Annotated in this window: 41 protein-coding genes and 1 pseudogene (1 of these 42 running past the window's edge); 20 read left to right on the forward strand and 22 right to left on the reverse strand. The window is 58.4% G+C overall.

All coding sequences use genetic code 11. The annotated features are described in order from the left end of the window. The 6 genes from JJB09_RS24930 to JJB09_RS24955 all read right to left on the reverse strand — a co-directional run. A partial coding sequence (locus JJB09_RS24930) for an aminotransferase class III-fold pyridoxal phosphate-dependent enzyme (RefSeq protein WP_246748972.1) occupies window positions 1-2,032 on the reverse strand: 2,032 nt, incomplete at its 3' end. Between the two features lie 24 nt (window positions 2,033-2,056). Beyond that, a complete protein-coding gene (locus JJB09_RS24935; RefSeq protein WP_343229086.1) occupies window positions 2,057-2,746 on the reverse strand; it encodes an SDR family oxidoreductase in 690 nt (229 codons plus the stop codon). A gap of 13 nt (window positions 2,747-2,759) precedes the next feature. Then, window positions 2,760-4,151 (reverse strand): GH1 family beta-glucosidase, encoded by a 1,392-nt coding sequence (locus tag JJB09_RS24940; protein WP_201663813.1) that lies wholly within the window; start codon window positions 4,149-4,151, stop codon window positions 2,760-2,762. Beyond that, complete coding sequence (locus tag JJB09_RS24945; RefSeq protein WP_201663814.1) at window positions 4,135-5,781, reverse strand: amino acid ABC transporter permease; 1,647 nt, start codon at window positions 5,779-5,781, stop codon at window positions 4,135-4,137. Before JJB09_RS24945 ends, JJB09_RS24940 begins: the two co-directional genes overlap by 17 nt. Before the next feature lie 78 nt (window positions 5,782-5,859). Next, window positions 5,860-6,606, reverse strand: coding sequence for a transporter substrate-binding domain-containing protein (locus JJB09_RS24950; RefSeq protein WP_201663815.1), 747 nt, complete (start codon window positions 6,604-6,606; stop codon window positions 5,860-5,862). A 1-nt stretch (window position 6,607) separates the two neighbouring features. After that, on the reverse strand, window positions 6,608-7,690 hold the full coding sequence (locus tag JJB09_RS24955; protein WP_201663816.1) for a LacI family DNA-binding transcriptional regulator: 1,083 nt from the start codon (window positions 7,688-7,690) through the stop codon (window positions 6,608-6,610). A 530-nt stretch (window positions 7,691-8,220) separates the two neighbouring features. Here JJB09_RS24955 and JJB09_RS24960 point away from each other — a divergent pair. From JJB09_RS24960 to nuoG, 14 genes are all read left to right on the forward strand, one after another. Further along, on the forward strand, window positions 8,221-8,715 hold the full coding sequence (locus tag JJB09_RS24960; RefSeq protein ID WP_201663817.1) for an NADH-quinone oxidoreductase subunit J: 495 nt from the start codon (window positions 8,221-8,223) through the stop codon (window positions 8,713-8,715). A 5-nt stretch (window positions 8,716-8,720) separates the two neighbouring features. Continuing rightward, window positions 8,721-9,023 carry an NADH-quinone oxidoreductase subunit NuoK gene (gene nuoK, locus JJB09_RS24965; RefSeq protein WP_201663850.1) on the forward strand — a complete coding sequence of 101 codons (303 nt, stop codon included), beginning with the start codon at window positions 8,721-8,723 and terminating at the stop codon, window positions 9,021-9,023. A 5-nt stretch (window positions 9,024-9,028) separates the two neighbouring features. After that, complete coding sequence (locus tag JJB09_RS24970; RefSeq protein ID WP_201663818.1) at window positions 9,029-10,492, forward strand: monovalent cation/H+ antiporter subunit D family protein; 1,464 nt, start codon at window positions 9,029-9,031, stop codon at window positions 10,490-10,492. Then, a complete protein-coding gene (locus JJB09_RS24975; RefSeq protein ID WP_201663819.1) occupies window positions 10,489-10,743 on the forward strand; it encodes a hypothetical protein in 255 nt (84 codons plus the stop codon). The genes JJB09_RS24970 and JJB09_RS24975 overlap by 4 nt, the downstream gene beginning before the upstream one ends. Beyond that, window positions 10,736-12,496: a Na(+)/H(+) antiporter subunit D gene (locus JJB09_RS24980; protein ID WP_201663820.1), complete on the forward strand. Its 1,761-nt coding sequence runs from the start codon at window positions 10,736-10,738 to the stop codon at window positions 12,494-12,496. Before JJB09_RS24975 ends, JJB09_RS24980 begins: the two co-directional genes overlap by 8 nt. Window positions 12,497-12,504: 8 nt before the next feature. Continuing rightward, a complete protein-coding gene (locus JJB09_RS24985; protein ID WP_201663821.1) occupies window positions 12,505-13,980 on the forward strand; it encodes an NADH-quinone oxidoreductase subunit M in 1,476 nt (491 codons plus the stop codon). Beyond that, window positions 13,977-15,416 (forward strand): NADH-quinone oxidoreductase subunit N, encoded by a 1,440-nt coding sequence (locus JJB09_RS24990; protein ID WP_201663822.1) that lies wholly within the window; start codon window positions 13,977-13,979, stop codon window positions 15,414-15,416. Before JJB09_RS24985 ends, JJB09_RS24990 begins: the two co-directional genes overlap by 4 nt. 155 nt (window positions 15,417-15,571) lie before the next feature. Then, window positions 15,572-15,937 carry an NADH-quinone oxidoreductase subunit A gene (locus tag JJB09_RS24995; protein WP_201663823.1) on the forward strand — a complete coding sequence of 122 codons (366 nt, stop codon included), beginning with the start codon at window positions 15,572-15,574 and terminating at the stop codon, window positions 15,935-15,937. Then, window positions 15,925-16,428, forward strand: coding sequence for a NuoB/complex I 20 kDa subunit family protein (locus JJB09_RS25000; RefSeq protein WP_201663824.1), 504 nt, complete (start codon window positions 15,925-15,927; stop codon window positions 16,426-16,428). Before JJB09_RS24995 ends, JJB09_RS25000 begins: the two co-directional genes overlap by 13 nt. After that, entirely contained in the window at window positions 16,425-16,961 is a 537-nt protein-coding gene (locus tag JJB09_RS25005) for an NADH-quinone oxidoreductase subunit C (RefSeq protein ID WP_201663825.1), read from the forward strand. Before JJB09_RS25000 ends, JJB09_RS25005 begins: the two co-directional genes overlap by 4 nt. A gap of 92 nt (window positions 16,962-17,053) precedes the next feature. Then, window positions 17,054-18,268: an NADH dehydrogenase (quinone) subunit D gene (nuoD, locus tag JJB09_RS25010; protein ID WP_201663826.1), complete on the forward strand. Its 1,215-nt coding sequence runs from the start codon at window positions 17,054-17,056 to the stop codon at window positions 18,266-18,268. Window positions 18,269-18,285: 17 nt separating this feature from the next. Further along, window positions 18,286-18,798: an NADH-quinone oxidoreductase subunit NuoE gene (gene nuoE, locus JJB09_RS25015; RefSeq protein WP_201663827.1), complete on the forward strand. Its 513-nt coding sequence runs from the start codon at window positions 18,286-18,288 to the stop codon at window positions 18,796-18,798. 4 nt (window positions 18,799-18,802) lie between these two features. After that, entirely contained in the window at window positions 18,803-20,068 is a 1,266-nt protein-coding gene (gene nuoF, locus JJB09_RS25020; protein WP_201663828.1) for an NADH-quinone oxidoreductase subunit NuoF, read from the forward strand. A gap of 33 nt (window positions 20,069-20,101) precedes the next feature. Next, window positions 20,102-22,717 (forward strand): NADH-quinone oxidoreductase subunit NuoG, encoded by a 2,616-nt coding sequence (gene nuoG / locus JJB09_RS25025; protein ID WP_201663829.1) that lies wholly within the window; start codon window positions 20,102-20,104, stop codon window positions 22,715-22,717. Window positions 22,718-22,734: 17 nt separating this feature from the next. On the opposite strand, the gene JJB09_RS25030 is transcribed toward nuoG, so the two are convergent. From JJB09_RS25030 to nuoH, 3 genes are read right to left on the reverse strand one after another with little or no spacing between them, the layout of a single operon-like run. Next, on the reverse strand, window positions 22,735-23,175 hold the full coding sequence (locus JJB09_RS25030) for a CBS domain-containing protein (protein ID WP_201663830.1): 441 nt from the start codon (window positions 23,173-23,175) through the stop codon (window positions 22,735-22,737). Window positions 23,176-23,222: 47 nt separating this feature from the next. After that, entirely contained in the window at window positions 23,223-23,789 is a 567-nt protein-coding gene (locus JJB09_RS25035; protein ID WP_201663831.1) for an NADH-quinone oxidoreductase subunit I, read from the reverse strand. A gap of 30 nt (window positions 23,790-23,819) precedes the next feature. Continuing rightward, complete coding sequence (nuoH, locus tag JJB09_RS25040) at window positions 23,820-24,806, reverse strand: NADH-quinone oxidoreductase subunit NuoH (RefSeq protein WP_201663832.1); 987 nt, start codon at window positions 24,804-24,806, stop codon at window positions 23,820-23,822. 1,683 nt (window positions 24,807-26,489) lie between these two features. Here nuoH and JJB09_RS25045 point away from each other — a divergent pair. Beyond that, on the forward strand, window positions 26,490-26,864 hold the full coding sequence (locus tag JJB09_RS25045) for a hypothetical protein (RefSeq protein ID WP_201663833.1): 375 nt from the start codon (window positions 26,490-26,492) through the stop codon (window positions 26,862-26,864). 193 nt (window positions 26,865-27,057) lie between these two features. Here JJB09_RS25045 and JJB09_RS26980 read toward each other — a convergent pair whose 3' ends face one another. Next, window positions 27,058-27,192, reverse strand: coding sequence for a hypothetical protein (locus JJB09_RS26980; protein ID WP_281431864.1), 135 nt, complete (start codon window positions 27,190-27,192; stop codon window positions 27,058-27,060). A 4-nt stretch (window positions 27,193-27,196) separates the two neighbouring features. Here JJB09_RS26980 and JJB09_RS25050 point away from each other — a divergent pair, with 4 nt between their 5' ends. Both JJB09_RS25050 and JJB09_RS25055 read left to right on the forward strand, forming a co-directional pair. Beyond that, window positions 27,197-28,567 (forward strand): site-specific DNA-methyltransferase, encoded by a 1,371-nt coding sequence (locus JJB09_RS25050; RefSeq protein ID WP_201663851.1) that lies wholly within the window; start codon window positions 27,197-27,199, stop codon window positions 28,565-28,567. Next, entirely contained in the window at window positions 28,560-29,510 is a 951-nt protein-coding gene (locus JJB09_RS25055; protein WP_201663834.1) for a DUF5681 domain-containing protein, read from the forward strand. Before JJB09_RS25050 ends, JJB09_RS25055 begins: the two co-directional genes overlap by 8 nt. Before the next feature lie 78 nt (window positions 29,511-29,588). Here the strand turns inward: JJB09_RS25055 and JJB09_RS26985 are convergent, their stop codons facing one another. The 4 genes from JJB09_RS26985 to JJB09_RS25075 form a co-directional block, all read right to left on the reverse strand. After that, a complete protein-coding gene (locus tag JJB09_RS26985) occupies window positions 29,589-42,143 on the reverse strand; it encodes a calcium-binding protein (RefSeq protein WP_201663835.1) in 12,555 nt (4,184 codons plus the stop codon). Window positions 42,144-42,178: 35 nt separating this feature from the next. Further along, window positions 42,179-42,787 (reverse strand): imm11 family protein, encoded by a 609-nt coding sequence (locus JJB09_RS25065; protein WP_201663836.1) that lies wholly within the window; start codon window positions 42,785-42,787, stop codon window positions 42,179-42,181. 117 nt (window positions 42,788-42,904) lie between these two features. Continuing rightward, window positions 42,905-43,537, reverse strand: a complete 633-nt coding sequence (locus tag JJB09_RS25070) for an imm11 family protein (protein ID WP_201663837.1) — start codon at window positions 43,535-43,537, stop codon at window positions 42,905-42,907. Between the two features lie 96 nt (window positions 43,538-43,633). Further along, on the reverse strand, window positions 43,634-44,161 hold the full coding sequence (locus JJB09_RS25075) for a toxin-activating lysine-acyltransferase (protein ID WP_246748974.1): 528 nt from the start codon (window positions 44,159-44,161) through the stop codon (window positions 43,634-43,636). A gap of 453 nt (window positions 44,162-44,614) precedes the next feature. On the opposite strand from JJB09_RS25075, the pseudogene JJB09_RS25080 reads away from it, so the two are divergent. Continuing rightward, window positions 44,615-44,938: pseudogene (locus JJB09_RS25080) on the forward strand (IS110 family transposase); the annotation flags it as partial. A gap of 524 nt (window positions 44,939-45,462) precedes the next feature. On the opposite strand, the gene JJB09_RS25085 reads toward JJB09_RS25080, so the two are convergent. The 7 genes from JJB09_RS25085 to JJB09_RS25115 all read right to left on the reverse strand — a co-directional run bounded on the left by JJB09_RS25085 (window position 45,463) and on the right by JJB09_RS25115 (window position 53,785). Continuing rightward, window positions 45,463-45,864 (reverse strand): ester cyclase, encoded by a 402-nt coding sequence (locus JJB09_RS25085; RefSeq protein WP_201663839.1) that lies wholly within the window; start codon window positions 45,862-45,864, stop codon window positions 45,463-45,465. Between the two features lie 420 nt (window positions 45,865-46,284). Beyond that, window positions 46,285-46,917, reverse strand: a complete 633-nt coding sequence (locus tag JJB09_RS25090; RefSeq protein WP_201663840.1) for a tyrosine-type recombinase/integrase — start codon at window positions 46,915-46,917, stop codon at window positions 46,285-46,287. A 350-nt stretch (window positions 46,918-47,267) separates the two neighbouring features. Continuing rightward, window positions 47,268-47,978 (reverse strand): transporter substrate-binding domain-containing protein, encoded by a 711-nt coding sequence (locus JJB09_RS25095; RefSeq protein WP_201663841.1) that lies wholly within the window; start codon window positions 47,976-47,978, stop codon window positions 47,268-47,270. 269 nt (window positions 47,979-48,247) lie between these two features. Continuing rightward, window positions 48,248-49,786: a response regulator gene (locus JJB09_RS25100; protein ID WP_201663842.1), complete on the reverse strand. Its 1,539-nt coding sequence runs from the start codon at window positions 49,784-49,786 to the stop codon at window positions 48,248-48,250. After that, on the reverse strand, window positions 49,783-50,130 hold the full coding sequence (locus JJB09_RS25105; protein WP_201663843.1) for an Hpt domain-containing protein: 348 nt from the start codon (window positions 50,128-50,130) through the stop codon (window positions 49,783-49,785). The genes JJB09_RS25100 and JJB09_RS25105 overlap by 4 nt, the downstream gene beginning before the upstream one ends. A 43-nt stretch (window positions 50,131-50,173) precedes the next feature. Further along, window positions 50,174-50,938, reverse strand: a complete 765-nt coding sequence (locus JJB09_RS25110; RefSeq protein WP_201663844.1) for a transporter substrate-binding domain-containing protein — start codon at window positions 50,936-50,938, stop codon at window positions 50,174-50,176. 114 nt (window positions 50,939-51,052) lie between these two features. Next, the gene (locus JJB09_RS25115) at window positions 51,053-53,785 is read right to left on the reverse strand and encodes a hybrid sensor histidine kinase/response regulator (protein WP_201663845.1); all 2,733 of its coding nucleotides are present in this window, start codon (window positions 53,783-53,785) and stop codon (window positions 51,053-51,055) included. 362 nt (window positions 53,786-54,147) lie between these two features. On the opposite strand from JJB09_RS25115, the gene JJB09_RS25120 reads away from it, so the two are divergent. Continuing rightward, window positions 54,148-54,963, forward strand: a complete 816-nt coding sequence (locus JJB09_RS25120; protein ID WP_201663846.1) for a transporter substrate-binding domain-containing protein — start codon at window positions 54,148-54,150, stop codon at window positions 54,961-54,963. A 277-nt stretch (window positions 54,964-55,240) separates the two neighbouring features. Next, window positions 55,241-56,977, forward strand: a complete 1,737-nt coding sequence (locus JJB09_RS25125; RefSeq protein WP_201663847.1) for an adenylate/guanylate cyclase domain-containing protein — start codon at window positions 55,241-55,243, stop codon at window positions 56,975-56,977. Between the two features lie 462 nt (window positions 56,978-57,439). On the opposite strand, the gene JJB09_RS25130 is transcribed toward JJB09_RS25125, so the two are convergent. Continuing rightward, window positions 57,440-57,671, reverse strand: the 3' portion of a protein-coding gene (locus JJB09_RS25130; protein WP_201663848.1) for a TPR end-of-group domain-containing protein. Its footprint extends 1,628 nt past the window's final position; the window shows 232 of its 1,860 coding nt (coding positions 1,629-1,860); its start codon lies beyond the right edge, outside the window; it ends in the stop codon at window positions 57,440-57,442.

Consider the following 57,671-nt stretch of genomic DNA (forward strand, 5'->3'; position numbering starts at 1 on the left):
CAAAGAAGCAGACGGACAGCGGATCGGGGAACAGGGCGGAAAGGCGCCGGGCATATTCCACGAGCCCGTCATGCAGATAGCGGCTGTTGGTGTTGAGTGCCGCAAGCTGCTGCTCGGCCGCCTTGACGACGCGCGGATGGCAGTGGCCGACATGGCAGACATTGTTGACCATGTCGAGCCAGCGGGTCCCTGTTTCGTCGATGAGGTGGCAGCCCTCGGCCGCGACGATCTTCAGCGGCTCCGGCGCATAGGCGATGCTGAGCGAGCGGCCGATGCTGCGGAGCCGCTCGCGCACCAGGAAGGCCTTGTCGCGCGGCGGCAGACGGGTGGCGGAAATCGGCAGGCCGAGAACGACGCTCGGGTCCGGGCTGACCTGCTGCCAGATCTGCCATTCGGCGAGTGTCCCCACGCCATGCATCCGCGCGCCAAGGCCGAGATGGTCGGTGACGATCTGGAAATGCAGGTGCGGCGGCCATTCGCCATTTTCCGGCCGGGGACCGAATTCGGTGAAGGCCGCTCCCTTCGCGATGGGTTGCCCGACGCGCAGGCGGGCAACGGAGGCGCGGGAAAGGTGGCCGTAGAGTGTCCAGAACACATCGCCGTGGTCCGTCTCATGCTGCAGCAGCACAGTCGGGCCGAAGCCGTAGGCGACTGCATCGTCATGGATGAAGGCGACGGTTCCGGCCATCGGCGCATGGACAGGCTCGCCTGCCGGTGCAAAGATATCGATGCCGATATGCACCGTGCGGCGGACATGTGGCGCGGTGGTTCCAAAGGCGTCGCCCTTGTAGATAGTCCGGTCCTCGCCATAGGCGCCTACGCCGAAATCGGCTCCTTCGGTTGCTATTCTCTCCTCGCAATACCGGTCGAAGCCGGGGCCGTCGAGGCTGTCGAGCAGCGTCGCATCCGGGCTGGTGGCGGAAAAATCGAAGACCGTGACTTGCGGCCTTGAGAGGTTCGGCCTGATGACGGGTGCGAAGCTGTGCGCCTCACGCTCCAGCCAGGCCGCGACCTGGGCTGCGGCGGAAACGGCCGCGAAGCCGCAGGCATCGCGGATCCGCATCCGCGCCATCGAGGCATTTTCGCCTTCAAGCCGTTTGAGTTCCCGCCAGACATCCTCCTGGCTGACCAGGAGGTATTGGTTATCGGGCTGCTCGCGGATCTGTTTCGCAGCCATCAAGATGCTCACGGCATAGCGAAGCTTGACGAGATCGAAGAGGATATTCGCCTCCTCTTCGGTGAGCGGATTGACGGCGTGATAGGCCTCGGCGATCCGCGCGACCGAACCGACAGGGTCCGTTTCGCCGATCAGAGCATAGGCACCCGCCACGGCGATCTCGACCACCCGATGGGTCTCGACCATGTCACCGAAATCCAGAAGCCCGCTGACCCGTCCTTCCGCATCAAGGATCGTGTTGTAGTCATTCGCGTCGTTGTGGATGACCTGGCGCGGGCAGGCCTCGAGCGCCGGACGGATGACCGTCGAGAAGCGGTTCAGGATCGCCGCGACGAGGCTGCGCTTTTCCGTGTCCTCGATCAGCGGCACGTTGGCGAGGTGCATCTCCGCCTGAGCCAGATCCCAGCCATAGATGCGCCGGGCGCCGGGATGCGCGAAGCCCTTGAGGGCGAGGTCGAGATGACCGAGCAGCGTTCCCAGGCTGGTTGCGCTTGCCGGCCCGCGGTTCTTCGCCTTCGCCCAGACGTCGCCGTCGATCCACGTGAGAAGTCGCGCCTTCCGGTCCCCACCGTGATCGACCGGCGTGAGGATGGCGCCTGCCCTGGAGGGCAACTGGCGGGAAATCCGGAGTTCGGGTGCAACGCGGTTCAGGTGATCGAGCACGGCCACCTGCATGTCGAGGCTTTGGTCGTCGCCGGGTGCATGCAGCTTCAGCAGGAAGCGTTGCCGATCCTCGGCTTCGACCCGGAAATTCAGGTCTTGCTCTCCCGGCAAGGGCGAAACCTTGCCCTCGATGCCATAGAGCTCCCTCAGAATCGTCGCAATCGCCACCGCGTCCTGCTTCAGGTCGTCCATCCTCATCTTCCTTTCGCGGCCGGCTTACCAGCCAACATTCAATCCATCGTGTGTGCGGAAAGTCGCGGTGTCCGCGAGCGTCGCGTTTTCCAGCAGGCGCTTCAGACCTTCAGCGCTTTCCCCGGTTTCGAGTTCGGCATGTTCACCGCCCATATCGGTCCTGATCCAGCCCGGATGGAACGCCATCACGGCAACATCGTCGGGTTTCAGGTCATGGGCGAGCTTGGTGGTCGCCATGTTGAGCGCCGCCTTGGAGAGCCGATAGGCGTAATCCCCATCGTCGTTGTCGATATGCCCTTCGGCATTGGAGCCGGCCCGGCTGGAGATCATTGCCACCACCTTGCGATGACCTCTGGCGAGGTTGGGAAGGAGCGCGCGCGTCAGAAGCAGCGGCGCGAGCGCATTGACCTGCATCGTATCGAGAAAATCCCCCGTTTTCACGCTGGCGAGTCCGTCCTCGGCGCCACGGATCGCAGCATTGTGGACGAGAATATCCACCGGCCGGCCGGCAAGCGAGGCGGCCGCGCGCAGGATGGACCGCTCGTCGGCGAGATCAAGCGCCAGCGCCTCGATCCCTGCCTCGGCGGACTTGTCCCGCCGGCCGGCGGCAATCACCCGCCAGCCGTCGCGGAAGAATTGCCGAGACAGTGCGAGCCCCAGGCCACGGTGCCCTCCAGTGATCAGGATGCAGCCTTTCGCTGTCGTGTCTACCACGCGCTCTCCTCCCTCAGCGGCCGGGCGCTTCGCGGGCGATCCGCCCGAAGATCTCGCCACTCAACTTCAACCGCCGCTCCTGGGTCTCGAAGTCCACATGCACGAGCCCGAAAGGCGCGGTATAGCCAAGCGCCCATTCGAAATTGTCCATCAGCGTCCAGGCGAAGTAGCCCTTGACGGGAACCCCCTTCTCGATGGCGGAGGCTACCTTGGCGATATAACCCGCATAGTAATCAGCCCTGCCGAAGTCCTCGATGCGGCCCCGCTCGTCCGGCGTTTCCTGTGTGGTCGCCATGCCGTTCTCGGTGATGTAGATGGAGGCCGGCTTGTACTTGTCGTTCACCTCGATGAGGATGTCCTCGATGGCCTGCGGCCAGATTTCCCAGCCGAGGGGGGTATAGTCCGAACCCGGCGGCGAGACGCGCTCGAAGTTGAGCGGCGGAAGGTCAACACCCGCCTTGATCACCGAACGGCGGTAGTTGTTGATGCCGAGGAAATCGATTGGCGCCGAGATCGCCTTCAGGTCCTCGGCCTCAATGCGAGGCAGATAGCGCTCGCCATAAAGATCGAGCATATCCTCCGGATAGACGCCCCGGAAGATGGCTTCGAGATACCAGCGGTTCTGTGCGCCGTCGAAGCGCGCGGCTGCCGCAATGTCCTCCTCCCGGTCCGTCGCGGGTTCGGTAACGTTGAGATCGAGCGTGATGCCGACCTCGGCGCCGCGCGCTTCGGCGCGAATCATCGGGACAGCAAGTCCATGCGCGAGCAGCGCGTGGTGGCTGGCAGCAACGCCGCCCTTCACGCCGTCGGCGAGCCCCGGCGCATCCTCGCCGAGCGCATGGCCGAACCAGCAGAAGGTCCACGGCTCGTTGAGCGTGGTCCACTTCGTCACGCGGTCGCCGAAAAGCGCCGCCGCCTGGGCAGCATAGTCGGCAAAGCGCATACACGTGTCTCGATTGTACCAGCCCCCCTTCTCCTGCAACGCCTGCGGCAGATCCCAGTGGTAGAGCGTGACGAAGGGCTCGATGCCTTCCGCAAGCAAGCTATCGATCAGCCGGTCGTAGAACGCGGCGCCCTTTTGGTTCAACCGCCCGGAGCCCTGCGGCAGCAGGCGGGGCCAGGATAGCGAGAAGCGGTAAGCCCTAAGGCCCATTTCCTTCATCAGGGCGATATCGCGCGGATAGAGGTGGTAATGATCGCAGGCGAGATCGCCGTTCGAGCCATCAACGATGACGCCGGGGCGGCGCGTGAACCGGTCCCAGATGCTCTCGCCCTTGCCGTCGAGCGCCATCGCGCCCTCGATCTGGTAGGCCGCGGTCGCGCTGCCGAATATGAAGTCCCGCGGAAACCGGATTTCCCCGACGAGATCGATGAGGGCGGCATGACGGTTAGCGATGCTTGACATTGTATTTTCTTTCAACGGTGTTCACCAGACTTGCGGCAGCGAGCGTCAGGAAGATGTAGAAGATCGCGGCCGAGTTATAGGGGGCAAAGGGCAGGAAGCTAGCGGACTGGAATTCCCGCATGCGCTGCGTGATGTCCCGGATCGAGAGGATCGAAAGCAGCGACGTATCCTTGAGGATGGCAATGAGCTCGTTGCCGAGCGGCGGAATGATGATGCGGAACGCCTGTGGCAGGACGATAAGCCTTGCGGTCTGCCAACGGTTGAGGCCCACGGACTTGGCTGCTTCGATCTGCCCCACGGGCACCGCATTGATGCCCGCGCGGAAGATTTCGGCCAGATAGGCTGAGTAGGCGATTGCCATGGCGACGATCCCGCGCAGCATATTCGGTGGATCCACTGCGCCCGAGGTCGCGTCTTTTAACGCGCCGGCGAGCGGCAGGCCCACATAGAGCACGATGACGAGCATCGGGATGCCCCGGATGGTATCGATGATGAATTCCGCTCCAATCGCGAGCGGATGGCGCCAATGCAGGGTGCCGCCAAAGGTGAGTATGCCGAGAAGGATGGCGAGTACTGCAAAGGTTATCCCGGTCGACCGGCTCCGGTCGTCGAGGGCCGATGTCTGCCACAGCTGCGACCAGCCGGCCGGAGACAGCCCGGCGGGCAGAAGCACCGCGCTCACGCCCTGTTTTTCGTTGACCGCCTTGATCGCATCCTCAGCGGTCAGGAAGGTGCGGACACCGGCTTCCCCCTCCGGTGCACCCGGATATTGACCGAAGCGCACGGCACCGATCAGCGAGGACGGGGTATCTCTGATGATGCCGACCTTTGCGTCTAGCGTTCCCGCGAGCACGTAAGGGATCGGCGTCTGCAACAGGCTCCAGGCGGAGGCTAAGCCGAGTGCGGCCGCACAGGCGGCCGAGAGGGCGATCGTCCGTCGGGAGGGCCGCAGTTGTAGCAGTCCGACCCAGATCAGCCCGAGGATCGCAGCGAGGACATAGGCTGAAATTGCGGCGCGAATGGTCGTCGCGACGCCGGCCGCAAAGGCGACATGGGCAAAAAAGAGAACAAGGACAAGCACGATACCGCTTGGCACGCAGCCGAACAGGACCCCGAGCCGCGAGACCACCGACGACGCAGATCGCTCCGCAAGCCGCCTCAATGCGAGGCCGAGAAGCGAAAATGCTGCGTAACCAGCGAACAGCCATCGCTCCATGGAGCGGAGCCAAAGGTCGGCCTCCGGCGTCAACTGGCGCGGATTGACTCCAGGCACAACCATGCCGGAGGAAAAGGCATCCACACCATTGGCCAGTGCCGAGGCAGTGTAGGGTTGGGCGATCGTCGTGAACAGCAGAAGAGCGAGGCAGACCACATGAACTGCCGTTGCCAGCACCGCCCAGAGCCGTGACCGCGCGCCGCCGCGCGGCAGAAAATAGGCGAGCAAGCCGGCCGCCGGCGCCACCAATAGCAGCAGGTAGCCGGGCACCATGACGCCCGATCCGTTCTCGACGCCTGCCAGTGCCCTAAGCGAGCGCAGGTAGGCCGGAGAAGTAGCGAACAGATAGATGATGAAAGGCGTGGCCGTCAGAATGATGAGATTGCTCGGCCGGACGCTTGTCAGGAATGACATTCATTCCCCCTGAAGGAATTGCGATTGCGTTGAGTGCGGAAGCGGCTTGCCGCCCCCGCATACTTGCCGGGGAAAACCCTATTTCGCACCCCAGTACTTCTGGATCAGCTTGTCCAGGGTTCCGTCTTCCTTGATCGCCTTGATGCCCTCGTCGAAGGCAGCCACATTCGCATCGCCCTTGCGGAAGACCAGACCGAGTGGGTCGGAACTGAGGCCGCGGATCGGCACCACGAGTTCGCCGGCAAATTCCTTCTCGTAGGCATCGGCATTGGCGCCATTGATCACCACACCGTCGACATCCTTGTTCTTCAGCGCAAGGATGGAGGCACTGAACGTGTCGTAGGCGACGACATGCTCCTTGCCGACAATGCCTGCGGCCACATCCGCGTCGGTCGTGTTCGCCTGCGCCGAGAGTTTCTTGCCCTTTGACTTGAAGTCCTCGACTGCCAGCGCCTGGTCCTCGACCCGCATCAGGATTGCCTGGCTGTTGACGATGTAGGGGGCGGTGAAGTCCATCGCCTTCTTGCGCTCGTCGGTAATGGAGATGCCGGAAGCGACGAAATCGAAACTGCCCTGGTCGAGCGCGGCGAAGATGCCGTCCCAGCCGGTGGTCACGAATTCCGCCTTGCAATTGATTTTTGCGCAGATCGCGTTGACGACATCGACATCAAAGCCGACGATCTGGCCCGAAGCGGGATCGACGCTTTCCATCGGTGGCGAGGTCGTGTCGGAGCCCACCTTGAGATACTTGCCACCGAGATCGGCGGCCAGTGCGGACGAAGCGGCAAAAGCCGACAACATCAGTGCGATAATGGTTCTATTCATCCTATTCTCCTCCTTTGTTATGGCTAAACGGCATGCTGGCGTGATCCGGCTGGCGCGGCACAAGGGCGGGCCGGAATGTCTGGCGCAGGACCGAAGGGGACTCGCCGGCGATACGGCGAAGCAGGAATTGCCCGAGCGTGCGGGCAAGGACCTCGATCGGCTGGTAGAGCGTGGTGAGGGGCGGATTGAAGTAGGCGCTGACATTGATGTCGTCATAGGCCACGACATCCACATCGCCGGCGACCTGAAGCCCCCGGCCGGCAAGCCCGGAAAGCACACCAAGCGTAGTCGCTTCATTGACGCAGACGAAAGCGGTGGGCGGCCGGGCGACGTCGAGAAGCGCCTCCGCACTCGCCTTTCCGAAGCGGGCGGAAAGATCGCCCTCGACGATCAGATCGTCTGACGGCGCCTGCCCGGCCTCACGAAAAGCACGCCTGAAACCGTCGATGCGGTCGAGCGAATAGGACAAAGCCCGCGACGGATTGACGAGTGCGATACGTCGGTGGCCGCCAGCGATCAGCCGCGCTGTTGCGGCGTGGGCTGCCCATTCATTGTCCACATCCACATACGCATAATCGAGATCGCGTCGGCATCGGCCGAGCGTCACAAACGGAAAATCAGTCTCGGCAAGCAGGTTGATGCGGGGATCATCGGCCAGAATGCCGGAGAAGATTAGCCCATCCGCCAGACCGAGCCCGACGATCTGGCGCGCCATGGCGGCCCCGTCCTCGGCATCGGTTATGACCTGTACGGAGATGCGGTAGCCGCTGCCCTCGAGCGCCTGGCTAATACCGGAGAGGATCTGCGTATATTCGACGCCATCCCATTCATAACCGGAAGCGGCGCTGAGCGGCATCAGAACCGCAATCTGGTATGTCTTGCCGGTACGGAGCGCCATTCCGCGCTGGTTCGCTGCGTATCCAGCGTCTTTCGCCGCATTCAGGATGACCTCACGGGTCGCCGCCGTTACCACGGGAGAATTCCGAAGCGCCTTGGAGACCGTGGCGATGGAAAAGCCGGTCATTTCCGACAAGGTCTTGATTGTCGGCAACTGACGGCCAATCTCGCCTTCTCGTTTTGCCATCGCATTCCCTCCCTCTCCATGACACCATTACTGCAAATAAAAACGTTTTCAAGATGAATAAAAACGTTTTTATTTGCATTTTTAACCTGCCGCAGATTTTCGGAGTATGACGGATGTCAGGCTAACGTAGCTGAAGCAGCCTACAGCTGGTGGAGGACATACTGCTGGAGCGCGGCATCATCTCCTCCTGTGAGACCATCGGGTGTTGGGCGAAGAAAATAGGCCCGGACATGCTGGCGGTCTGCGGCGGAAACCGGCCGGCCAAAGCAACGTGTGGCATCTGGACAAGGTCGTTGTAACGATTGGAGCAAAACGTAGGTACCGGCCGGCTCAAGCCATTTTCCGACAGTAAAATCGGTATGGCACTATCGAAAATGCGCGCTTCGCGGGCGGCCTCGTTCGCTCATGACAATATTCTTGTGAAACCTCCGATACTAGGGCACAATTTATGAACGCACCTGAGGTGCGGCGCTATCTCAAATCCGGCCGTCTCGCGCCGGGTGACAGTTCGCGTCGGAGGGTCGGCGTCGATGGATCAGGGGTTCTTTCTTCTGTTCGCTACGGTGTGCGTGATCACGGCCCTGACCGTGATCCTGGCGCGGAATCCGGTTCATAGCGCCTTGGCGCTGATGGCGTGTTTCCTGCAGATCTCGGCAATCTTCGTACTGCTCGAAGCGCCATTGCTCGCTGTCATCCAGATCTTCGTCTATGTCGGCGCGATCATGGTCCTGTTCCTATTCGTGATCATGATGATCGACGTGCGCGAAGCGGTGTTGCAGCGGTTCTTGCCGGGCGGCAATCTGCCGGCTCTTGTGCTGCTTGTCCTGCTTGGGGTCGAGATGCTCGTGCTGGTGCTCTGGAGCGGCCGTTTTTCGGTCACGGAGCCCATCGCGATGCGCGACGGCGATCAGGTCAGGCTGCTCAGCAAGACACTTTTTGCCGACTATCTCCTGCCGTTTGAAGTCGCCTCCGTCATCCTGCTGGCGGCCCTGGTCGGCGCCATCGTTCTGGCGCGGAAGGAGTAGCGATGATGGTCCCGCTCTCGTGGTACATTTTGCTCGGAGTGGTCCTGTTCGTGATCGGAGCGGCGGGCGTGCTGCTCAGGCGCAATATCCTGGTCGTGCTGATGTCGCTGGAGCTGCTGCTCAACTCGGTCAACATCAATTTCATCGCTTTCGGGCGTTACTACGACGATTTCCGCGGACAGATCTTCGCGATCTTCGTCATTGCAATCACCGCGGCAGAGGTTGCCGTCGCCTTGGGCATCCTGGTCGCCCTCGTGAGGAACAAGTCCACCCTCAAGGTCGACGACGTGACCATGATGAAAGGATAGCGGCTTTGGACCCGGTTGTATCGATCCGGCCGCTGCTTGCCGTCGCCGTCCCAGGCCTGGCGGCCCTTGCAGTTCTCCTTCTGAACAACCGCGAGAAACTCCGCGACGTCGTTTCCCCGTTGGCGGCGGTCGTCCTGTTTGCGATTGTCGCCTCGATGGCGCCCACGGTGCTGGCGGGCGGGACGGTTGATTTGCGCCTGTTCGAGATACTGCCAGGGATTGACTTCGCCTTCCGGGTCGATGCGCTCGGCATGGTGTTTGCCACCGTCTCGTCGCTGCTGTGGATCGTGGCGGCGATCTATTCCATCGGCTACATGCGGCACTTGAACGAGCACGCGCAGACCCGATTCTTCGCCTGTTTCGCCACCAGCCTCGCGGCGGCCGTTGGGGGCGCCTTCGCCGCCAATCTGTTTACGCTGGTGATCTTCTACGAGGTGCTCAGCCTCGTTACCTATCCGCTCGTCTACCACCACGAGGACGAAGAGGGATGGACGGGCAGCCGCAAGTATCTCGTCTATCTGATGGGCGCGTCGAAAAGCGTGCTGCTCGCCGCACTGGCGCTGACCTACCACATTGCGGGGTCGCTCGACTTTAAGGCGGGGGGGCTGCTCTCGAGGGGCGATGCCTCGGCGGCGCTGCTGACGGTCGTCTATTTCTGCTATCTTTTCGGCTTCGCCAAGGCAGCGGTGATGCCGATGCACGCCTGGCTGCCGGCCGCGATGGTGGCGCCGACACCGGTCAGCGCGCTCCTGCATGCAGTGGCCGTGGTCAAGATGGGCGTATTCTGCTTGCTGCGGGTGGTGTTCCATGTATTCGGCACAGGGCTGGTGGGCGGGCTGGGGCTCGGCATCGCCACCGCCTATCTGGTCTCGTTCACGATCCTGATGGCGTCGGTCTATGCGCTCACGCGGGACGATCTGAAGGCCAGGCTCGCCTATTCGACGGTCAGCCAACTGTCCTATATCGTGCTGGGCGCGGTTCTGCTGTCGCCGGTCGCAATGGTCGGCGGGATCATCCACATCGCGGCGCATGCATTCTCAAAGATCACACTCTTTTTCTGCGCCGGGTCGATCTATTGCGCGTCTGGCAAGCGCAACATCAGCGACATGGCCGGTATCGGCCGCAGGCTGCCTTGGACGATGGGGGCATTCTTTGTCGGTTCGCTCAGCATGATCGGGGTACCGCCGACTGCGGGCTTCGTCAGCAAGTGGTATCTGGCGCTGGGCTCTGTGGAAGCGGGGCAGATTGCGTTCCTGATCGTGCTCCTGGTGAGCTCGATCCTGAACGCCGCCTACTTCCTGCCGGTCAGCTATGTCGCCTTTTTCGGAACGGAGGCGCAGGAAAGTCCGGCGACGGTTCGTGAAATTCCGATGTTGACGATCCCGCTGGTCGCAACCGCGATCCTGTCGGTGTCGATGGGCCTCTTCCCCGACTATTTCCTCGCTCTGGCGCAAGGAGTTGTCAGATGATCAAGCGCGTCGTCGATTTCTTCGGTGACGGAAAATATGCGAAGCAGCGCCATCGGCTGTTCTACCTGATGCTCGCTCTGATCGTCGTCGCCGACTTGCTGGTCTCTCGCGAACACGCCGAATACCTGTGGGACCGCCTGCCGGGCTGGTCAGCCATCTATGGCTTCGGCTCCTGCATTCTGCTGATCTTCGTTTCCAAGTTCCTCGGCCATCGGGGCGGGCTCATGCGGCGCGAGGACTATTATGATTGACTTCGTCCATCCCGCCCTGCTCTTCACTCTCGGCGCCTTGCCGATCCCCTTCCTGAACGGATCGATCCGAAAGGTCTATCTGCTGCTGATTCCGGCGCTGGCGATCCTTGCCGTGATCACGATGCAACCGGGCAGCTACGGCGCGACGCAGATCATCGGTCAGGAAATCTTGATCGCGAAGGTCGACAAGCTGAGCATTGTCTTCGCCACCGTTTTCACCATCATGGCGCTGATCGGAACGGTCTACGCGCTGCACCTGCCCCGCCCCGGCCAGCATGTCGCCGCGTTCGTCTATGTCGGCAGCGCGCTCGGCGTGGTTTTCGCCGGCGACTACCTGACGCTCTACCTGTTCTGGGAAGGCATGGCGTTTGCCTCTGCCTATCTCGTCTTCGCCCAGGGTGGTCGGCCGGCGATCAGCGCCGGTTTCCGGTACCTCATGGTCCATGTTACGGGCGGCGTCGTTCTGCTCGGCGGCATCATTCTTCACGGGGTCGCCACCGGTTCGTTGCTCTTCGGCCCGATCGGTTCGGATACAAACCCGGCCACTTACCTCATTCTGGCCGGTTTCCTGCTCAACGCGGCGGTGCCGCCACTCAACGCCTGGCTGACCGACGCCTATCCGGAGGCAACCGTCACCGGGGCGGTATTTATGAGCGCCTTTACCACCAAGACCGCCGTCTACGTGCTGGCGCGGGCGTTTCCGGGCACCGAGCTTTTGGTCTGGCTCGGCACCGCGATGGCGCTTTACGGCGTCATCTACGCGGTGCTGGAGAATGACTGCCGGCGGCTTCTCGCCTATCACATCGTCAGCCAGGTGGGTTACATGGTGGCAGGTGTTGGCATAGGAACCGAGATGTCGGTAAATGGGGCCGCCAGCCATGCCTTCGCTCATATCCTCTACAAGGCACTCCTGTTCATGGGTGCGGGTGCGGTAATCCACGTCACCGGCCGTCGCAAACTCACCGAACTTGGCGGGCTCTACAAGACCATGCCGCTGACGGTGGCGCTCTATATGATCGGCGCCTTCGCGATCTCGGCTTTTCCATTCTTCTCGGGCTTTGTCACCAAATCGATGGTGGTGGCCGCTGCCGGACAGGACCATCGGGCGTTGGTGGTGCTGGTGCTGACGATGGCGTCGTCTGGAACGTTCCTGCACACCGGGCTCAAGCTCCCGTATTACATGTTTTTCGGCCCGGACCGAAAACTGGAGGCGCGGGAGCCGCCGCGCAACATGCTGGTTGCGATGGGTATGGCGGCAGTACTCTGCATTGCGATCGGGGTATTCCCCCAGCCGCTTTATGCGCTTCTTCCCTATCCGGTCGACTTCGAACCCTACACCGGCCTCCATGTCACCGAAAGCCTCGGCCTGCTGATGTTCACCGCCTTGGGTTTCGTGCTGTTCCTCAGGGCGCTCGACCCCGAGAACACGATCAGCCTCGACACCGACTGGTTCTATCGCAAGGGCGCGCGGCTCTTCATGTGGCTCGCCAAAAAGCCGCTGGCGCGCTACGAGCAGGCGGTGAGCAACGTGTCCGAGTCCGCGGCGCTGCCCTTCTTGCATGGGGCGGCACGGGCGGGACAGCGGATCGATCTCACCGGCGTGGACGCCGTCGTGAACGGCGTCGGCCGCTCGATCCTGCGCGGCGGCGGGGTGCTTCGGCGGCTCCAAACCGGCGTCGTGACCCATTACGCGCTGGCGATGATCGTCGGCGTGGTCGCAGCCACCGTCGTCTTCGCCGTGGTGTGGCGGTAGGGGGGGCGATGGGATTCCCGCTGCTGAGCCTCATCGTATTCACGCCCGCCGCCGGGGCAGCGGTTTTGATGTTCCTCCGCAGCGACGGTGCGGTGCGATGGACAGCGCTGGGTGTCACCGTCCTCGACCTCGCACTCTGCATCGCCATGCTGGCCAGCTTTGATACCACGACCCACCAGATGCAGTTCACCGAGACGCGCACATGGGTGCCCGCGCTCGGGATCGCTTATGCGCTTGGCATCGACGGTATCAGCGCGCTCTTCGTTTTCCTGACCGCACTGTTGGGCTCGATCTGCGTGCTTGCCTCGTGGGCCGCAATCGAGCGCAAGGTGAAAGAGTTCATGATCAGTCTGCTGGTCATGCAGACGTTGATGCTGGGCGTGTTCTGCGCGCTCGATCTGTTCCTGTTCTACGTCTTCTGGGAGGCGATGCTGATCCCGATGTACCTGATCATCGGCGTCTGGGGTGGCGACAGCCGGGTCTATGCGGCGTTCAAGTTTTTCCTCTACACGCTGGCGGGCAGCGTCCTGTTCCTGATCGGCGTCATCGTGCTTTATTTCAACGGCGGCCAGACCTTTGACATCCTCGCCCTCACAGCACAGGATTTGCCGTTTCGGGTCCAGTCGTGGCTGTTCTTCGCCTTCCTGATCGCTTTCGCGGTCAAGGTGCCGATGGTCCCGCTCCATACCTGGCTGCCGGACGCCCATGTGCAGGCGCCGACGGCCGGCAGCATCATCCTCGCCGGCGTACTCCTGAAGATGGGCGCCTATGGATTCCTGCGGTTCTCGCTGCCGATGCTGCCGGCGGCGTCGGTGTATTTTTCGACGTTGATGCTGGTGCTGTCAGCGCTTGCAATCGTCTATGGCGGGCTGCTTGCGCTGGCGCAAGACGATCTGAAGAAGCTGGTGGCCTATTCCAGCATCAGCCACATGGGCTTCGTGACGCTGGGGATTTTTGCGCTGAACCTCCGCGGCCTCGAGGGTGGCATCCTGCAGATGTTCAATCATGGCGTGACGACGGGCGCCCTATTCCTGTTCGTCGGCCTGATCTACGAGCGGACACATACCCGCAGCATCGCCGACTATGGCGGGCTGATGAAGGCGGCGCCGATCTATACCGCGTTTCTTGCACTATTCACCCTCTCATCGATGGCGCTGCCAGGAACAAATTCGTTCGTCGGCGAGCTATTGGTGCTGTCGGGCGGGTTTGCGGCCAACCTGGCCGCCGGCTCGGCTGCCGTTTTGGGCGCATTGCTGGGCGCGGCCTACCTGCTTGGCATGTATGGGAAAGTCGCGCTTGGCCCGGCCAGCGCCGGCGCCCGATACAAGATCCGTGACGTCAACGCCCGCGAGATGGTTGCGATCCTGCCGCTGGCCATCTTCGTGCTTTGGGTCGGGCTCTATCCGAAACCCTTTCTCAACATCATCGACGCCTCGGTGAAGAATCTGCTGGCGCACGTGCACAGCAAGGGGAGCGGCCAATGACCGTCACCGCGCTTTTTCAGTCGGTGCTAGCGAGCCTGCCCGAGATCGTGGTAGTGACCGGGGCCTGCATCCTGCTGATCCTGGGACAGTTTGTACGAAAGGGACAGGAACATTTCCTGGTCTGGGCTTCCGTCGCGGTCGTGCTGATTGCCGCCTTGGCGACACTTATATTGGCGAACGAGGTGCGGCCGGCCTTCACGGGCATGTTCATCGCCGACCGCTTCGCTGTCTTCTTCAAATTCGTGTTCTACCTGGCCACCATCCTGACATTCCTCCTTTCGCGAAAGTATGCCGATATCGAAGGGATCGGGAGCAGCGAATATTATGTCCTGCTGCTCTTCGCGCTTTCGGGAATGATGATCATGGCCTCGGCGACCGATCTCCTGTCGATCTATGTGGGCCTCGAACTGATGGTGCTATGCACCTATGTGCTGACCGGCTTCCTGCGGCGTGAGCGGCGGTCGAACGAAGCGGCGCTGAAATACGTGATCCTTGGGTCTGTCTCGACCGGGATTTTCCTTTACGGCGTTTCGCTGGTCTACGGGCTCACCGGCACGACGCAACTGGACGGGATGGCTGCGGCGGTCACTGGCAATCCGCTCGATCCCGGATTGCTGCTGGCGGTGGTCTTCATCGTCTCGGGGCTGGTCTTCAAGGTCGGCGCGGTTCCGTTTCATATGTGGGTGCCCGACGTCTATGAAGGCGCGCCGACGACGATCACCGCCTTCATGTCGGTGGGCCCCAAGGCGGCGGGCTTCGCGGTGATCCTGCGGGTGTTCCTCAATCCACTGGTCGCAGCCTCGGACGTTTGGATCATCGTCTCGGTCATTGCGGTGGTGACGATGGCGCTCGGCAGTTTCGTGGCGCTGGTGCAGGATAATTTCAAGCGCCTCCTGGCCTATTCCAGCATAGCCCATGCCGGGTTCGCCATTTTCGGCGTGGCCGCCGGCGGTGCGGACGGCATCGCCAGCGTGATGCTGTACCTGCTGATCTACTCTTTCATGAATCTCGGCATTTTCGGCATCGTCATCATGATGCGGAACGGCGATTTCTCGGGCGAGGTTATCGAAGACTACGCGGGTTTCGCCAAGTCGCATCCCGGGCTGGCGCTTTTGATGCTGCTCTATTTGTTCTCGCTGGCCGGCATTCCGCCGACGGCCGGGTTCTTCGCCAAATTCTACGTGCTGGTCGCGCTCGTCGAGCGAGGTTTCGTGATGCTGCCGGTGATTGCAGTGCTGCTGAGCGTCGTCGCCGCCTACTTTTACATCCGCATCGTCATGGTGATCTACATGCGCGAGCCGGAGCGGACGTTCGACCCGGCGCTGACACCCTTGGTGCGCGCCACGCTGGCCTTCACCGCCGCCGGCACCATCGGCATCGGACTATTTCCGGCGTGGTTTCTGAGGCTTGCTCAGCACTCGGTGTTTGGCGGCTGATCGATTGGATTTGCAATGATCCGCCCGACGGAATAAACTGGCAGTTCAAGAAAGGATTGCCCAAGTTGCTTTCCAGGCCGACCGGGTTACCGGTCCCGAACGGGGTCGGGCGCGGTGTGAGGAAAGCCCTCAATGGGTAACCGGTGCAGTGCGATATGACTGCAATGGAATTTTTGCCGGTTCTTTTCATGGTCGCCGGAGTTGTTCTTGTGGCGACGGCGACGCTATTTATCTCCTCGCTACTGCGCCCCTCCAATCCCTATCCCGCGAAGAACATGCCGTATGAATGCGGTATGGACGCGGCTGGCGAGGCCGCCGGAGGCCGCTTGAGGGTGCAGTTCTTTATCCTTGCGATCCTGCTGGTTGTCTTCGATGTCGAGACGATGTTCCTCTTTCCCTGGGCCGTCGTCCTGAAAGACATCGGGCTGGTCGGCTATATCGAGATGTTCATCTTCATATTGCTGCTCCTCGTGGGCTTCGCCTACGCCTGGCTGAAGGGGGCGCTGGAATGGGAGGCGTAAACAACGCGATCCGCGACAGCGTGCTGTTCACCACGGCCGACAGCCTGATCAGCTGGAGCCGAAGGTCGGCGCTGTGGCCCGAGACCTTCGGAATTGCCTGCTGCGCCATCGAGATGATCTCGGCCGGGTGCGCCCGCTATGATCTAGACCGGTTCGGCGTGGTGTTCCGGCCATCGCCCCGCCAGTCCGACGTGATGATCATCGCCGGCACCATAACGCGGAAGTTCGCGCCCGTGGTGCGCAGGCTCTATGACCAGATGCCGGAGCCCCGCTGGGTGATCGCAATGGGCACTTGTGCCATTTCGGGCGGCGTCTACAACACCTATGCCGTGGTGCAGGGGGCGGAAACCTTCGTGCCTGTGGATGTGCATGTGCCCGGCTGCCCGCCGCGGCCCGAGGCGCTGATGCACGGCTTCCTCCTGCTTCAAGAAAAGATCAAGAAGTCCCGCGCGCTGGCCGGAACGCCCCTGGATCGGATCGTAGCGTCATGAGTGCGGAGCCGTCTCTCAATCGCGCTCTGATCATGGAGCACTTCGAGGAAGCAATCGAGGACCTCGGCACAGCGCACGGCATTCACATCTTTGCTGTTCCTCCTGAGAAGATCGTCGAGTTCTGCCGGTTTCTGAAAGAACATCCGGCGCTGCAATTCAATTTCCTCTCGGACATCTGCGGCGTCGATCACTATCCCGCAACGCCGCGGTTCGAGGCCGTATACCATCTCTATTCGCTGCCGAACAAATGGCGCATCCGCATCAAGTGCCCCCTCGGCGATCCCCCGCAGGTTCCCTCGGTCACGACAGTTTGGCGCACCGCCAACTGGCACGAGCGCGAAGCCTGGGACATGTATGGCATCAGGTTCGAGGGGCATCCCGATCTGCGGCGGATCTACATGTGGGAAGGCTTCGAGGGCTTTCCCCAGCGCAAGGATTTCCCCCTGCGGGGCTACAAGGACGAGTTGAACCCGTTCGGTGCCGAAGGTCCGCCGCCAACACAGCCGGACCTTGCCACCAGGGACATTCCGTAGAGCATGATGCCGAAAAGTGTACGCGGTTTTCGGACGACATCATGCTCTAACTCTTTAATGTAGAGGAGGCAGTTCTACGCCGGAAAGTTGAGATGACCGAAGTCACCGAACTCGATAGGCCGGAAGGCGAAGCGCTCGACACCAAGGAAGTGCTTCTCAACCTCGGCCCGCAGCACCCCAGCACGCATGGGGTTCTTCGGCTCGTCCTCGAACTGGACGGCGAGTATGTCGAGCGCGTGGACCCGCATATCGGCTACCTCCACCGCGGCACCGAAAAACTGGCGGAGAGTTTCACCTATACCCAGATTTTCCCGTTGACGGACCGGCTCGACTATCTCTGCCCGCCTTCGAACAACCTGGCCTTCGCGCTGGCGGTGGAGAAACTCCTCGGCATAAAAGCACCGCTCAGGGCGCAGTATATCCGCGTGATGATGGCCGAGCTGGCACGGATCTCCGGTCATCTCCTGATCACGGGCGCGCTGCCGCTGGACCTGGGCGCCATGACCGCCCTGCTCTACGTCATGCGCGAGCGCGAAATGATCATGGACCTGCTGGAGATGATCAGCGGGGCAAGGATGCACACGTCCTTCTGCCGGGTCGGTGGTGTGCGCGAGGATCTGCCCGAAGGTTTCTTCCCCAAGATCCGGGAGTTTTGTGACATCTTCCCAAACCGGATCCGCGACTATGAACGGCTTGTCGATAACAACCGGGTGTTCCTGAAACGCACGCAGGGGATCGGCGTGATCTCGGCCGAGGACGGTATCGATCTTGGCCTGAGCGGCCCGAACTTGCGCGCCTCGGGTGTCGATTGGGACATTCGCCGCGACGAGCCCTACGAGATCTATGACCGGCTCGCGTTCAACGTCATTACCCGCAATGAGGGCGATTGCTACGCACGCTGGCGATGCCGCGTCGATGAGATGCGCGAAAGCGTCCGGATCATCGAGCAATGCCTCGACCAAATGCCCGAGGGGCCGTTCCAGATCGACATGCCGACAATCGCCTTCCCGCTGAACAAGGATCGGGTGCACTGCTCGATGGAGGCGCTGATCCAGCATTTCGACCTGTCGGCCTATGGCTTCAAGGTGCCGAAGGGCGAGGTCTATTCGGCGATCGAGGCACCAAAGGGCGAGCTTGGCTTCTACATCATCAGCGACGGGTCGCCGAAACCGTTCCGCATGAAGGTGCGGGCACCCTCGTTCGTCAACCTTCAGGCACTCTTTGGGGTCACCAACGCCCACTATCTGGCCGACATGATCGCCGTGCTCGGCAGCCTCGACCCGGTGATGGCGGAAGTGGACAAATAGCAGGAGATTTGGACGCGATGACCATGCGCGAAAAGATCGAAGAGGCAGCGGCGCGGTATCCCGACCAGCGCTCGGCGATCATGCCAGCACTTCTGATCGCGCAGAGGGAGCATGGCCATCTGCCAGGCGCGGTGCTGGAAGAGGTAGCCGGCATTCTCGGCGTCGAGCGGATCTGGGTCTACGAGCTGGCGACCTTCTACACACTCTTCCATACCGAGCCGGTGGGCATGTTCCACCTGCAACTCTGTGACAATGTTTCCTGCATGCTGTGCGGATCCGAGGACCTGCTGAAGCATCTGGAAACGGTGCTGGGGATCAACAAGGGCGACACCACCCCGGATGGTCTGTTCACGCTTTCGACCGTCGAGTGCCTCGGCGCCTGCGAGATGGCTCCGGTGATGCAAGTCGGCGACGATTACCACGGTGACCTTGATGTCAACAGGATAAACGCACTCTTGGACAGCCTCCGGGCTACGGCGGGGCGGGTAGCGGGCGTTGAGCACGCCTCTTCGCGACCGCCGGGAGAGTAGCGCCATGTTCGAGCCGGTTCTTCTCAAAAATGTCAACGTGTCGGACGGTCATTTGCTGTCGCGCTATGAGAGCGGCGGCGGCTACCAGGCGCTGGCGAAGGTGCTGCACGAGTACACACCTGACGAGGTCGTCGATCTCGTCAAACAGTCCAACCTGCGCGGTCGCGGCGGTGCCGGATTCCCTACCGGCTTGAAATGGAGTTTCGTGCCGAAGCAGGCCGACAAGCCGAGATATCTGTGCTGCAACGCCGATGAGGGCGAGCCGGGCACCTTCAAGGACCGGATCATTATGGAGCGCGACCCGCACCAGCTCATTGAGGGACTAGCGGTGAGCGCCTACGCGATTGGGGCTAAAACCGCCTATGTCTACATCCGCGGAGAATATGTCACGGCGATCCGTCGCCTGGAGCAGGCGATCGCCGAAGCTCGCGCAAAAGGTTATCTGGGAACAAGCATTCTGGGCTCGGATTTCAGTTTCGCCGTCCACATCCACTGCGGCGCCGGCGCCTATATCTGCGGCGAGGAGACCGCGATGCTCGAGTCGCTCGAGGGCAAGCGGGCGCAGCCGCGATTGAAGCCGCCATTTCCAGCCGTAGCCGGGCTCTATGCCAGCCCCACAGTGATCAACAATGTCGAGACGCTCGCTTGCGTGCCGCATATCGTCATGCGGGGGCCGAACTGGTTTCGGGACATCGGCCCGGACAAAAGCCCCGGCCCGAAGCTCTACTGCCTCAGCGGCCAGGTGCGCAAACCCGGCCTCTACGAGTTGCCGATGGGTATACCGCTGCGCGAGCTGGTCGAGAACCACGCCGGCGGCCCGCTGCCGGGACGCAGAATCAAGGCGGTGATTCCGGGCGGGGTCTCAGCGCCGGTCATCCCGGAGCACGGATTGGAGGTGGGGATGGATTTCGACTCGCTGGCCGCTGCCGGCTCGATGCTCGGTTCGGCAGGCGTTATCGTAATCGACGACGCGACCTGCATGGTCAAGGTCGCCACCCGGATCGTCGAGTTCTTCCACCATGAGTCCTGCGGCAAATGTACGCCATGCCGGGAAGGATTGAACTGGGTCGTGAAGGTACTGCGCCGGATTGAGGCGGGGGATGGCGCACCCGGCGATCTGGAGCAGTTGGAAATGCTCTGCAAAGGCATTTTCGGCAATACGTTTTGTGCCTTGGGTGATGGGGCGGCGATGGGATTGCGGGCCGCGCTCGCCCATTTCCGCGATGAATTTGTTGCCCATATCGAGGAGCGGAGGTGCCCGTTTCACTGAAGAAGTCTGCGGGATCAAGGCCGTGAGGAAACCATGCCTAAAGTCATGATCGATGAACAAATGCTGGAAGTCGAGGCTGGCTCGACAGTGCTGCAGGCCGCCCAGCGTCTGGGCATCGAAGTCCCCACCTTCTGCTATATGAAGCGGCTGCCGCCGCTGGCTTCGTGCCGCATGTGCCTGGTGGAGATCGAGGGGCAGCGGCGGCTGCAGCCGTCCTGCGCCACCGCGGTTACCGAGGGCATGGTGGTGCGGACGAACACGCCGCTGATCGACGAAACGCGCTCTTCCATGCTCGACATGCTGCTCGCCAATCATCCGCTCGACTGTCCGATCTGTGACAAGGGTGGCGAATGCGAGCTTCAGGACATGGTCATGGCCTACGGCCCCCGCCGAAGCGAGTTCCGCGATCCCAAACGCGTGTTTCACTCTGAAGACATCCGTCTCAGCCCGGTCATCATCATGAACGTCAACCGCTGCATCCAGTGCCAGCGCTGCGTCCGGATGTGTGAGGAGGTCGTCGGCGCAGTCGCCCTGGGCACCGTCGAAAAAGGCATGGATACCGCCGTCACCGGCTTCGAGGGCAGCCTCGCGAGCTGCGATCAGTGCGGCAATTGCGTCGAGGTCTGCCCGGTCGGCGCGCTGATGAGCTTCCCCTATCGCTACAAGGCGCGGCCCTGGGATCTGGTCGAGACCGACACGGTCTGCCCGCATTGTGGTACCGGTTGCCAGCTGACGGTGGGCACGCGCAAAGGCGAGTTCATGCGGGTGCGCTCGAAGTGGGACGAAGGTGTCAACCGCGAAACGCTCTGCGTCCGGGGACGCTTCGGCCTCGACTTTATCGAGAGCCGGGACCGGATCAAGCGGCCGATGATCCGCCGTGATGGCGCCCTGGTTCCGGTTTCCTGGGACGAAGCGGGGGACCATCTGCGCCGGCGGCTGTCGGCCGTCGAGAGCAAGGCTGCCGGCGGGCTGGCCTCGCCGCGTCTGCCTAACGAGGTGCTTTATCAGTTCCAGAAGCTGATGCGGACGGTGTTCCGAACCAACAACATTGATTGCTCTACGCGCTGGTCCACGCCCTTCGATACGCTCGGTCCGTTGGTGGCAGCCTTCTACAGCCGCGCACCGCTGGACGAAGTGATCGGCAACGACTGCGTGCTCGTCGTCGGCGGCAACGTAACCGAGGAGAACCCGGTCACCGAATACCTGCTGCGGGACGGCGTACGGCGGCGGCAGACAAAATTGCTCATGCTCTCGGCGCGGCCATCCCGTCTGGACGCCGATGCCCAGGTGGTGGTTCGCGTGCCGCCGGGCGGAGAAGCGGCGAGCCTTGCGGCTGTCGTAGCTGAGCTCATGGCGGCAGCCGGTCAGACCTTGCCGGGCAACGCTTTTGCCGACAACGGCGCGACGATCGGCAAGCCGGTGGCGAGCAGCGGCAGTGACGGGCCGAACCGTCTGGCCACCGCGCTCAAGGAAGGACGCAGCGTCACCGTGCTTGTCAGCGTCGACCTTCTGAGATTTCCCGACTCCCGCGCGACGCTGCAGCAGCTCACCAACCTGCTGCGGGTTCTCCGCCTGCTCGGCAAGGATCTGGCGATGCAGTTCCTCTTCGACCGCGCCAACCAGATGGGCGCCTGGGATATGGGCGTTCTGCCGACGGCTTTGCCGGGGCTGCGGGCGGTCGCCGATGATGCGGCGCGCGCCACTCTTGCGGGGAATTGGGGTGCCGAAATCCCGTCTGAACCCGGCGCGGATCTCGACGCCATGCTGGAACTCTGCCTCGGTGGACGCATGGGCGCGCTCTACATCGCCGGGACCGACCCCCTGATCGCCTATCCAGACAGGGATCTCGTGACGCGGGCACTTGGCGCCACCGATCTGCTGATCGTGCAGGACGCCTTCCTCACGGATACGGCGGGGCTGGCCGAGGTCGTGCTGCCTGCGGCGGGTTATGGTGAGGAATCCGGCACGTTCACCAACAACGAGGGTCGGATCCAGAAGGTCCGCAAATTCCGCGAACCCGCCTTCGAGGCGCGGAGCAATCTGGCGATCTTCGACTTCGTCGCGGCACTCCGCAACCAGGCGCTGCAGCCATCGGCGCAAGACGAGATTTTCGACGAGATAGCCCGGCTGGTTCCGGCCTATCAGGGGTTGACGCAGGACGGGCTTGGCGCCGACGGCGCGTTTACCAAGGCGGTTTCGACGCCACCGGCTGGCGAGTTCTTCGCGCCGCCCCCTGCCCCGAAAGCAACCGACCGGCTCATGCTGATCACCGGCGACTGCCTGTTCCACAATGGGTATCTTTCCGAACGCTCGGAGATCCTGAATACGGTCGCGGATGACCCCTATGTCGAGATGAGCGTACAGGATGCCGCACAACTTGGCCTTTCAGATCGCGATCAGGTGGTCGTGCGATCCGCTCAGGGCGAATTGACAGCGAAGCTCAAGGTCAACAGGCGTTTTCCCAGTGGCCTTGTGTTTGTTCCCGAAAACTACAGAGCCCTGCGTCTCAACAGGCTTATGCGGCGGGGGGAATACCCATGTCCGGTGGACGTTCACCAGGCCACCGCGGCCGCCCGCCTCACCGGCTCTGCGTCCAGATCTGAGGAGCTCGACCAAGGCATGTCCGGGGGCTTGCCTGACCTTGCATAGTACCCTACCCGATTTGGTTAGTGATACCTGGTGCCGCTGATGTAATCCTGCAGATCCTGCTCGGTGCGCTGCGCTTCGTCGAGCCTGTGCTTAACCACGTCGCCGATGCTGACCACGCCGAGAACGTCGTCCCCATCCATGACCAGCACATGACGCGTACGCCGCTGGGTCATGATCGCCATAGCGATGGGCAGCAAATCCCGCGTCGAACAGGTCGCCACATCACGGTTCATGACATCAGCGACGCGCATCATCGCCGCCTTGGCCCCGTATTCCGCCACCGCATTGCAGCAATCCCGCTCCGATAGCGAACCCAGGTTTTTGCCGTTCGATTGGCTGACGACGACGAAGCCGATATTGTTGTCGCGAAACAGCCTCAAGACTTCCACCATCGTCTGATCGGGAGTGACAGCGATGACACCGACACCCTTGTTCTTCATGATTTCGCCGACACGCATCTGAGCCTCTCCTGTCTGCGCGCTCCGGCTTGACGGATGGCGCGCGTTCACGTTTGTCGGATATTTCTCCACCAGTTGTAGCCCTGCGTCTCGCTCGTCTCGACCAGAACGCCCTGTTCGGTGTTCAGGCGCGTTGCGACTACGCCGCCGCCGGTCGCAGCCTTGCCCGGCTTGCGGAGCAGATCGTCACGTCCAATCACCAGTTCACGCGAAGAAAAGCTCGAGAATTCGTATTGCTGGCCAAGCGCGATCGCGTCCGCCGGGCAAGCGTCCTCGCACAGCCCGCAGAACAGGCAGCGGGCCGTATCGATCTCGAATTTTGCCGGGTGACGGTTGCCCTTCTCGTCCTCGTAGGGGACGACTTCGATGCAGTCGCAGGGACAAATCCGCGCGCAGAGCTCGCAGGCGACGCATTTGATCTCGCCCTCCTCATCGCGGGTCAGGAAGTGATGCCCGCGGTAACGCGAATAGGGCAACCATTTTTCCTTGTCCGGATATTGCATGGTGACGGATCTGGAGAACATGTAGCCGAAAGTCAGAGCCAAGGCGCTCGCCAGATCGGCGAAGAACGCCCAGCCGATCCATGTGCCAATTCTGTCTTGTGCGCGCGACATCGCCGCCCCACTACGGAGCCGCTGCGGCTCCTAAAAGAAAGCAATACCAGTAATGATTATGTTCGCCATCGACAAAGGAAGCAAGACTTTCCATCCGATCGCCATCAGTTGGTCGTAGCGGTAGCGGGGGAACGTGAAGCGGAACCAGATAAACACATAGACGAAGAACCCGACCTTGAGCAGAAACCAGAGGAGCGGTGGCAAGGGGACCAGTACGCCGTTCCAGCCGCCGAAGAACAGGATCACCACCAGGACCGACACCAGCAACACGATGGCATATTCGCTGACCATGAAGAAGGCAAAGCGGATACCGCTGTATTCGGTATGGAACCCGGCCCCCAAATCGCCTTCCGCTTCCGCCAGGTCGAAGGGAATGCGCTGTGCTTCGGCCAGTCCGGCGACGAAGAACACGAAGAATCCGACCGGTTGGTAGACGATGTTCCAGACATCGGCTTGCGCCCGCACGATGTCGAGCAGGCTCATAGATTGCGCCAGCATGACCACGCCGATGACCGCGAACCCCATGGGGATCTCGTAGCTGATCATCTGCGCGCAGGTCCTGAGGCTGCCCAGGACAGCGTATTTGCTGTTAGAGGCCCAGCCACCGAAGATGACGCCATAGACCTCGATCCCGATCACCGCAAAGACGAAAAGGAGCGCCACATTCATGTTGGAGACATAGAGCGTGATCTCGGCGCCGCCGACCGAGACGGTTTCGCCGAAGGGGATCGCGACGAACACCACAAAGGGCGGGGCGAGCGCCAGGATTGGCGCCAGTTTGAACAGGAAGCGGTCGGCTTCGGCCGGGATGTGGTCCTCTTTGGTCAAGAGCTTGATTCCGTCCGCCACCGGCTGCAACAGCCCGTGCCACCCCACGCGCATCGGCCCCATCCGCTGCTGCATGTGGCCGGCAATCTTGCGTTCCAGCCAGGTTAGCGGCAAGGGCAGCAGCAACAGGATCGCAATCAGAAAAGCGACCTTGAAGACGATCAGGCCAAGGGCGACGATAAGTTCCATGATCGCGGCTACTTATTCATCGGGTTGAAACGCGCGCCCGGACTTTGGCTCCAGCGATGCATTGAGCACTTTGCGCATTTGTCGGACGACATGGTACAACGGCGACGCACCTCATACAATGCCATCACATGATCTCGTCCATCGTCGCTGAGGCGGGACAAAAAAACTATGGGGCGCGGAAATGGGTCGACAGAAACTGTCTCGCTACTTTTGGGATGACGATGAAAAACAAGTTCCGCGTCTCTCGCCATGAGACACGCCGCAAGCCTCGGAAGTCATTAAACTATTCTGAGGGAGGCCAAAGTCGCCGATTTTCTGGAGACTGAATGGTGGTGGAAACAGTCCAGCGAGAACAAGTCTCGAAACAGGGAAAGTCAAAACTCTGTGCGAAAGCTGGATATTATTATGCAATATCCGAGTGTTAGCACGTAGTTTACGCGCTCATCCGGGCACGAACGCCTCGATGTAACAGGGAATTCGACTGCCATCTTGCGGGAGAAGATTGTCATTTCGCGGGATAGGATTGTCGTGCTGCGGCATCGAATTGCCGTGTGACGAGATCAAATCGCGGTTTCGCGCGACGACATTGGCGTTCTGCGCGTCGCGATTGCCAATTCCCAGAGGTGAATTACAGTTCTGCAGGTTGAGATTGTCGACTGTAGGGATCGGTGAAGGTTGGGAAGAATGAGCGCTGAGCCGGACAGCACTCGCTTTTCGACGGAGTGCCGGCCCCTCGATCGAATACGCCCGCAGCCGCAGGTGCATACGGCGCGGGCACCTCGTTGCTGACCTTAATCGCGCGGGCCGGCCCCGGTCAGCTTTTCTCACTTTAGCGTTAGCGACTGAGTAGAAAGTCGGCCTGAGCTACTCGAAAATTGTGGGCAGGGACATCGGCGCCCTGCCTGTGCCGCAGCTTACGACGGCCGCCGATGGCTCCGCTGCAACTCCATGGTCCTCAAGGGGGCACGCCACTCTCCCCGTACCAGCAGCCTGCAGCTAAGCAGGGTGCCAAACCGGACGTGCGATTTCCCGGTTGTCATGAAGACCGACCGTGGTGTTAGTCAGTCTCGCCAGAGAGCTCAACCCTCTTCAGGCGAACAAGCCCATGAACTCCACTTATGAGGGAAGTGAAAAGAAGTGAAGTTTGACCGTGTCCTTCCTCAGCTCGTCGAAACTTCCCAAGAACCACCCTTCAGGGCGCAGACCAAATTATCTCGCGTCGGCCATTCTCGTCCAGCCGTGGGGTGGAAAGCTTGAAACTGAATTCGGATTGGCAGGCTTGAGGGACGAGTTCCCGTATTTCAACATCGACGTCCCCAAGTAGGATCCGGGAGAGTGTCAAGTCGACCAGTGCCCTTAAATTGTGGGCAGGGACACCGGCGCCCTGCCCTGTGCTGCAGACTACGGAGGGCCGCCGGCGGCCTCGTCTGCAACTCCTTGCCCATCAACGGGGTACGCCACCCTCCCCGTAAGCGTGTCACTGCTACCTGGACAGGATCACCCAACCGGACCGGCGATTTCCCGGTTGTCATGTTGGACGAGTGTGGTGTTAGTCCGTGTCGCGCGGGAGTTCAACCCTCATAGATAGAGTATCTCAATTTTTCTCTTTATAAGGGAAACCATAAACGCTAATACCCTTGCAGATAGATCCAGCGGCAACCGAATTGAAGGTTCAGGCACGCGATGAGCTTCGAGACGAACAAATGGATCCGCGTCATGTGCGACTATGGTGCAGACGGCGTCTGGGATGACGACGGCGTATCCCGTGACCCGGAAGCTCTGCCGCTTCCGCCTGATCTCGTAGGCCGCATTCTTAAATGGCAGGAATGGTACGATCAGTCTTGCGTAGACGGCGTGTTACCAGGAGACGATTTCGAAATGGATGCCTTCGTTAGCGAAGGTCTGGCCATCGCGCAATCTGTAAAGGTGGCGCTGCCCAATTGGACCGTGATCTATTTCGATGAAGCGAACTTCAGGAAATATCGCATACAAAGTCGCAGTTTGCCGACTTTTGCACTGAGTAGGCTTTCCTTTGAGTATGAGATCTCGCTCGATTGACCACGAATGAACTTTCCCACACGGGCACCACCAACAAACTCTCCCCAATACCGCTGTGCCGGTGTGTTTCAGCGCATTGGGTCAGGTCAAAAGCTATCCTCAACCTTTGTTTTGCCTACAGTTTTCGTGGCGTTTCCACTTTAAATAGGCACGAACTCTTTGAAGGACGTTTTGAAGCCGCTTTAAAGACCCTTTAAAGACGTAACGAAATTGATCGATTTTTCGCCACCAAAGATTGCACATGGCGCCCTTCTCCCCAATTGATTTCGATCGATTGCGCCATCATCATGCTCATGTCGTCTGATTTCTCGTCCAGGATCGCTGTCATGAACATGCATTCCCCCTCCATCGAAATGCTGCCGCTTTCGGCACTTCGGCCCTACTCCGGAAATGCCCGAACCCATTCACGCAAGCAGGTAAGCCAGATTGTCGAGAGCATTAAACGCTTCGGCTTCACCAATCCGGTCTTGATCAGCGATGATGGTGAGATCGTCGCCGGGCACGGTCGCGTTTTGGCCGCCAAGGAGCTCGGAATGGCGGTGGTGCCAACTGTCAAACTTTCACATCTCTCCGCCGAAGAACGCCGCGCCTATGTCCTGGTCGACAACAAGCTGGCGCTAAATGCCGGCTGGGACACAGAAATCCTGGCCATCGAACTGCAGGCACTGATCGACCTCGACTTCGATGTGTCGCTGATCGGCTTTTCGCTGGCCGAGATCGACTTCACGCTGGATCAGGCGCGCGAAGCCTCGCCGTCGGTTGGTGACGACGCTGCCGACCGGATCGTCGAACCGTCGTCCGGACCACCGCTGACAGGAATGGGTGATCTCTGGCTTCTCGGCCGCCATCGGCTTCTCTGCGGTGACTCCCGATCAGCGGAGGACGTCAGCCGGCTCGTTAACGGCACAAAGGTCGATCTGATCTTTGCCGATCCGCCTTACAATGTGGCGATCGACGGCAATGTCGGCGGGCTGGGATCGGTCAAGCATCGAGAATTCGCCTTCGCTTCCGGCGAGATGAGCAGCGCTGAGTTCACTGCGTTTCTGACGACAACACTCGGTAATGCCGCAAGCGTCACCAAGGACGGCGCCATCGCCTTTGTCTGCATGGACTGGCGACATATGCGCGAGATGCTGGACGCCGGTGAAGCAGTGTTCTCGGAGCTGAAAAACCTCGTCGTCTGGAACAAGACCAACGGTGGCATGGGTAGCTTTTATCGCTCCAAGCATGAACTGGTCTTTGTCTTCAAAGTCGGGACTGCTTCCCATACCAACAGCTTCGGTCTTGGGGACACCGGACGGTACCAGACCAATGTCTGGGATTATGCCGGCATCAGCAGCCTTGGCACCAATCGGATGGACGAGTTGGCGATGCATCCGACCGTCAAACCGGTAGCGCTGGTCGCCGATGCGATCCGCGATTGCTCGCGGCGCGGCGAGACCGTGCTCGACCTCTTCGGCGGCTCTGGCACAACGATGATTGCCGCCGAGCTTTGCGGACGTCAGGCGCGGTTGCTCGAATTCGATCCAATCTATTGCGACACCATCATTCGACGCTGGCAGCAGTATACCGGCAAGAAGGCGATGTTGGCTGAAAACGGCATCGACTTCGAAGCTATTGCCGAGGGCCGGCTGCTGCCCGCAGCCGCATCACCGCCTCCAACCGCACTTGCGACCAGCAGACGGAGGCGCTCCAATGGATGAAGAAGATATCAAACATCGCGTCATATTCGGAACCGGTTACGGCAAGCCGCCCGAACATGGCCGTTTCCAGAAAGGCCAATCGGGCAACCCCAAAGGTCGACCGAAGAAAACTACGTCCGATCTTGCTCTCCCCGACCGACCCACGCTCAGCGCAATCCTCGCCATCGCCGACACAATGGTACCGGTGCGTGAAGACGGTGGGTTGAGAGAAATCAGCATGCGCGAGGCGGTGGTGAGAGCGGCATTCGCTAGTGCAGCCAAGGGCAATGCACGCTCGCAGTCTACAGTCATCGGTCTGCTTCAGAAGAGCGATGAGGCCAAGGCGCTGGAAATACGCAAATCGATAGAAATCTGGAACGAATACAAGAGGATAACCTCAGCACACATCGCAACAGCAGAAAAGCATGCAAGCCCTCTCCCGAAACCCTTGCCGCACCCCGACGACATCATCATTGATTACACCAACGGGCCCCAGTTTCTTGGACCGATAGACGAAGAAGAACAGCGCAGGCTCGATGAGACACTCCGCTATCGCGACGTCCTGATTTTGCAGGATGCGCTCGACCATCGCTGTAGCACCAGACTTAATGGGCAGCCGCTAACCGAGCCAGGATCTGCGGGACTGATTGCAATCCTGCTGGAGAGAGCCATCCCACCGCGACTAAGGCTTTCGAACACCCAATGGCTCCTCCGTACCATGAAATTTGAGACCATGCCGAAGCGCGCGTTGCTCAAGAACCTGTTCGAAGCATCGCAAACGCTCGGCACCCCGCACCCGAGAGGGTATGTGTTTCCGAATCTTAATAGCACTCAAAGGCGCCTCGGTATGATCTTTGAGATTTTGCGCGACATCCGAACGAGTGGCCTAGACCCAACCGCAATGAGCAACGAAGATTGGGAGGATGCAGTCGGCTGCATAATCGCGAGACATGCATCAAGTTGAGCGTCAACGTAGTGGAGAGGTTGGCAGCCGAGTTTCGGCTGCCAACAAATAAAGCCAGTTGCGGTAGGCAGCTGTCACCTAACCAAGCATGAAATCATCCAGATGAAGATTTGTCATGGATACGTTCTTCAGCCTGATCGTGTTATTAGCATCGTAGGTAATTACCGTGTCAGCACCCACTTGTGTTGAGGCTGCCATCACGGAGGAAAAATCGGCAAACTGCCCATCCTTTATTCGGATGACATCGCCGATTCCCGCGCCCGCCACGAAATCGTTGACCACATCCTGGCCGAAGCCGGCCTCGAACACGAATGTGTCGTTGCCTGCGAGCCCGACAAGAGTATCGTTGCCGAACCCGGCCATAATGATGTCGCCGCCCGTTGTGCCGGTGATCGTTTCATTTGCTGCTGTTCCAGCAACATAGGCAACGTTTGCCACCATCTGCGATCGGTTCCAAATTGTTCCATTGGCGAATGTGATACTGTCGACGCCCTGGCCGAGATCGTCGATCAAAGTGCCGATGAGGTTGATGGAGCCACCGGCGCCGGGCCCCGGGGCGCTTCCGGTGATCCAGACGGTCAGGTCCGCTCCGTTGCGCGTTAGAGTGACATCCCCGGCATTGATATCGGTGAAGACCAGCTTGTCACCGGTGCCGTTGCCTCTGGTTTCGGTGATGATGTCGTTGCCGTCGCCGCGGGCATAGATGTAGGTGTCGTTGCCGCCGATGCCGTTGATCAGGTCGTTGCCGTGGCCGCCGATAAAGGTCTCGGTGCTGTTGAAGCCAACGATCGTGTCATTGCCGCTGGTCTGAACGGCTTGGATGGCTTGCGCCCGGATCGTGGCGGCGTTCCAGGTGGTGCCGTTGGCGAAGACGATGCTGTCGACGCCCTGGCCGAGATCGTCGATCAAAGTGCCGACGAGCTTGACCGAGCCGCCGTCGCCGGCCCCCAGTGCGCTCCCGGCAATCGTGATGGTCAGATCGGTACCGGAATAGGAGAGACTGACATTGCCGGCATTGATATCGGTGAAGACCAGTTTGTCACCGCTGCCGTTGCCTCTGGTTTCGGTGATGATGTCGATGCCGTCGCCGCGGGCATAGATGTAGGTGTCGTTGCCGCCGATGCCGTTGATCAGGTCATTGCCGTGGCCGCCGATAAAGGTCTCGGTGCTGTTGAAGCCAACGATCGTGTCATTGCCGCTGGTCTGAACGGCTTGGATGGCTTGCGCCCGGATCGTGGCGGCGTTCCAGGTGGTGCCGTTGGCGAAGACGATGCTTTCGAAGCCCTGCCAGAAATCGTCGATTAAAGTGCCGACGAGCTTGACCGAGCCGCCGTCGCCGGCTCCCGGAGCGCTTTCGGCGATGGTGATGGTCAGGTCGGTGCCGACATAGGAGAGGCTGACATCGCCGGCGTTGATGTCGGTGAACACCAGCTTGTCAGCGGTGCCGTTGCCTCTGGTTTCGGTGATGATGTCGTTGCCGTGGCCACGGGCATAGACGTAGGTGTCATCACCGCCGGCGCCGTTGATCACGTCGTTGCCGTGGCCGCCAGTATAGGTCTCGGTGCTGTTGAAGCCAACGATGGTGTCGTTGCCGCTGGTCTGAACGGCCTGGATGGCTTGTGCTCGTATCGTGGCGGCGTTCCAAGTGGTGCCATTGGCGAATGTGATGCTTTCGAAGCCCTGCCAGAAATCGTCGATCAAAGTGCCGACGAGCTTGACGGAGCCACCGTTGCCGGCTCCCGGAGCGCTTTCGGCAATCGAGATGGTCAGATCGGTGCCGGAATAGAAGAGGCTGACATCGCCGGCGTTGATGTCGGTGAAGACCAGCTTGTCACCAGTGCCGTTGCCTCTGGTTTCGGTGATGATGTCGTTGCCGTGGCCACGGGCATAGACGTAGGTGTCATCACCGCCGGCGCCGTTGATCACGTCGTTGCCGTGGCCGCCAGTATAGGTCTCGGTGCTGTTGAAGCCAACCATGGTGTCGTTGCCGCCGGTCTGCACGGCCTGGATGGCTTGTTGCCGGATCGTAGAAGCGTTCCAGGTGGTGCCGTCGGCGAATGTGATGCTTTCGAAGCCCTGCCAGAAATCGTCGATCAAAGTGCCGACGAGCTTGACGGAGCCACCGTCGCCGGCTCCCGGGGCGCTTTCGGCAATGGAGATGGTCAGATCGGTGCCGACATAGGAGAGGCTGACATCGCCGGCGTTGATGTCGGTGAACACCAGCTTGTCAGCGGTGCCGTTACCTCTGGTTTCGGTGATGATGTCGTTGCCGTGGCCACGGGCATAGACGTAGGTGTCATCACCGCCGGCGCCGTTGATCACATCGTTGCCGTGGCCGCCAGTATAGGTCTCGGTGCTGTTGAAGCCAACCATGGTGTCGTTGCCGCCGGTCTGCACGGCCTGGATGGCTTGTTGCCGGATCGTAGAAGCGTTCCAGGTGGTGCCGTCGGCGAATGTGATGCTTTCGAAGCCCTGCCAGAAATCGTCGATCAAAGTGCCGACGAGCTTGACGGAGCCACCGTTGCCGGCTCCCGGGGCGCTTTCGGCAATCGAGATGGTCAGATCGGTGCCGGAATAGAAGAGGCTGACATCCCCTGCATTGATGTCGGTGAAGACCAGCTTGTCACCAGTGCCGTTGCCTCTGGTTTCGGTGATGACGTCGTTGCCGTCCCCGCGGGCATAGATGTAGGTGTCGTCGCCTGACAATCCGTTCAGGGTGTCGTTACCCAATCCGCCATATAGAGTTTCACCAGCGCTGGTGCCAACAATCGTATCATTTCCTGCTGTTCCTCCAATCGCGCTTACAATGCCCGAGATCGTGGCGCGGTCCAACACTGAACCGTCGGAAAAAACAAGGCTCTCGATACCATAATTGCCACTCACAAATTGGTTTGTGACGACAATTGTCTCGCCAGTCCCCTGGATGGACACAAGCAGATCAGAACCTGCCTTCGAAAGGACAATGCCTGAAAACGACAGGTCACTCAGAAAAATCTTATTTGTCGAGGCGCTGGAATTCCAGAGCCGATACACATCGTTTCCGTCACCGGAGCGATACATGATCCTGTTACCACTGACGTAGTCGGCGTAGACTACGTCATCGCCCAATCCCATATCGATCGGAGCATTGGAGATCTTGAACGGGCTGGACGATGTGCCGAGCACGTCGTTGCCGGAGGTACCTCGAACCCATGATGCTTCTATGATCTGTGCGCGGTCCCAAACCATGCCATCCGCGAACAGGATTCGGTCAATCCCCCAGCGCTCGTTTGGATTCCAGAATTGGTCTTCAAACGTAATTACGTCGCCTGTACTATTGACGGTAATCAAGGCATGCATACCCGAGCGCGAGAAGGTCAGATCGCTTGCGTTCAGGTCAGTGAAACGCATGGTATCGATATCGGCGGAATTGTATTCCTCATCGATGTAGTCTGCGCCATCGCCGCGCGCATACACAAAGGTATCGCTGCCCGCAGCGCTGTTAAAGCGGTCGTTACCAGTGCCGCCACTAAATACGTCGTCGCCGGCGGTCCCTGTAAGTGTGTCGTTGCCAGTCGTACCACGTATCCACGATGCCTCTTGAATCTGGTTCCGGTTCCAAATTGTACCATCAGCGAAGTGGACCCGCTCGATTCCCCAGTTCGCGGTCGCGGAATAGAATTGCTCATCTAGTGTAATGACTTGGCCAGTGCCATTCACTGTAATCTTCGCGTGAGCCCCAGAGCGGCTGAAGGTCAGATCTTCGACATTGAGGTCGGTAAAGCGGAGCACATCGATATCAATCGTCGAGCCCGACTCGTCATCAATATAGTCGCTTCCATCTTTCGAGCTATAAACGTAGGTATCGCTCCCGGCCAAACCTAGGAGCTTGTCGTCACCGGCTCCTGCGAGAATACTGTCTGCGCCCGTGGTCCCAGTGATCGTTTCGTTTCCGATGCCGGCGCCCAGGTACAGGACTTTGCTCGGTATATCGGCGGGCGTTAAGATAACTCCATCGGCAAACTGGATTTGCTCGACACCGACATTGTTACCCGTGGACAATCCACTACGAATAGTGACCGATCCTCCATCCATTGCGAAGAGATCGCTGCCATTCACGACGATCGTTACATCTGCGCCGTTTCTGATGTAGCTGACATCCGTGGAATTGATGTCGCTGAAGATCAGTTTGTCTGCTGCTCCCCAAGAAACGCCCGTTTCATTGACGACGTCATGCCCGTCACCGCGAGCATAAATGTACACATCATTGCCTCGCCCTCCGGCAAGCTCGTCATTTCCTTTTCCACCTATCATGGTTTCAGAGTAGCCAAATCCCTCCAAATGGTCGTCACCATCAGAAGGCAGGGAAGCCAGCATTTCCCCCAATTGTGCCGGCACCCAAGTGACTCCGTCAGCAAAGACGATCTGCTCAACACCTATATCTTGCCAGTTGGCTATAGCATTCTTGATCAAGATCGAGCCGGCGTCGCCCGCGCCTGGAGAACTTTCAGTGAAAACAAGGATGACATCATTCCCATTTCGTGTGAGCGATGCTTCGTTGGAATTGATGTCAGCGAGCAACAGCTTATCCGAACTGCCCCAAAGGCCACCGGTCTCATCAATCGTGTCATGCCCATCTCCACGATTGTAGATGTAAGTATCACTGCCTGCACCGCCGACCAAGTTGTCGTTGCCGCCGCGACCTGAGATGAGGTTATTTGCGTTGTCACCAATGATCACGTCATCCTGAGGTGTTCCGGCATTATCGAGCAGCATCTGAAACAGTAAGGTTGGTGTCCAAATCGTGCCGTTAGCGAAAACAATTTGCTCGATTCCCACTTCATTCGAATTGGCAAGAGCACCTTTGATCAGGATGGAGCCGGCGTCGCCTGCACCCGGAGAGCTTTCAGCGAAGCCAAGAGTGACGTCGTTGCCATTTCGTGTGAGCGATACCTCATTCGGATTGATGTCTAGCAGAAGTAATTTATCGGAGTTACCCCAGTAAGCGCCGGTCTCATTTATGGTGTCATGGCCACCCCCGCGACTATAACGGTAGGTATCGTTACTAACAAATCCCAGGAAGTTTTCGTTAGCAGAAGTGCTCGTGAGCAACCTGTTCCTGAGGTCTACTTCGGTCCAGATCGTGCCGTCGGCAAAAACGACTTTGTCGACGCCAGTGCCGTAATAGTTGCGGAGCGTGCCATTCAGCCGAACCGAGCCGCCGTCGCCGGCACCCGGAGAGGATTCCGCAATCATCAACGTCACATCATCGCCATCGCGGACCAATGTCACTTCCGATGGATTAATGTCGGCGAAGAGAAGCTGATCTTCATTGCCACCCTGCATGCCGTCGATAATGATGTCATGACCATCCCCGCGGCCGTAGCGGAAAGTATCGTTGACACCAAACCCTTGTAATGTTTCATCGGCCTGCGTGCTGGTCAGCAACCAGTCTCGTATCTGGTGCGGCGTCCAGATCGTGCCGTCGGCGAAAACGACTTTGTCAATGCCCGTGCCATAATAATTGCGGAGCGTGCCATTCAGTCGAACCGAGCCGCCGTCGCCAGCCCCCAAAGAGGATTCCGCAATCATCAACGTCACATCATCGCCATCTCGGACCAATGTCACATCCGATGGATTAATGTCAGCGAAGAGAAGCTGATCTTCATTGCCACCCTGCATGCCGTCATTAATTACATCGTTGCCGCCACCTCGTGCATAACTGAATATATCGTTACGCCCAGTGCCGACCAATGTCTCATCGGCCTGAGTGCCGGTCAACAACCAGTCTCGCATCTGGAGCGGTGTCCAGATCGTGCCATCGGCGAAAACGACTTTATCAACACCGGTACCGTAGTAGTTGCGGAGCGTTCCGTTCAGTCGAACCGAGCCGCTATCGCCGGCACCCGGAGAGGACTCTGCGATCACCAGTGTCACGTCATCGCCATCGCGAACCAACGTAACGTCCGATGGATTAATGTCGGCAAAGAGAAGCTGGTCTTCATTACCGCCCTGCATGCCATCGACAATGATGTCATGACCATCGCCGCGACCGTAGCGGAAAACATCACTTGCATCGAAACCATAAATTGTCTCGTCGGCAGATGTGCTCGACAGGACATACGCTCTCAAATCGTCTTCGGTAATGGATGTTCCGTCAGAGAACATGAACTCTTCGATATCGTTCATATCGAAGTGGCCAGTGTAGAACTCACCCCAGATGGTGAGCGTCTCACCGGTCTGCGTTAGTGTAATAAGCAGATCGTTGGAATTCCCGATGCGCGAGAAAGCCACATCGGACTGTGTTATGCCCGTGCCGAACACCACCTTGTCATCGTCCGGGTAAAGAACGTTGTTCCAAGACTCTCCGATAATGTCATTGCCCGATCCATAACCGAACAAATAGGTATCTGAGCCGTCTCCGCCATCAAGTTTGTCGTTGCCTGCGCCTCCATCGAGCGTATCACTGGAATAGAAGCCATAGATGACATCGTCGCCCTCAGTTTTCGCATCGACAAGATGCCTGCGACGCAAGTCAGCCGACGTCCAAATCTCTCCGTCTGAGAACTTAAATCGATCCACCATGTCTGGCTGATAATTGATTGACGTGTACCAAACTTGGCCGAGAAGAGTCAGAGTTTCCCCGGTATTTTTGAGCGTGATGGTCAGATCATTCGATGCACCCTTTCGTCCGACAATGACATCATCAGAAGTCACCGAGCCCTGGAAGACGACGGCATCGTAGTCGCCACCGAGCATTGGATCGTCACCATTTTCCTCGATCGTGTCGTTCCCATATCCTGCACCCCAGATATAGGTATCGTTACCGTCGCCGCCCGACAGGAAGTCGTCTCCAGCTCCACCGTCGATCACATCGGCAAGGTCGAAACCGTGGATCGTATCGTTGCCTGAGGTTCTCCAGGACGTCAAAGCCATTTCGGCCAAATTTTCATATGACCATACGGTTCCAGGTTCATCGGAAAAGCGGACGGTTTCAATACGGTCGAAAAAGATCGCACCGAACACGAACGCATATGTCGAAGCGTATTGGCCAAGAAGGGTCACACTGTCGTTCGAACCAGCAATCCTGAGAACGATCGAATCCCTGTCGCCTTCAACACGGTCGAAAATGATATCGCTTGATCCAATCCCGGCCCCGAAAACCAATGTATCGTCAGTACCAGAGAGAATATTTGTCAGATTGTCTTCGTACTTGTCATTGCCGTCACCTAGGTTGAATATGTAGGTATCCGACTGATTGCCGCCAGAAACATAATCATCACCCTTGCCTGCAACGAGCACATCCTGACGGTCCATCCCGTAAAGCAAATCATTGCCAGTGGTTGAGTATGTTTTCAGGACCAAGCTTGCGAGTTGATCGAATGAAAGACTGCTGCCGTCATCAAAGGTGTAGAGCTCGATGCGGTTCTGGTACCAGTTGCCATAGACACCGGTATAGGTCGCACCAAACAGGCCTTCTAGCCTGATTTGATCGCCGGCATGGTTCTTGAATTTGATAAGTAGGTCGTTGGAGGCGCCGTCGCGCTCAAAAACCAAGTCCGCAATGCGAATTCCATCAAGGAATTGCAACATATCGTTGTCGTTGCGGAAGGCATTGTTCTCCAGATCAAAAATGGTATCGGCGCCGTCACCGAAGCTATAGCGATAGATATCGGTGTCACCGCCCCCTTCAAGGCGGTCGTCACCATGCCCACCCTGTAGTACGTCGATATCTTCACTTCCAACAAGCGTCGTAGAATTGTCGTCGATCTTTGATACGGCCAGGGCAATATCGGTTTTCGACCAAAGGGTTCCGTCGGCGAATGCAATTTGCCCGACGCCGTAGTCAAAGGACGCGTCGCTGATGGTAGCCCCGGGCCAGCGCCCTTCAAATTCATTGGTAATGCGAATTGTTTCACCGGTCACCGCATCGGTGAGCAGAAGATCAGCGCCTTCCCGGGATGCGATAATATCGCTCGCATTGTGAGCGGAAAAGCGCAGCGTATCGAAACTCGAATCTAGCGCGCCATCCTTATCGTAGATCTCAGTCGTACCGAAATGGCGACCAATAATATAGTTGTCCGAGCCGCTTCCGCCGCGAACCAACACCTCGTCACCATCGATAAGGATAATATCTTCGATACTGCGGCCATCGACTGTCCCGGATCCGTTCTGCACCAGACCTTCGGGGATGCCAAACGCATCGGCGAAATTCGCGACGCTGATCCCGCCGTTTTCTCGCTCCACCGCGTTCATCATCTGCTGTACGAGATATCCGTAATTCACCGGCAAATTGCCGCCACCGCGGGAATAGTCGGCGAAGAAGACGTCCATGAACGGCTTCCATTCCGAAAGCCAGGCCACCGGAGTCGCGACTGCCTCTGCGTCCACGAGCAAGGCGTGGAAGACGTCGGATATATAGCGTCCGGCCTGACTGACGAAGCCGTTGCTTGCAACGTCGTAATCGACACTGTCGAAATAATGCGCCAGCGGACCACTTTGTACCGCGATGCGGACTGCGAATGTATTGAGCACCGTATCCATCTTGGATATCAGTGCCTCGAGCGCATCGTTGCCGGCGGACGCGTTGTCTGGTTCCTCGAAGAACGGCTCCAGAGACTCGCCCATCACGCGCTCATAGAAGGAGAATTCGTTTGCAGACAGGCCCGCGAACGATGCCCCTTCGGCCAGACTGTGCGACCCGCCGCTGATGCTACCCGCCCAGGATGTGATCGAATAGTCGTTGAGCACAACCGTGCCGCCCGCACCCTGGAAGGTGACTGACTTGTCGGGCGGATTGTGGCTTAGGTCAGGGCCGGATACCGAGAAGGATGCATTGCCATCCGCCGAGAAAAAATTGTTGAGGAGATCGCGCAAGGCGGCTTGCATCTCTCCCCCGGTCATCGTGGACGAAGCGCCGCCGATCGACACCGTAAGCTTAGCACCGGACGCAAAAACCAGCTCGAGATGACCGCTCGAAGAGCCCTCGCGGATCGATGTCGTGTAGTCGCTGACCTGCGAACCGTTCTTGATAAAAATCATGTCGTCATAATCGCCCGACGCCATCACGCCCGTGTGCACGACGCCATCGATCTTGATCGGCGACCCCAGCGCCCATGCTTCCAGGACCGGCTGTACAAGGACGCGCAAGGCCGAGAGATCGGGTGTGTTGAGCGCGGCAACCGCGGCACGGACTTCGGCCTCGCTTTCCGGGCGCACGCTCATGGCCTCATGCAGCGATACCAGCGTGCCATAGCCCTTGAGATCGGCGAGATCCCTAACGCTCGCCGAAACCGCGATCGCGGGACCGACATAATTCGTCGTCTGGTTCTCGACCTTGAAGGTGACATCCGCCACGGTATGCGTCGATCCGTCCGATTTCGTGTAGCTGGCCGTCTGGTTGATGATGTTGCCATTCACCACGGCAGGATTTTCCGCATCGCCCGGGGCGATAATCTCGGAGGGGACTTCGAACGAGGTGATGCCCCATTCGGAAGCGCTTTTAAGTTCGCCGGCATCCGTGCGCAGGTCCTGGTCGGCATCCTGCCAGATCAGGAGCTTGTCGAATGTATCGCTGGCATTGACCACGCCGTCGCCATTGAAGTCCGCCAGCCCGTTGTCATTCAGATCAACCACACCATCGTGGTTGCCGTCGAGCGCCTTTAGCATCTCGAAACCGGAGGTCGCCCCCTGGCCAAACATCTCGTCGGAACTGTCGATCCTTCCGTTGCCGTTAATGTCGCGCGCCAGTACACCGTCGTCCCTGCCAACGAAGCCCGTGGCCTCGGCATAGAGATCGCCGTCGATGTCGAAATGGTTGTTGGCGCGATCAAGCGCCGTCAGTTCGATGCCGTCACCGTCGAGATCAAGCACCAGCGGATCTTCACCACCAAACCACGCCTTGCCGGTCATGGTTTTGATCATCCATCCAATCAGATCGAATGCCCCGGCGCCAACTGCCGACGCTTTTCCCACCTGATCCTGGGTCATGTCGCGGAACAGGACAGTTTCCAGTTTATACTCCAGGAGGAAGATGTTGCCCGCGCCAAGCTGACCGCCACCCTCTCGGTCTACGAGCGTATCCTGAAAGTTCAGGACATACATTGTCGCCGCTTCGGGGACGGAATTTCCATTCTCGTCCTTGTGGGTGACTTGCCAAAAAACGTTGCTGATCACCAATTCGCCAGAATCGTTGAGACCGTAGGCGGTCCCATATGGCCCCCAGGCCCATGGGCTTTCGGACCAGCCGTTCTTCAGGCCGCCATAGAGCGTGAGGCTACCCAGAAGAGAGATGCGGTCGTCTGCGCTCAGATCGGCAATTGCCACACCGTCCTGGAACCAGACCTTGTCCTCACCCTCGCCGGTATAGACGATCGATCCGTAGTCGGAACTGATAAGTACATCGTCGTGATCGGTGAGGATAATCTTGTCGGCGCCTTCGACATGGAGCTTGTCGTTGTAGCCCAGCAGCCCGCCCGTGGCATAATCCGTGATCGCCTCCAATTCTTCGGACAATCCTTCGGACGTGAAGACATCGTCGTCGAGCGTCACCTCTGAGTGTTCATGCGTCGTGCCCTTGATGTAGATCAGACCGTGATCGATCTCAGAGTAGTCCACAACGTCGACGCTGGTCGTGAATGCGTTGTCTGAGAGCGTCTCGCCCTCCGGCAACTCGCTCTGCACGCGACCGGATTTGCCCATATCGACGATGATTGCCGTATCGAGGGCGGCTTGAGAGACCTGAAAAGTATCGGCGCGGTCGGACAATTCAACCTTTTCGATACCGAAAAGAAAATCGGTGCCGGAGGCGCCGGTTGCCTGATCCTGAACTGTTATCTTGACAACCTCAGTTGCGCCGAGCATTGCGGTATCAAGCGTTTCGACAGTGATCCCTTCATTTTGAAGCGCCGCCTCGTTGCCTGGCGTTTCTGGATCGTCTTGTCGCATGGCGTCTACGGCATAGCGAACCGTATCCGTCTCTGCCTTGTTCATAAGCCAATTCAAAAAATTGCCGGCTACACCCTCGTATTCGCTGCCGCCAAGATAAACATCGCTCTCGTTCTGCCGCCCGTCGGAGCCCTGCTCAGTCACGGAATCGATAAATGTGTCGGAGCCGGAACCACCAATGAGAATATCACGTCCGAGGCGTCCTTCGATGACGTCGTCTCCTCCGCCACCGTACACAATATCGTTTTGGGAACTGCCATGGAGGGTATCGTTGCTGCTCGTCGCCACTGCCATGATCGCGTGCAGGGTATCAAACTCCGACTTGCGATCATCCACTGTGTGGTCAAGACCATCGGCAGTTGCGAAGGTCTGGACAGCATCGACAATATCCCGAAGGTCGAAGTTCGGGTTGCCATTCCTGTTGAACAGTTCTGTAATGGCGGCGTGGATTAGAGCCTCATCAACGGGACGCTCATTCGCAGCGACAAATTCAGCAAGATCTCGCTGAATCTTGTTGCCAAGACTCATCAATGCCTGAACGCCGTCAATGACACCCCAAGTCACAACCCCGATGCTGACCATTCCGGCTGCAACCGAGCCCAGTGTCGCTCCCACGGCTACAGTCACGCCACCGATGGCCAAGCTGGTTGCAAGCGAACTGAAACCGAAATCGACCGACATTTTGGCGAATTCAGACCAATTCCCGGTGGCAATAGCATTCTTCAACGGGTCGTAGAGAGCATCAAGCGCCTCGGCAAGATCGCCGATAGAAGATCCAATACCTGATACAAGACCATGCTTGAGCGATGCCTCGAACTCAGGATGGCTCGACGCTGCTTGCATTCGCTCCATGAAATCATCGGCGAGCGTCCGCGCCTCCTCCAGTGAAATGCTTCCGTTCTCATGTGCAATGGTATGAGCTATCAGCTCTTTCGCGTCCGATATTGTTTCAATCTGACCAGAAACTGCTTTGGCATAAGTGCGAACATCCTGAGGAACTGCATTTTCATCAAAGCCGTGATCGGCGCGGTTCCAAACGAAGGTTTCGGAATGACCGGGGACATTTTCTTGCACGCCAAAATGCCGGCGCGCAGCATCAGCATCCAATCGAGTATTCGTGGGATCAGCGCCAGGATATACTGGAATTCGGTCAATCACAGTTGCGTCAGCATTCGGATCGGCAAACGAGCCATCGTCGGCTTCACCGTCCAAAGCCGATTGAAAAGCAGAATATTGCTTTATGTTTTGATAGGTAAATTTATCTTGATAATATTTCAAAAGTCCAGCTTCACTATATTCATACTCATGCTCAGTTAAATATTTTTCGGCTGCCGGGTCTGACAAATCAAGAAATGTTGGCGGAAATCCTTTAAATTCAAAACCATCAATCGACGAGTAATCCAACCCTTGCCGAAAACAACTTTGAATAGCAGCAAATTCCGCTCCCTTTTGCGAATTTGTTAATAAAGGATTTGCTTTTAGTTCCCCAAAGATATCGAGCAGTGCCTGATTTAGCAGGGGATGTGTGCCGTGCAGGGGGCTACCGCTCGCTATTGCCGTCGCAATGTTTCGCTGTGCGGCTATTGGAACAAGATTATAAATTGCATCCAGTTTAAATTGGCCGTTGGTCCATAATTCTATTTCTTCAATAAAAGCATTGTAAATTTCTTCTGGTATAACGTGATGAATTTCAACAATACTCGCCATAACAGAACCCTATAAGTAAAAAATTAGAGGGATAACTAAATATCTTTCGCCTTCCGCAAAACTGAAAATGTAAGTCCTCTCTGCCTCAATGCGGCCTCAAAACCATCTGAAACAAATAAATACCCGACGTACCGTTCCTCCCTCCAAATATTAAACCCACCCATCAATGATTTCTTAAAAGTTACACTCAATGGTCCCGATCCAAAACCAAGAGAAGGTATTTTCATACTTTCATTTCCTTTACTCCAAATATTTCTCGACACTTCAGATTTTTCATCAATAATACTATCTTGATTTGCGTATACATTAAGTATGTACCAGGCACTTCCATCTTGTAAATTGTCTATACTGAGGGGTAAGAACTGGTGACAGCTGGGGTCCATCTCTTCAATTAAGTCCCGCAAAGACTGTGAAATCACCATTGCTCCGCCGTGTGTCACGAATAAATCCCGTGGACGCTTTCCCGGACGCCGAAGCAACAAATGCTGCGGCGTCTCTTCCGGAGGCAAGAGACGATTGCCGAACTTGAATGTCGTGGAAATTTCCACGCGCCGCTCCAAATCTGGTACCTTTACGTCAAAGTCCTGAAAGTCGCCCAAGAGAAAATACGGCGATATGCTTGCCATTTGAACAGCATAGGTCATTTGGTTGGGTCCTTAAGAAACTCCCCCGGAGACATCAGAAGTGCCTTGTAATAACCCGAGGAGAAAACTGTGATGATTGGTTGATGGTTCCAGGGCATAAATCATGGCTTGATATCCTCAGATCATATGCGCAGCGGCACATGAAACATCGCGTGGTGGTATAATCTTTGCATGATTACCTGCTACCTCCCGCGCTTTTCGCATCTCGAAGAATTCGATCTTTCTTCTTTTCAGCTCGGCATGAAATGCGTCCGACACCAACAGGCTGTCTGGATAGCGTCGCTCCCGCCAAACATGCAGCCCTCCTAGTCTCGCGCTATTGATCGTCGCGTTAATGTGACCTTTTTGGGCGGGGAAATATTTGAAATACATGATTTCATGACTATTCGCCGGCGACCCAGAATTGGGCCGAACATCTGATTGGTCATCGATGACACTGTCCTGTTTGGCGTGCACATTCAAAATGAACCAGCGCCCCGGCTCCACCCGGTTATCGATGCTGACTGGCATGAATTGATGCAAATCAGGGTCCATCTCCTCCATCAGCGCACGCAACTTTTCGGAGACGACCAGAGCGCCATTGTGCGTCTTAAAAATGTCCCGTAGACGTGCACGAGGCTTATCCAGAACCAGATGCTCCGGCGCCTCTTCCGATTTCAATAGCCGCTCCCCATTCTTGAAGACGCCAGCAACTTTAGCGCGCGCGTGAATATCTGGAACCTTGATTCCCAAGTCAATCAAAGTTGCCATTATGAAGTGTGGCGCCTCGGTTCCAAATCTTACTATATAGGTCATGCATTCCCTTTTTACGGCGGCTTGGAAACTCTGATACTCAGACTTAATTGCCTATGTATTTGAACGCAACGGGCGCCCTAACTGCCCCAGCGCTTGCTGATCCACCAACTCCCTCACAACAGGATGAATGTTGATCTCATTCTTCTTCGCCACTCGCCGAAAACTCTTCAGCACCTCGGTCGCCATCTTCTCACTCGGCGCAATCACATCAAGCAGCCATACATGTTCCCCGCTCACCCAGTCCTCAGCCCTTAGGCGCACTGGAAATACCCCTGCAGAAATCTGCTCGCGGATACGCTTGTCCGCCTCCTCGGATACCGAGGCCCAGATGGCGATCGTCGCCGGTGCAGCCGCCGCCGTCACATCTTTGTCGGGCGATGCGGGAAAGGCGATGACGATCCTGTCCTTGATCAGCGGATCGATCACCAATTGCTGAAGCTCGGACAGCATCATGTGCCGGTAGCGGGCAACAGCTGCCATGGCGAGAACCACCTGCCCGAAGGTCGATTGTACTTTCGCCCGGACCTCCGCAACCTTCGCTATCACTTCACTGGAAGGCAATTGCGACGCTTCGGTCAAACCAGTATCCTGAGCTTTAGTGCCGCTAGTATTCTTCATATAGTTTAGTTCCCACACGCATAGGTAGAATTATTATGGTCACATAACGCACATTGCAAGCCCCGCGTGAATGTATTTTTATCTCGCGCTTAGGAGGCATGGTTGGACAACCGACGCGACCGTCCAGTCGTCGATCATTTCGTGGAAGTAGGCGTGGTCTACGCTGGACAGTTATTACTTCATCACGGAGAACTTGGTGATCTCCAGCGTAACCACCGGCAAGGTCTGCTTTCAGGAAACTGCGAAATCGACTGCCAAGGCCGGCTAGAGGGCGCTTCTACTAAATGGCATCAGTCGGCCCATTGTGGCCATTGAACTGATGCGTTGGATGCCCCCTTCGGCTGGCGTCGCTATGATGCCTGCTTCTAGCCATGGTGGCGCTTACGGAGGGAAGGCAGATGACACAGGTGTCATATCCTTGCTATCGACCTTGCGAAACGGTGCTTTCAGGTCTGCGCAACAGATCCGGGTAGTGCGGTTCTATTCAACCGCGCCCTATCCCGGGTCAAGTTACAGCAGCTTCTCAGCGATCACCCGCCTTGCATCGTGGCGATGGAAGCTTGCGCCACGAGCCACTTCTGGGGCCGGTTTTCTCGCGGCCACGGCCACGATGTCCGCCTGATCCCACCTATCTACGTCAAACCTTTCGTAAAACGTCAGAAGAACGATGCTGCTGATGCGGCTGCGATAGCAGAGGCGGCGCTACGTCCAAACATGCACTATGTCGAGGTGAAGAGCCACGCCTGAATCAGCAAGAGCTGTTGCACGCCTTCGCGTCAAAAAGTTGACATCGATCGCCGGCGACGGATGTCAGCTTTGGGGCCGTTTGCGGACCGGCAGCTTCTGGCGTCGGAAAGTGGATAGCGGACATCCAGCCCGGTGGGGCTAGGGTCTCAGACTGGCGCTTCGGCGTCGTTCCAGGTCGGGTGGACAATATGGGCTCATCACCGAATAGCGGACTATTGGCGGTCATCGAAGTCCGTCTGTGACCCTTTTCGAAGTTGCTGCCAGCGAGCCAAGATCCGAAGTCTCGCGGTACGACGCGGTAGATTGCAGTAGATTCGACCAACAACGAGACGTAGCCCTATATGTGTGCTGCCAGTCAACGAGTCTCTCCGTGGACTAGCGGCAGTGCTGAACAATGGTGTGCGACCGGCGGCGCACGTTGGCACGTGTCGAATTGACGGTGTTCATCGTCGCTGAGCTGGCTACGGATGGGCTACACCCGCCAGCCCGCTGCACCGCCCGTCATGAAATACGGGCTACCTGGTGAGCTGCTGCATCAGCGAGGCCGCATCCATGATGCCCCAATGCTCGGTGACCTTGCCGTCCTTGACGCGCATGTAGTCGGCGACGGCGATGGTGATTTTCCTGCCGGTCGCGGGTACGCCCATGAACTCGCCATGGTGGGTACCTGTGGCCGTCGCCAACGCCGACACCAGGTCGCCATCGCCGAGGACCATGTCCGGTTTGATGGTGAAGCCGCCAAAAGCGGCGCTGGTGGCCTTGAAGAATGCGACGACGGCCGCTTTGCTCCCGTCCATACCGGGGAGCGGCTCATGCTCTATGAAGTCGTCCGACATCAGCTGCTCCATGGTGACGAAGTCCCCGGAGTTCCAGGCTTCATAAAGGCGACGAACGACCGCTTTGTTGTCCTCGGACATTGATGCTCTCCCTATTACCGAAGAGGCGTGGGGAGAGAAAGTACTACAATCCAAGACCTTTTCAAGGGGAAGGGCGGCAAGGACGACCTGTGCGGACCTTGCCGGGGACGACGATCAATGGCGGCCAGGGCGCGGGTATGATGATCATTCGTCCGCCGCAGCACGGGCATTCGATGAATGGATGAGCAAGCGCGAAAATTCTAACATGAGCACCATCGAACCTATAGTGCTTTTGTCCGACATGGCCATTGGGCCGAAGACCTCGTGTCTACGCAAATGAAAGCCCGCCTGTGGCGCAACTGCGACCCTCGTTGTCACTGCGGCATGTCCACTTTGCAGCAACAGCGACCTCGGGTTCAACGGCCGCTATGCGGGCGCTATCAAGACGCACGGCCCCGCTTAGCGCGGGGCCACACATTCTCAAATCTCTATATGCTCTGCCAGTCCGAGCGCGTCCTCGATGTCCACGCCGAGATACCTGACCGTGTTCTCGATCTTGGTATGTCCGAGTAAGATCTGGATCGCACGGAGATTGCCAGTGGCCTTGTAGATCATCGCTGCCTTTGTGCATCGGAGCGAGTGCGTGCTGTAGTCTTCGCGCCGTAGCCCAATCGCGGTGACCCACTCATCGACCAACCTGGCATATTGGCGAGTGCTAAGGTGATCTGCATGATCGACCCTACTCGGAAAGGCGAAGTCATCGATGGCGCCACCTCTCCGTTCAAGCCACGCGAGCAAACTTGCCCTGACCTCCGCCGTGATCTCGAACTGTACTGCACGCCCTGTTTTCTGCTGGATAACCATGGCACGGGTTCGGATATCGTGGCCCGTGACGAGGGTTCCGATCTTGATCTTAACAAGATCGCAGCCTCGTAACTTGCTGTCGATCGCTAGATCGAACAAAGCCCGATCCCGCATGCGTCCCTCTCTATCGAGGAAGAAACGAATTGCCCAAATCTGCCGCTGCTTCAGCGGCTTCTTAACGCCCACCATTCGACCGGCATTCCATGCAGGACGCCCTAGTGCAGCAGGATCATATTGCGCGATACCCATCTGAGTTCTCCTTCGGCCACCATTGGCCGTGCGGAAAACGTCTAGTTTTGAAGTTTTACTTGGGAGACCACGCTGGCCGATCGGGCGGCGCCAGCGTCTGAACCTAGTTGATGAATTCCGCTTTTGGCCCAAAGTCGCAGTTCGGCTGAAAAGGTTCGCCCTGGCGATCCATCGAAATCACCCGGCGGATCTCGTCGGATTTGAAGCCGATCATCGCGGGCGAGCGGCGTCCAGCAAGCGCAATGACATCGTAGAGTTCGGTGACGATGCCCTCGATCGTCAGCCAGTGCGCTTAACGACCCGAGAGTCCCCAACCTATCGAAGCGAGTCGAGTGAAATGTCGCTTGTCCTTACTGCTCGGTCATATCCATCCCGAACCATTTCAGCGAGAGAGCTTTGAGGGTTCCATCCCGCCGGAGCCCATCGACAGCTCTCTTGAGCTCGGCCGCGAACTCCGGATCCCCCTTCTCGATGGCGATTGCGCTCGGCGTGTAAAGAAGCGGCTTACCGATAATCTTGATCGGGCGACCATTGGCGATCTGACTCATGAGGGTGGACAGAGAGTCCACGACGCCATCCAGTTCTTTGCCGTCGCCCTTAGCCAACGCCTCGTAGCTTTCGTCGGTTGTTTCGAAAGGCATCACGACAGCCTCGTTGATCTGATAGTCGATAGCTGGCAAGCCCAGAATTTCAAACGGCTCGTGGGTCAGATACTTGTGGTATTCGGAGGACTTTACTGCTCCGATTCTCTTGCCGCTCGCGTCGGCTGGAGTTCGAATTGTTGTGTTGTCCCGATGCACTGCCAACGAACCAAGCGAATAATCATAAACAGCAGGGAAATCGAGCTTTTCGGCGCGCTGCCTTGTCGGGGTTACGCTCGGTGAAACATCCCACGCGCCCTGCCATCTGCCAGAAATGACCGTCGAAAAATCGGCCACTTGAAACCGGGCATTGACGCCGAGTCGACGCGCGATTTGCGTCATGACCTCGATGTCAAATCCATCAAAGTTACCGTCATCCGTGCGCCAGGAGAAGGGCGGCCAAGCAGGGTCTGCTGCCACGACCAGAACTTCTTTTTGCCTGACTCGATCGAGAACGGAGCCGGCGAAACCAGACGTCGATGAGACGCCGACCGCAAGCAGCGAAATCGCTGCACCCGATATCCAAGATCTTGTTCGCACGCCTGGCCCTTCTTTTTAGTGTTTTCACATAGCTTCGGCCAGAAACGGTGAGTTATAAATCCATCCCCGCATCCAGTACCGCGCGCGTGCGCAACTACTTCGATCGCAAATATTGCCGCTGTTGAACCGGGTCGACAGCGGGTGCTGTTTTAGACGGCAAAGTCGTCGGCAGTCGCTGTATCGAACAGAGGCGGCTCCTCTTCTGCCTCCCCTTTCGGCTCAACCATAATCAGTCCAATAATGATCAGACCGAGGGCGGCCCAGGTCCATAGCGGAATGTATTCGCCCAGCAGCACGATGCTCCAGCCGATGCCTGCTGCCGTCACTGCGTAGGCGTTTTGGCTCGCGAAGACGGCACCGGTTGTCTGTATCAAGTAAATGAACAGGATCATGGCCGTCGTCCCCGCGAGCGCCATCAACACGATCAGCGCTCCCAATTTCCCGCCCAAGAGGTCCAACGGGATCAGATCACCCGCTGCGACTGCGATGACGAAAAGCATCGCCATCGATGCCACCAGCGAAACACCATAAATTGCGATGCTGTCGATGTGCGCGGGCCTCTTTTCCGAAATATAGATGTCTTCGAGGCCAAAAGTGATGGGTATGACCAAGGCGAGCGCTATCCACGTCCAGTTGTTCTCGCCCGAGCCGGCGCCGGATTCGCCGTAGGTGAGAATTACGGCAACACCGACCAATCCCAACGCGAGACCGAGAAAGCGCTTCAGGCTGGGGGATTCTATTCGCATGACTGCTGCGAACAGAAAGACCATGAAGCCCTCTAGTACGATCACGATCGACACGATGAAGGCCGGTAATTTGCTCGCCATCCAATAAACCAGCACTTGGTTGACCACCGAACTGATGAAAGCGAAGGTCAAGACATACATCCATTCGGCACGGCCGAATTGGCTCAGCTTCGGTAATGACCGGCGGCGCATCGATATAGCAAGACATATCAATGCGCCCAATGTATCCACCAAAAATGCGAGCCCGATAGGATGGACCGCGATGCCGGCCGCCATCTTCGAAAGCGGCACCAACAGGCCGAAGAGTGCGCCGCATGCGAGAAGCAGAAGTCCGCCGCGGAAGGTCCTGATGTTCTGGCGCATTTTGCGCTCGCGCTCATAGACCTTTTGCGCCATCGTCGAGAAAACCTTGGCCAGACGTCCCAAGCCATCCGTGCGGCTTGCAACATCATCGAGCCCCAGTCGCGAGGGATTGAAGTGGCCAGTTTCCAGCGCGGTGGCGGCTTTCGTGAGGCGCGCGACCTGTCGAAGATATTCGCGCTCAACGTCCCTTAGCCTCTTCTTCTCAAGGCATGTACTGACGCGCGCCTCCAGTAGAGCAGGCTCGAAATCCTTCGGCAGGAAATCTTCCGCGCCCAGTTCTATCGCCTTGATGACGCTCGACATCTCCTCATCCAGCGCCGAGATGACAATGACCGGCAGGTCGCGCGTTTCCCGCGAGGACTTCAAAACCTTCAGCACGTCGTAGCCGTCCATTTCCGGCATGACGATATCGAGCAGGACGACATCCACGGGACTTTCGGCGATACGTGTCACCGCCTGCTGACCGCTTTCAACGACGATGGCCTGATGACCCAGCGCTTCGACTGCTTTTTGCAACTTCAGCCGAACCATTTTCGAGTCGTCAACGATGAGAATTCTGCCGCTGCTGTTCACGATCATGCACCCCGCCGCAACATGGAAGACAGTTCGATCGCCGCCTGGGCATGGAGCGCCTTCGCCCGGCCAATATCGCTGGCAGCCGGCAGATTCCCGGCCACATAGCATCCTTCGATGCATGCGCAGGTTTCACCAAGCTCCATAGCCCCCATGTCGCGGGCATTGGACTTCAGCGAATGCGCCGCACGACGTGCGCCGGCATGGTCAGCTTCGGCATAGGCGTGTTCCAGGGCAGTGATCAGAGTCGGCGCTTCCTCCAGAAAGGATTCGATGAGCTCCCTAAGGTCTTCATCGCCTCCACCCATCACTCGCTTCAATTTCTCAAGGGCTTGCATGTCGATCGGCAATGTGATGCTCCCAGATTCGCTGAATTGGCTGATGGCTTCGCTGTCATTCGTTGATCATGTCGTACTCGAACCACTTGGCCGAAAGTTTCGACAGCGTTCCGTTGGCGCGCATCCCCTCAATCGTCCGGGTGAGTAGATTTGCGAATTCAGAGTCGCCCGGCTGGATCGCGACTGCACTTGGCGTGTGATAGAGCGGCTGGCCGATAATCTTGAAGGGTTTGCCTTCCTTGATCAGAGACATGACAATCGGCATGTCGTTGACAAATCCGTCGAGCTCGACGCCATCGCCCTTGGCAAGCGCTTTAAAGACATCGTCTTCATGATCATAATTCACGATGGTGGGATTTTCGATCTTGTAAGAGATCGGCAAAACGCCGACGATCCCGAAAGGCTGGCGACGCAGATACTGGTCGTATTTCGAGGCCTTCAGGGCGCCGATGCGCTTCCCACTGGCGTCGGCGGGCGTGTGGATCGAGACGTTGTCTCGATGCACAGCGAGCACTCCGATCGTGTAGTAGTAGTTGACTGGGAACGCGACATGTTCGGCGCGCTTGGCCGTCGGTGTCATGCTATTGATGACGATGTCATACTTGCCCTGCCAGTTTCCGGAAGTCTGCTCATCCCAGGTGATGATCGAGCCGTCCGCATTGGTGACGTAATCGACCTTCACCCCGATCCGTTTGCCCACCTCGCGGAGCACTTCGACATCGAAACCGTCAAGCTCACCCTTCTCATTCTTGATCACGGCTGGCGGCCAAATATCCGGGAAGGGAGACCGCAACACGCCTGTCGCGCGTATGCGGTCCAAAGTCTCTCCTGCCCCTGCAGGCTGCCCCATAATCAGGGCGCTGACGAAAATCACACCGATGCAAAAGAATCTCGGAACATACATAAGATCGACCCCAAACATTGTTCGCTACATTCAATTCTGCAAGCCCGCTCTCCTAAGTACCCGCTGCCCCCGGTAGCGGCCCGCCCGTTCGAGGCAGGCGAGCAAATCCTCCAGACGGATCGGTTTGCTGAGATAATCGTCCATGCCTTCGGACAGGTAGCGCTCGCGATCTCCCGTCATGGCATTGGCCGTTAAGGCTACGAAATATGACATCGGTTCCGCTGCCTGCCGACGAATTTCCTTTGTCGCTTCCAGGCCGTCCATTTCAGGCATCTCGATATCCATGAGAATGAGGTCGTAGCTCTTCGCCCGGCATGCATCGACGGCCTGTCGTCCATCGTTGGCAAGATCGGGCGCATAACCCAGATTGGCGAGGATCTTGCTGCCCAGCTTGCGGTTGACCATGTTGTCATCGGCCAAGAGGATGGCAAGCGGCATGCGCGCCGCGAGTTCCCCGTCGAAACCCTTTTCGCCGGCAGGGACGGCCGCAGTTACATTCTGCCTTCGGGTGACCAGGGCGCTCATATGCTCGAGCAGTATTGCGGGCTTGATCGGCTTCACGAGCATGTCGGCGCGCTCGAGTCTGGCGATTCGTTCCCTGTCTGCCTTGGAAAATTGCGATAGCGAACTGTAGATGATCATTGGCAGCGACCTGCCGGCCGGCAATTTGCGTATCTGTTCGGCGAGAGCGATGCCGTCGGTATCAGGCATGACGAGATCGAGGATGGCGATATCGTAGTGGTTCCCCGCCGAAAGTGCCTCGATTGCGGCCGATGGTGAGGAAAAAGCCGTGCTCTGCATTTTCCATGTGTTCGCATGACCCGTAAGGATCTGCCGGTTGGTGACGTTGTCGTCGACGATCAGCAATTGAAGTCCGTCGACATCGACCTTCGGCACGGACGCCTCATGCTCGACTTTCGCCTCGGCGACCGTGATTGCAAAAATGAAGTTGGAGCCTTCTCCCGGGCGACTTTCTGCCCAGATCGTGCCGCCCATCAGTTCGACAAGCCGTTTGCTGATGGCAAGGCCAAGTCCGGTGCCGCCGAAACGCCGCGTTGTTGAGGCGTCGATCTGGCTGAAGGATTTGAACAAGCGGTCCATTCGCTCCGCTGGAATTCCCACGCCCGTGTCACGCACGGAAAACCGCATTCGATAAGCACCGGCTTCGCCCGACTCCGGGGCAACCCGTTCGCCTGAAATCGTCAGGACGATATCGCCTTGCTCGGTGAATTTGACGGCGTTATTGAGCAGATTGAGAAGAACCTGGCGGAGCCGCACCGGATCAACCATGATGCCCGCTGGACAATCATTCTCGAAAACATACGCGAGTGTCAGCCTCTTTTCGGCTGCGCGGCTGGCGACGAGATCAAGCGCCGTTTCAACGCAGTGCCGGAGATCGACGGGGATGGCCTCCAGTTCCATTTTCCCGGCCTCGATCTTCGAGAAATCGAGAATGTCGTTGATGATCGTCAGAAGCGCCTCGGCGGCACCATTGACCGTATTGCAGTAGTCGCGCTGTTCCGCGTCGAGATCGGTGTCCAGCAGCAGCCGGGTCATGCCCATGATGCCATTCATGGGCGTACGAATTTCGTGGCTCATGGACGCGAGGAAGGTGCTTTTCGCTTCGTTGGCGGAATCGGCGACTTCGCGGGCATGCTTGAGGGCCTTCTCCGCTTGATTGATGGCAGTTACGAAACTCGCAAACTCGCCCGCCAGGTCGGCGATCTCGTCATGGCCGCGCGTCAGCGGTCGCAGGTTTTGCTCAGGCTCCGGGGCGCGAATGGCACTGCCGAGGCGCCGAATGCGGCCGACGATCGAGCGCTGCATGTAGACGGCAACCGCGACGGCTCCGGCCACCGCCAAGAGCGCGATCGACCAGAGGATGGCCGAGCTGCGCGAGAGCTGTCCGTCGAGAATGGCCTGCTGCCGGTCCATTTCCCGGATAATGCGATCGGAAATGCTTTCGGCGGCCCCCACGAGGCTGCGCGAAAGGCGCTCGTTGTCCGCGAGCTGGACGCGGATCTCCTTGACCAGCCCGAGGAGGCGCACTTTTTCGGTGACAAGCCCCTGGGAGCCGAGGAGCGAAGCCGAAAGATCGCCGCCGTTCGGATCCATCACAGCCACTACCGAGGTAACGCGGGGCTTCAGGGCATCAATCGCTTCCTGTGTTCTGGCGGTCAGCAACTCAAGTGTCACCGACTTCAGTTCCGCCGCCGCCATCTGGTCAGATGGCGCGGTTGCTGCAATCTTGTGGGCAAGCTTGTCGATCAATTCCTCGGTCGCCGCGCGGTCGTAAAGGGTGGTCGCCAGGGCATCGAGATTGTTGAAAAGGTCCTGCATGACGGCTTCGATGCCGCTCATGGGCTCCTGAGAATGCGACTTCAGATTATCGATCAGAAGCTGCAGCCGCTGTTGCTCCTTGAAGCTTTGCAAAGAAAAATCGAGGAGTGCCTGTTGGTCGAAGCCCTTGGCATAGAGCGAGGGGGCCAACCGCGTGAGCGCTTCCGCTCGCTGGCGCAATTCGGCCGACACGTTGATGGTGTCCATCTGATGATTGACCATCATATCAAGATTGCGGCGGAGGCCGTCAAATGATTGCAGCGCCGTGAAACTGACAATGCCGATCATCGAGGCAAGGGCCACGAGGCCAAGCAGGACCTTCGTTGCCAGACCAAAAATGTATCGTCGCGACTGGCCGACGACCGATTTGCGGGGCGTTAGCTCGTTAGCGAGACCGGCGCCAGAACTGTCTGCGATCTGCATAGGTTGCCCCAAAACGGCCGCTGGCTGCCTCGTTGCCAGCTCGATGAATTGGATTGCTAATGCGCGCTAAAAATATTCTTTCATTCTCAAGCTGTAGACGGCAATATCACGAGGATTATTGCCGGAATCAAGAATTTTATCTCAGATCTTCAGTGCTGTTTTTGAAGGTCTGGTTTTAAGTGCAGACTGTTCAGCCTGTCGACTTCGACTACATGATACTACGCGTCAGAAACACCTAGTCAATCTCGGCAATCCACGTTCTGGTCCTCGATGGGACGACACTGCACCGAGTTCAGCCGTTGTCCGGCAATAGAAGTGGGAGGTGAGGCATGCGATATACACGAAAAGTCTGGCTAGCGGGATTGGCCCTCGCCTGCATCGCGCTCGCCCCCGCGGCGCGCGCCGGCGCCGTGCTCGACCACATCCACTCAACGGGGATCATTCGTGCCCCCACCCCGGACGTTTGGCCGCCACAGGCGATCAAGACAGAGAGTGGCGACTTCGATGGATTCGATGTCGCGGTGCTGCGGGAAATCGCCCGACGGATGGGCGTCAAGCTGGAATACGTAATCAATCCGGACGGTTCTGTTCCGACCTGGGAAGAGCAGGAAACTGGAAAATGGGGTGGGAAATACGACATCGTCGTGGGATCGATGACACCCACGGCCAAACGGGCCGAACACCTGGCATTTCCAGCCAACTATTATGATGGAATCGGAGTGCTGGCGGTTCACCGGGACAATACAACAATCCGTACACCCGCTGATGCGAGCGGAAAACGTATCGGCGCGCTAGCGGGATCGCAGTATGACCATTACCTCCGACGGGAACCCGTAAAGATCGTCGGCATCCCAGAATTTGTCTTCAAAATCGACAGCCCGGTGATTGTTAACTATCCGCATGAGGAAGACGTCTATGCTGCGCTCGCCAAGGGCGACGGTGTGGAACTCGATGCCATCGCCAACTTGCTCCCTGCCGTGATGGCACTGATCAAGGAAGGCAAGCCGTTCAAAGTTGTTGGTCAACCGCTTTATCGTGTCCCTCACGCGGTGGCGATCTTGCCCGGAGACGATGAATTTGCCGCCGAAATCACCAAAGTCGTCGGACAAATGCATGACGACGGTACGCTGAAGCTACTGTCCATGAAATGGTATTCTCTCGACCTAACGTCTGAATGAATGAGTCACGCCTATTTCGTGTTCCGCATCCGCTTTCGGGATATCGCAACCAATAGTTCAATGGCTGGAATGAGGGCGCAAAGCAGTCTGACCCGTTGCGACCCAATGCGGACCTTCTTCGAAGCAAGCCCAAGCGCAAGTCATGAGCCCAAAGGGACAATCGACTGGCGGGATCACCCCATGTAGCCTACTGGCGGTCGAACCTCGAAGTCCCCGATAGACTTTTGAAATAGTCGTCATACAATCCGATCTCTGCGTTCTACGAAGGCAATGTGAAATGTCCGAAGAACGGGCCCAGCGCCGTCTTGCCGCCATATTGGCTGCCGACGTGGTGGGCTACAGTCGACTTCTGGACCAGGACGAGCAAGGAACATTGGCCGCGTTAAGGGGGCGGCGAAAGGAGATCCTCGAACCACTGGTCCGCGACCGCCAAGGCCGTGTCGTAAAAGTGATGGGTGATGGTGTTCTTGTGGAGTTCGGAAGTGCTGTGAACGCTGTGTTATGCGCCGTCGAACTCCAGAAGCGGATGGCGGCCGCCAACGAGGGTATGCCTGCCGACCGGCAAATCGACCTTCATATCGGCATAAATCTGGGCGACGTCGTTGTCGAGGCCGGCGATCTGTTCGGCGATGGCGTCGTTGTCGCCGTGCGACTTCAGGCGATGGCCGGGGCAGGAGATATCTGTGTCTCCGGCGCCATCTACGACCAGGTCAAGCGGAAGCTTGATTGCGGCTTCGACGAACTTGGTCCGCAATCGATCAAGAACGTCGCTGAACCGGTGTCCGTCTACCGGATTCGGTTGTCGACCGCACCGGAAGATGGCGTGCCGGCGGACAAAGCGCCGCTGCCGCTCCCCACCAAGCCCTCCATCGCCGTCCTCCCATTTACGAACATGAGCAACGATCCGGAGCAGGAGGCATTTGTCGATGGCCTCACCGAAGACCTGATCACGGATCTGTCGAGAACCAGTGAGTTGTTCGTCATCGCCAGCAACTCGGCATTTGCCTACAAGGGCAGGCACATGGATGTGCGTCGCATCGCGCGCGAGCTAGGAGTGCGCCATCTTCTTGAAGGGAGTGCACGGCGGGCAACGGGACGGGTGCGCATAAATGCCCAACTGATCGACGCGATCGCAGGTGACCATCTTTGGGCCGAACGATTCGACCGGAGCCTTGAAGATATCTTCGCTGTTCAGGACGAGGTGACCGGCAAAATTGTCGAAGCTCTGGTGGGCCGCCTGATCGCCGCGCCGGCGCGCAACAGACCAAGCAACCTGGAAGCCTATGACCTCTGTGTGCGCGCGCGGGCCCTTGGCCTGCAAACGGCGCTCACCGCGAAAGAAGCCATTTTCCTGCTGAACCGGGCAATCGCGCTCGATCCGGAATACGCGGAGGCGCACCGTTGGCTGGCACTGAACCTCTGGCTGGGCTGGGAGTTCTGGGACGAACCGATGGATCCCAACCGCGCAAAAGCCCTTGCCGAAGCACAGCGCGCGGTCGAACTCGACCCGAACGATGCAGGGAATCGCTGGGTATTGGGCGTAATATTGGGCCACGAGAGCCGCTGGGCGGATTCGGATGCCGAATTCAACGCCGCCCACAAGCTGGACCCCAACCACGCCGACGCATGGGCGATGCAGGCTGAACTGACGACGGAAAACGGGCGGCCTGCGGAAGCCATTGAGCAGGTGCGGAAGGCGCTCCGGCTCAATCCTCACCCGCCCGGTTGGTATTACTGGATGTTGGGCCAGGCTCAATATTCCATCGGCGACTACAAATCAGCGGTCCAAACGCTGCGCAGGCCCGAAACTTATCGCACGACTTCACGACGCCTGCTGGCAGCGAGTCTGGCGCAGCTTGGCCGCTTGGATGAGGCGCGCTGGGAGGCGAAAATGTTCATGATAAGCAACCCGCACTTCACCATCCGGCACTGGTCGGCATCGCAGCCTTTCCCGGCGGAAGACGTGCGCCAGCATATCGTGGCTGGCTATCGCCTAGCGGGGCTTCCGGAATGAACCGCGTTTGGCGAGTCTCCCGAAGCCCGAAGCCGTTCGCCTGTACTTCCGCTCCATGCTCGAGTCGTCCCAATCTACCTTGGCGAGTGGCCGCTCTCCACCCCAGCGCGGATGTCGAGACGGCCCGAGCCCGGCGTCTGCTTTCGGAGATTCGGCATAGCCCCCGGATCGGCTGACTAGCGGGCGCTAAGCGGTCGTTCTTTGGAATTGAGAAAGCTAAATCGACGCGTGCAGCCTCACTATGAGCGGGACTGCACGCGCTCATATCTCAGTGTGCTCCGTGCGTTCCAGTGCATCCTCAATGTCCACGCCAAGATACTTCACGCCTGCCTCGCGGGATATATTCGAGCCGTGTGAGGATCAGGCTCCCGAGTAACATTGTGATGCATGGTCCACGTCGGATTGGCCTAGCTCATCTAGCCTACGGAATGCTTAGATAAACAGTCGAGCCCGTTTCGATGGCTAATCGATCAGTTCCAGCAGTTTCGCATAGCGTGGATGGCTTCGGATGGGATCAAAATCCGAATCGTTCTTGAACCAGGATTTCATATGAGGCCCAACCTTTTGCAGGTAGGGTTCCAGCAGGTCGATGGCGCGATCGGGCTCGCCTAGAAGCGAATAGACGCAGGCAACGTTGTACAGGGCATTGTTGTCGTCGGCATCGATCGCCAGAGCGCGATCTGCCCATTCCTTG

The sequence above is a fragment of the Phytoamicus setariae genome (assembly GCF_016722925.1).
In the GTDB taxonomy this organism is placed as follows: Bacteria; Pseudomonadota; Alphaproteobacteria; order Rhizobiales; family Rhizobiaceae; genus Rhizobium_E; species Rhizobium_E setariae.

Coding starts and splice junctions, on each gene's coding strand:
- JJB09_RS25045 (WP_201663833.1), top strand. CDS start 26,490: ATGAGCTTCGAGACGAACAAATGGATCCGCGTCATGTGCGACTATGGT.
- JJB09_RS25030 (WP_201663830.1), bottom strand. CDS start 23,175: ATGCGTGTCGGCGAAATCATGAAGAACAAGGGTGTCGGTGTCATCGCT.
- JJB09_RS24960 (WP_201663817.1), top strand. CDS start 8,221: ATGGATCAGGGGTTCTTTCTTCTGTTCGCTACGGTGTGCGTGATCACG.
- JJB09_RS24990 (WP_201663822.1), top strand. CDS start 13,977: ATGACCGTCACCGCGCTTTTTCAGTCGGTGCTAGCGAGCCTGCCCGAG.
- JJB09_RS25055 (WP_201663834.1), top strand. CDS start 28,560: ATGGATGAAGAAGATATCAAACATCGCGTCATATTCGGAACCGGTTAC.
- JJB09_RS25115 (WP_201663845.1), bottom strand. CDS start 53,785: ATGCAGATCGCAGACAGTTCTGGCGCCGGTCTCGCTAACGAGCTAACG.
- JJB09_RS26980 (WP_281431864.1), bottom strand. CDS start 27,192: ATGACAGCGATCCTGGACGAGAAATCAGACGACATGAGCATGATGATG.
- JJB09_RS25125 (WP_201663847.1), top strand. CDS start 55,241: ATGTCCGAAGAACGGGCCCAGCGCCGTCTTGCCGCCATATTGGCTGCC.
- nuoE (WP_201663827.1), top strand. CDS start 18,286: ATGACCATGCGCGAAAAGATCGAAGAGGCAGCGGCGCGGTATCCCGAC.
- nuoD (WP_201663826.1), top strand. CDS start 17,054: ATGACCGAAGTCACCGAACTCGATAGGCCGGAAGGCGAAGCGCTCGAC.
- JJB09_RS25065 (WP_201663836.1), bottom strand. CDS start 42,787: ATGACCTATGCTGTTCAAATGGCAAGCATATCGCCGTATTTTCTCTTG.
- JJB09_RS25050 (WP_201663851.1), top strand. CDS start 27,197: ATGCATTCCCCCTCCATCGAAATGCTGCCGCTTTCGGCACTTCGGCCC.
- nuoK (WP_201663850.1), top strand. CDS start 8,721: ATGGTCCCGCTCTCGTGGTACATTTTGCTCGGAGTGGTCCTGTTCGTG.
- JJB09_RS24955 (WP_201663816.1), bottom strand. CDS start 7,690: ATGGCAAAACGAGAAGGCGAGATTGGCCGTCAGTTGCCGACAATCAAG.
- JJB09_RS25070 (WP_201663837.1), bottom strand. CDS start 43,537: ATGGCAACTTTGATTGACTTGGGAATCAAGGTTCCAGATATTCACGCG.
- JJB09_RS26985 (WP_201663835.1), bottom strand. CDS start 42,143: ATGGCGAGTATTGTTGAAATTCATCACGTTATACCAGAAGAAATTTAC.
- JJB09_RS24950 (WP_201663815.1), bottom strand. CDS start 6,606: ATGAATAGAACCATTATCGCACTGATGTTGTCGGCTTTTGCCGCTTCG.
- JJB09_RS24945 (WP_201663814.1), bottom strand. CDS start 5,781: ATGTCATTCCTGACAAGCGTCCGGCCGAGCAATCTCATCATTCTGACG.
- JJB09_RS25090 (WP_201663840.1), bottom strand. CDS start 46,917: ATGGGTATCGCGCAATATGATCCTGCTGCACTAGGGCGTCCTGCATGG.
- nuoF (WP_201663828.1), top strand. CDS start 18,803: ATGTTCGAGCCGGTTCTTCTCAAAAATGTCAACGTGTCGGACGGTCAT.
- JJB09_RS24985 (WP_201663821.1), top strand. CDS start 12,505: ATGGGATTCCCGCTGCTGAGCCTCATCGTATTCACGCCCGCCGCCGGG.
- JJB09_RS25035 (WP_201663831.1), bottom strand. CDS start 23,789: ATGTCGCGCGCACAAGACAGAATTGGCACATGGATCGGCTGGGCGTTC.
- JJB09_RS24980 (WP_201663820.1), top strand. CDS start 10,736: ATGATTGACTTCGTCCATCCCGCCCTGCTCTTCACTCTCGGCGCCTTG.
- JJB09_RS25100 (WP_201663842.1), bottom strand. CDS start 49,786: ATGATCGTGAACAGCAGCGGCAGAATTCTCATCGTTGACGACTCGAAA.
- nuoH (WP_201663832.1), bottom strand. CDS start 24,806: ATGGAACTTATCGTCGCCCTTGGCCTGATCGTCTTCAAGGTCGCTTTT.
- JJB09_RS24995 (WP_201663823.1), top strand. CDS start 15,572: ATGACTGCAATGGAATTTTTGCCGGTTCTTTTCATGGTCGCCGGAGTT.
- JJB09_RS24940 (WP_201663813.1), bottom strand. CDS start 4,151: ATGTCAAGCATCGCTAACCGTCATGCCGCCCTCATCGATCTCGTCGGG.
- nuoG (WP_201663829.1), top strand. CDS start 20,102: ATGCCTAAAGTCATGATCGATGAACAAATGCTGGAAGTCGAGGCTGGC.
- JJB09_RS25005 (WP_201663825.1), top strand. CDS start 16,425: ATGAGTGCGGAGCCGTCTCTCAATCGCGCTCTGATCATGGAGCACTTC.
- JJB09_RS25085 (WP_201663839.1), bottom strand. CDS start 45,864: ATGTCCGAGGACAACAAAGCGGTCGTTCGTCGCCTTTATGAAGCCTGG.
- JJB09_RS24975 (WP_201663819.1), top strand. CDS start 10,489: ATGATCAAGCGCGTCGTCGATTTCTTCGGTGACGGAAAATATGCGAAG.
- JJB09_RS25000 (WP_201663824.1), top strand. CDS start 15,925: ATGGGAGGCGTAAACAACGCGATCCGCGACAGCGTGCTGTTCACCACG.